The organism is Pseudomonas sp. UMAB-40, from assembly GCF_900095275.1.
Taxonomy (GTDB): domain Bacteria; phylum Pseudomonadota; class Gammaproteobacteria; order Pseudomonadales; family Pseudomonadaceae; genus Aquipseudomonas; species Aquipseudomonas mandelii_B.
In genome coordinates this window covers 1-49,988 of sequence record NZ_LT607580.1, presented here as the reverse complement: position 1 = coordinate 49,988, position 49,988 = coordinate 1, and the positions used below count along the sequence as shown (strand labels likewise).

64 protein-coding genes are annotated in these 49,988 nt (G+C 59.4%); 62 read left to right on the top strand and 2 right to left on the bottom strand.

Annotation, left to right across the window (positions count from 1 at the left end):
• The 48 genes from K0F88_RS30090 to K0F88_RS29855 form a co-directional block, all read left to right on the top strand.
• Nucleotides 1-639 (top strand): hypothetical protein (locus K0F88_RS30090; protein ID WP_219097619.1); only part of this gene is annotated, 639 nt, incomplete at its 5' end.
• A complete protein-coding gene (locus K0F88_RS30085) occupies nucleotides 632-1,429 on the top strand; it encodes a hypothetical protein (protein ID WP_219097618.1) in 798 nt (265 codons plus the stop codon). The genes K0F88_RS30090 and K0F88_RS30085, both read left to right, overlap by 8 nt.
• Entirely contained in the window at nucleotides 1,422-1,628 is a 207-nt protein-coding gene (locus K0F88_RS30080; protein ID WP_219097617.1) for a hypothetical protein, read from the top strand. The genes K0F88_RS30085 and K0F88_RS30080 overlap by 8 nt, the downstream gene beginning before the upstream one ends.
• Nucleotides 1,625-2,002, top strand: a complete 378-nt coding sequence (locus tag K0F88_RS30075) for a hypothetical protein (protein ID WP_219097616.1) — start codon at nucleotides 1,625-1,627, stop codon at nucleotides 2,000-2,002. The genes K0F88_RS30080 and K0F88_RS30075 overlap by 4 nt, the downstream gene beginning before the upstream one ends.
• Before the next feature lie 3 nt (nucleotides 2,003-2,005).
• Nucleotides 2,006-2,617, top strand: coding sequence for a hypothetical protein (locus tag K0F88_RS30070; protein ID WP_219097615.1), 612 nt, complete (start codon nucleotides 2,006-2,008; stop codon nucleotides 2,615-2,617).
• Between the two features lie 70 nt (nucleotides 2,618-2,687).
• Nucleotides 2,688-2,924 carry a hypothetical protein gene (locus K0F88_RS30065; RefSeq protein WP_219097614.1) on the top strand — a complete coding sequence of 79 codons (237 nt, stop codon included), beginning with the start codon at nucleotides 2,688-2,690 and terminating at the stop codon, nucleotides 2,922-2,924.
• A gap of 72 nt (nucleotides 2,925-2,996) precedes the next feature.
• A complete protein-coding gene (locus K0F88_RS30060; protein ID WP_219097613.1) occupies nucleotides 2,997-3,638 on the top strand; it encodes a hypothetical protein in 642 nt (213 codons plus the stop codon).
• A gap of 215 nt (nucleotides 3,639-3,853) precedes the next feature.
• Entirely contained in the window at nucleotides 3,854-4,585 is a 732-nt protein-coding gene (locus tag K0F88_RS30055; RefSeq protein WP_219097612.1) for a hypothetical protein, read from the top strand.
• A 227-nt stretch (nucleotides 4,586-4,812) separates the two neighbouring features.
• Nucleotides 4,813-5,892 (top strand): hypothetical protein, encoded by a 1,080-nt coding sequence (locus tag K0F88_RS30050; RefSeq protein WP_219097611.1) that lies wholly within the window; start codon nucleotides 4,813-4,815, stop codon nucleotides 5,890-5,892.
• Between the two features lie 17 nt (nucleotides 5,893-5,909).
• Nucleotides 5,910-6,311 carry a hypothetical protein gene (locus tag K0F88_RS30045; RefSeq protein ID WP_219097610.1) on the top strand — a complete coding sequence of 134 codons (402 nt, stop codon included), beginning with the start codon at nucleotides 5,910-5,912 and terminating at the stop codon, nucleotides 6,309-6,311.
• Nucleotides 6,308-6,448, top strand: a complete 141-nt coding sequence (locus tag K0F88_RS30040) for a hypothetical protein (protein ID WP_219097609.1) — start codon at nucleotides 6,308-6,310, stop codon at nucleotides 6,446-6,448. The genes K0F88_RS30045 and K0F88_RS30040 overlap by 4 nt, the downstream gene beginning before the upstream one ends.
• Nucleotides 6,445-7,236 carry a hypothetical protein gene (locus K0F88_RS30035; RefSeq protein WP_219097608.1) on the top strand — a complete coding sequence of 264 codons (792 nt, stop codon included), beginning with the start codon at nucleotides 6,445-6,447 and terminating at the stop codon, nucleotides 7,234-7,236. Before K0F88_RS30040 ends, K0F88_RS30035 begins: the two co-directional genes overlap by 4 nt.
• Entirely contained in the window at nucleotides 7,233-7,544 is a 312-nt protein-coding gene (locus K0F88_RS30030) for a hypothetical protein (protein WP_219097607.1), read from the top strand. The genes K0F88_RS30035 and K0F88_RS30030 overlap by 4 nt, the downstream gene beginning before the upstream one ends.
• Before the next feature lie 50 nt (nucleotides 7,545-7,594).
• A complete protein-coding gene (locus K0F88_RS30025; RefSeq protein WP_219097606.1) occupies nucleotides 7,595-8,095 on the top strand; it encodes a hypothetical protein in 501 nt (166 codons plus the stop codon).
• A 61-nt stretch (nucleotides 8,096-8,156) separates the two neighbouring features.
• A complete protein-coding gene (locus tag K0F88_RS30020; protein ID WP_257605413.1) occupies nucleotides 8,157-8,690 on the top strand; it encodes a hypothetical protein in 534 nt (177 codons plus the stop codon).
• 387 nt (nucleotides 8,691-9,077) lie between these two features.
• Nucleotides 9,078-9,842, top strand: coding sequence for a helix-turn-helix domain-containing protein (locus K0F88_RS30015; protein WP_219097605.1), 765 nt, complete (start codon nucleotides 9,078-9,080; stop codon nucleotides 9,840-9,842).
• Nucleotides 9,843-10,457: 615 nt separating this feature from the next.
• Nucleotides 10,458-11,543, top strand: a complete 1,086-nt coding sequence (locus K0F88_RS30010; protein ID WP_219097604.1) for a terminase small subunit — start codon at nucleotides 10,458-10,460, stop codon at nucleotides 11,541-11,543.
• Nucleotides 11,540-11,812: a helix-turn-helix domain-containing protein gene (locus tag K0F88_RS30005; protein WP_219097603.1), complete on the top strand. Its 273-nt coding sequence runs from the start codon at nucleotides 11,540-11,542 to the stop codon at nucleotides 11,810-11,812. The genes K0F88_RS30010 and K0F88_RS30005 overlap by 4 nt, the downstream gene beginning before the upstream one ends.
• A 14-nt stretch (nucleotides 11,813-11,826) precedes the next feature.
• Entirely contained in the window at nucleotides 11,827-12,405 is a 579-nt protein-coding gene (locus K0F88_RS30000) for a hypothetical protein (RefSeq protein ID WP_219097602.1), read from the top strand.
• A gap of 195 nt (nucleotides 12,406-12,600) precedes the next feature.
• On the top strand, nucleotides 12,601-13,065 hold the full coding sequence (locus K0F88_RS29995) for a hypothetical protein (RefSeq protein ID WP_219097601.1): 465 nt from the start codon (nucleotides 12,601-12,603) through the stop codon (nucleotides 13,063-13,065).
• 2 nt (nucleotides 13,066-13,067) lie between these two features.
• Nucleotides 13,068-13,253: a hypothetical protein gene (locus tag K0F88_RS29990; protein WP_219097600.1), complete on the top strand. Its 186-nt coding sequence runs from the start codon at nucleotides 13,068-13,070 to the stop codon at nucleotides 13,251-13,253.
• On the top strand, nucleotides 13,228-13,818 hold the full coding sequence (locus tag K0F88_RS29985; protein ID WP_219097599.1) for a hypothetical protein: 591 nt from the start codon (nucleotides 13,228-13,230) through the stop codon (nucleotides 13,816-13,818). The genes K0F88_RS29990 and K0F88_RS29985 overlap by 26 nt, the downstream gene beginning before the upstream one ends.
• A complete protein-coding gene (locus tag K0F88_RS29980; RefSeq protein WP_219097598.1) occupies nucleotides 13,815-14,504 on the top strand; it encodes a hypothetical protein in 690 nt (229 codons plus the stop codon). Before K0F88_RS29985 ends, K0F88_RS29980 begins: the two co-directional genes overlap by 4 nt.
• A 69-nt stretch (nucleotides 14,505-14,573) precedes the next feature.
• Nucleotides 14,574-16,871 carry a Hint domain-containing homing endonuclease gene (locus K0F88_RS29975; protein ID WP_219097597.1) on the top strand — a complete coding sequence of 766 codons (2,298 nt, stop codon included), beginning with the start codon at nucleotides 14,574-14,576 and terminating at the stop codon, nucleotides 16,869-16,871.
• A gap of 72 nt (nucleotides 16,872-16,943) precedes the next feature.
• On the top strand, nucleotides 16,944-17,192 hold the full coding sequence (locus tag K0F88_RS29970) for a hypothetical protein (RefSeq protein ID WP_219097596.1): 249 nt from the start codon (nucleotides 16,944-16,946) through the stop codon (nucleotides 17,190-17,192).
• On the top strand, nucleotides 17,189-17,374 hold the full coding sequence (locus K0F88_RS29965) for a hypothetical protein (RefSeq protein ID WP_219097595.1): 186 nt from the start codon (nucleotides 17,189-17,191) through the stop codon (nucleotides 17,372-17,374). Before K0F88_RS29970 ends, K0F88_RS29965 begins: the two co-directional genes overlap by 4 nt.
• A 43-nt stretch (nucleotides 17,375-17,417) precedes the next feature.
• Nucleotides 17,418-18,437: a nucleoid-associated protein YejK gene (gene yejK, locus K0F88_RS29960; RefSeq protein WP_219097594.1), complete on the top strand. Its 1,020-nt coding sequence runs from the start codon at nucleotides 17,418-17,420 to the stop codon at nucleotides 18,435-18,437.
• Nucleotides 18,434-18,937, top strand: a complete 504-nt coding sequence (locus K0F88_RS29955; RefSeq protein ID WP_219097593.1) for a hypothetical protein — start codon at nucleotides 18,434-18,436, stop codon at nucleotides 18,935-18,937. Before yejK ends, K0F88_RS29955 begins: the two co-directional genes overlap by 4 nt.
• A gap of 309 nt (nucleotides 18,938-19,246) precedes the next feature.
• Entirely contained in the window at nucleotides 19,247-19,630 is a 384-nt protein-coding gene (locus tag K0F88_RS29950) for a hypothetical protein (protein ID WP_219097592.1), read from the top strand.
• Nucleotides 19,627-20,109: a hypothetical protein gene (locus K0F88_RS29945; RefSeq protein ID WP_219097591.1), complete on the top strand. Its 483-nt coding sequence runs from the start codon at nucleotides 19,627-19,629 to the stop codon at nucleotides 20,107-20,109. Before K0F88_RS29950 ends, K0F88_RS29945 begins: the two co-directional genes overlap by 4 nt.
• Nucleotides 20,110-20,258: 149 nt before the next feature.
• Nucleotides 20,259-21,779, top strand: coding sequence for an SGNH/GDSL hydrolase family protein (locus K0F88_RS29940; protein ID WP_257605412.1), 1,521 nt, complete (start codon nucleotides 20,259-20,261; stop codon nucleotides 21,777-21,779).
• Between the two features lie 10 nt (nucleotides 21,780-21,789).
• Nucleotides 21,790-22,527 (top strand): hypothetical protein, encoded by a 738-nt coding sequence (locus K0F88_RS29935; protein WP_219097590.1) that lies wholly within the window; start codon nucleotides 21,790-21,792, stop codon nucleotides 22,525-22,527.
• A gap of 100 nt (nucleotides 22,528-22,627) precedes the next feature.
• Entirely contained in the window at nucleotides 22,628-22,852 is a 225-nt protein-coding gene (locus tag K0F88_RS29930) for a Cro/CI family transcriptional regulator (RefSeq protein ID WP_219097589.1), read from the top strand.
• 97 nt (nucleotides 22,853-22,949) lie between these two features.
• Nucleotides 22,950-23,246, top strand: a complete 297-nt coding sequence (locus K0F88_RS29925) for a hypothetical protein (RefSeq protein WP_219097588.1) — start codon at nucleotides 22,950-22,952, stop codon at nucleotides 23,244-23,246.
• Nucleotides 23,246-24,316 carry a hypothetical protein gene (locus tag K0F88_RS29920; protein ID WP_219097587.1) on the top strand — a complete coding sequence of 357 codons (1,071 nt, stop codon included), beginning with the start codon at nucleotides 23,246-23,248 and terminating at the stop codon, nucleotides 24,314-24,316. Before K0F88_RS29925 ends, K0F88_RS29920 begins: the two co-directional genes overlap by 1 nt.
• Before the next feature lie 3 nt (nucleotides 24,317-24,319).
• Nucleotides 24,320-24,829 (top strand): hypothetical protein, encoded by a 510-nt coding sequence (locus K0F88_RS29915; protein WP_219097586.1) that lies wholly within the window; start codon nucleotides 24,320-24,322, stop codon nucleotides 24,827-24,829.
• A gap of 93 nt (nucleotides 24,830-24,922) precedes the next feature.
• Complete coding sequence (locus K0F88_RS29910) at nucleotides 24,923-26,515, top strand: hypothetical protein (protein ID WP_219097585.1); 1,593 nt, start codon at nucleotides 24,923-24,925, stop codon at nucleotides 26,513-26,515.
• A 2-nt stretch (nucleotides 26,516-26,517) separates the two neighbouring features.
• Nucleotides 26,518-27,417: a hypothetical protein gene (locus K0F88_RS29905; RefSeq protein WP_219097584.1), complete on the top strand. Its 900-nt coding sequence runs from the start codon at nucleotides 26,518-26,520 to the stop codon at nucleotides 27,415-27,417.
• Complete coding sequence (locus tag K0F88_RS29900; protein WP_219097583.1) at nucleotides 27,418-29,997, top strand: glycoside hydrolase family 19 protein; 2,580 nt, start codon at nucleotides 27,418-27,420, stop codon at nucleotides 29,995-29,997.
• Nucleotides 29,998-30,083: 86 nt separating this feature from the next.
• Nucleotides 30,084-30,404: a hypothetical protein gene (locus K0F88_RS29895; RefSeq protein ID WP_219097582.1), complete on the top strand. Its 321-nt coding sequence runs from the start codon at nucleotides 30,084-30,086 to the stop codon at nucleotides 30,402-30,404.
• Nucleotides 30,391-31,785: a hypothetical protein gene (locus K0F88_RS29890; RefSeq protein WP_219097581.1), complete on the top strand. Its 1,395-nt coding sequence runs from the start codon at nucleotides 30,391-30,393 to the stop codon at nucleotides 31,783-31,785. The genes K0F88_RS29895 and K0F88_RS29890 overlap by 14 nt, the downstream gene beginning before the upstream one ends.
• Before the next feature lies 1 nt (nucleotide 31,786).
• Nucleotides 31,787-32,557 (top strand): hypothetical protein, encoded by a 771-nt coding sequence (locus tag K0F88_RS29885; protein ID WP_219097580.1) that lies wholly within the window; start codon nucleotides 31,787-31,789, stop codon nucleotides 32,555-32,557.
• Between the two features lie 74 nt (nucleotides 32,558-32,631).
• Complete coding sequence (locus K0F88_RS29880) at nucleotides 32,632-34,650, top strand: hypothetical protein (protein WP_219097579.1); 2,019 nt, start codon at nucleotides 32,632-32,634, stop codon at nucleotides 34,648-34,650.
• Nucleotides 34,651-34,759: 109 nt separating this feature from the next.
• Nucleotides 34,760-35,557 (top strand): hypothetical protein, encoded by a 798-nt coding sequence (locus K0F88_RS29875; RefSeq protein ID WP_219097578.1) that lies wholly within the window; start codon nucleotides 34,760-34,762, stop codon nucleotides 35,555-35,557.
• Entirely contained in the window at nucleotides 35,554-36,036 is a 483-nt protein-coding gene (locus tag K0F88_RS29870; RefSeq protein WP_219097577.1) for a YiiX/YebB-like N1pC/P60 family cysteine hydrolase, read from the top strand. The genes K0F88_RS29875 and K0F88_RS29870 overlap by 4 nt, the downstream gene beginning before the upstream one ends.
• 54 nt (nucleotides 36,037-36,090) lie before the next feature.
• Complete coding sequence (locus K0F88_RS29865; RefSeq protein WP_219097576.1) at nucleotides 36,091-36,867, top strand: hypothetical protein; 777 nt, start codon at nucleotides 36,091-36,093, stop codon at nucleotides 36,865-36,867.
• 26 nt (nucleotides 36,868-36,893) lie between these two features.
• On the top strand, nucleotides 36,894-37,763 hold the full coding sequence (locus tag K0F88_RS29860) for a hypothetical protein (protein WP_219097575.1): 870 nt from the start codon (nucleotides 36,894-36,896) through the stop codon (nucleotides 37,761-37,763).
• Nucleotides 37,753-38,271, top strand: coding sequence for a hypothetical protein (locus K0F88_RS29855; RefSeq protein WP_219097573.1), 519 nt, complete (start codon nucleotides 37,753-37,755; stop codon nucleotides 38,269-38,271). The genes K0F88_RS29860 and K0F88_RS29855 overlap by 11 nt, the downstream gene beginning before the upstream one ends.
• A gap of 6 nt (nucleotides 38,272-38,277) precedes the next feature.
• Here the strand turns inward: K0F88_RS29855 and K0F88_RS29850 are convergent, their stop codons facing one another.
• Nucleotides 38,278-38,775 (bottom strand): replication/maintenance protein RepL, encoded by a 498-nt coding sequence (locus K0F88_RS29850; RefSeq protein ID WP_219097572.1) that lies wholly within the window; start codon nucleotides 38,773-38,775, stop codon nucleotides 38,278-38,280.
• Between the two features lie 479 nt (nucleotides 38,776-39,254).
• Here K0F88_RS29850 and K0F88_RS29845 point away from each other — a divergent pair, with 479 nt between their 5' ends.
• Nucleotides 39,255-40,454, top strand: a complete 1,200-nt coding sequence (locus K0F88_RS29845; protein ID WP_219097570.1) for a hypothetical protein — start codon at nucleotides 39,255-39,257, stop codon at nucleotides 40,452-40,454.
• On the opposite strand, the gene K0F88_RS29840 is transcribed toward K0F88_RS29845, so the two are convergent.
• Entirely contained in the window at nucleotides 40,451-40,933 is a 483-nt protein-coding gene (locus tag K0F88_RS29840; RefSeq protein ID WP_219097569.1) for a hypothetical protein, read from the bottom strand. The two genes, K0F88_RS29845 and K0F88_RS29840, sit on opposite strands and share 4 nt — an antisense overlap.
• Before the next feature lie 174 nt (nucleotides 40,934-41,107).
• On the opposite strand from K0F88_RS29840, the gene K0F88_RS29835 reads away from it, so the two are divergent.
• From K0F88_RS29835 to K0F88_RS29775, 13 genes are all read left to right on the top strand, one after another.
• A complete protein-coding gene (locus tag K0F88_RS29835; protein WP_219097567.1) occupies nucleotides 41,108-41,284 on the top strand; it encodes a hypothetical protein in 177 nt (58 codons plus the stop codon).
• Nucleotides 41,285-41,445: 161 nt separating this feature from the next.
• Nucleotides 41,446-42,081, top strand: a complete 636-nt coding sequence (parA, locus tag K0F88_RS29830) for a ParA family partition ATPase (RefSeq protein WP_257605411.1) — start codon at nucleotides 41,446-41,448, stop codon at nucleotides 42,079-42,081.
• Between the two features lie 71 nt (nucleotides 42,082-42,152).
• Complete coding sequence (locus K0F88_RS29825; protein WP_219097563.1) at nucleotides 42,153-42,407, top strand: hypothetical protein; 255 nt, start codon at nucleotides 42,153-42,155, stop codon at nucleotides 42,405-42,407.
• Between the two features lie 125 nt (nucleotides 42,408-42,532).
• Nucleotides 42,533-46,246, top strand: a complete 3,714-nt coding sequence (locus K0F88_RS29820; protein WP_219097562.1) for a hypothetical protein — start codon at nucleotides 42,533-42,535, stop codon at nucleotides 46,244-46,246.
• A gap of 120 nt (nucleotides 46,247-46,366) precedes the next feature.
• Nucleotides 46,367-46,549, top strand: a complete 183-nt coding sequence (locus tag K0F88_RS29815) for a type II toxin-antitoxin system HicA family toxin (protein WP_219097621.1) — start codon at nucleotides 46,367-46,369, stop codon at nucleotides 46,547-46,549.
• A gap of 31 nt (nucleotides 46,550-46,580) precedes the next feature.
• Entirely contained in the window at nucleotides 46,581-47,003 is a 423-nt protein-coding gene (locus tag K0F88_RS29810) for a type II toxin-antitoxin system HicB family antitoxin (protein WP_219097561.1), read from the top strand.
• Between the two features lie 192 nt (nucleotides 47,004-47,195).
• Complete coding sequence (locus K0F88_RS29805) at nucleotides 47,196-47,591, top strand: hypothetical protein (protein WP_219097560.1); 396 nt, start codon at nucleotides 47,196-47,198, stop codon at nucleotides 47,589-47,591.
• Between the two features lie 64 nt (nucleotides 47,592-47,655).
• A complete protein-coding gene (locus K0F88_RS29800; protein ID WP_219097559.1) occupies nucleotides 47,656-47,883 on the top strand; it encodes a hypothetical protein in 228 nt (75 codons plus the stop codon).
• A 179-nt stretch (nucleotides 47,884-48,062) separates the two neighbouring features.
• On the top strand, nucleotides 48,063-48,233 hold the full coding sequence (locus tag K0F88_RS29795) for a hypothetical protein (protein ID WP_219097558.1): 171 nt from the start codon (nucleotides 48,063-48,065) through the stop codon (nucleotides 48,231-48,233).
• Nucleotides 48,234-48,298: 65 nt separating this feature from the next.
• Nucleotides 48,299-48,556 carry a hypothetical protein gene (locus K0F88_RS29790; RefSeq protein WP_257605410.1) on the top strand — a complete coding sequence of 86 codons (258 nt, stop codon included), beginning with the start codon at nucleotides 48,299-48,301 and terminating at the stop codon, nucleotides 48,554-48,556.
• Nucleotides 48,553-48,936 (top strand): hypothetical protein, encoded by a 384-nt coding sequence (locus K0F88_RS29785; RefSeq protein WP_219097557.1) that lies wholly within the window; start codon nucleotides 48,553-48,555, stop codon nucleotides 48,934-48,936. Before K0F88_RS29790 ends, K0F88_RS29785 begins: the two co-directional genes overlap by 4 nt.
• Nucleotides 48,937-49,011: 75 nt before the next feature.
• On the top strand, nucleotides 49,012-49,584 hold the full coding sequence (locus tag K0F88_RS29780) for a hypothetical protein (RefSeq protein ID WP_219097556.1): 573 nt from the start codon (nucleotides 49,012-49,014) through the stop codon (nucleotides 49,582-49,584).
• Nucleotides 49,584-49,988: hypothetical protein (locus K0F88_RS29775; protein WP_219097555.1), on the top strand; the 405-nt coding region annotated here is incomplete at its 3' end. The genes K0F88_RS29780 and K0F88_RS29775, both read left to right, overlap by 1 nt.

Below are 49,988 nucleotides of genomic sequence, written 5' to 3'. Positions count from 1 at the left end.
GCGGGCGAGGTTGAGCGGTTGCGGTCGGAAATTGCGCGTTACGAGGGTGGTGCCTTGAAACAGGTTTGTGACCATCTCAACGGGCAAAACGACACCCTGCGCGTCCAGCTAACCGAAGCAAACAACCTGCTCAAAAAAATGGCCGATATCGACTTGAGCGCCACCGACTTCGACCACGACCATTGGCAGTATTTGTTGGGCGAAGTGAGCCTGCAACTGACCACCAGCGCGGATCCTACCTGCGGAACTTGTGGCGTGGTTATCCGTGCTGACGCAATGACCGGAACTGCATGTGATTGCAGCCGCAAGTCAGCACTACCCTCGATCCTCGACCTACCCTATGACGTGGCTCAAAAGATTGATTGCGAACTTCCCGATGTCCGCCTACCCGGCGGCCGTATGATTGCTGGCGTGCGCTTCACTGCCCCAGCACCGGCGCCTAAAGAGCCAGTCCTTGTGGAAGCCGTGGCCGTGATCCGTGAATGCGAAGAGGACGGTTTGCGCGTTGAGTGGACGTTGGAGGGCGGTATTGCTGCCCTGGAGCTGCCTGGCACTGTTCTGCTTGTTGCCCATGGCGCTGTTACCAACGACGAAGGCCATGGATATGTGATTCCGGTAGAAGGTGAAGGCAATGAATAACGAACCGATTGAAGGCATGGTAGTAACGGCTGATGGCCGTAACGCCGTAATGGTTGATACCAAGAACGGGCATTACGGTTGGGTGTTCTTCAAGCACCCGGATGGTATGTGGGTTTCTTCCCGCAAGGCTTCGACTGCTGAGCTGTCGGCGGCGGAACACCATTACAACTCGCTGGCTGCCTTTCGTAAGGTGTTTGGCGGTCTGGTCAAGCCTGTGTGCCAGGCCTGTGGCGATGACGGCTATCTGGCCGTCCCACAAACCCCTGGTATCGACTGCCCGGACTGTACGCCTGCGCCCGATGACGCGAGCGCCGACGTGCAGGCGGACCACAATCGCCTGGTGCGTGAGCTGGACGTGCTGCTGAATGGCGAGGCTGGCGCCGCTGATCAGGCCAGCCTTTGCGACATCGTGGCCCAAGTGCGCCTGGCGCGGAAGAAACCCGGTACCGGAGCGCTTCAATTGCTGGCGCTGGTACCTGACCAGGTTGTCGGGCGCGTGCATCGAATCGATGGTGTGGCGGATTACCCTGCGCCGATTTACGGTGTGTTGAACAGCACCGGGCGCGCATTGCCAGATAATGCACCGCTGTATGCCCGCCCCGCCGATACCCTCATGCGCTATGTCCGTGCGCCTTCCCGCAAAGATCCGAAGTATCACGAGGAGTGGCCAGAGATCGAAGGCGGCCCGGTGTTCGATGGCGTCACCTATTGCAATGATCTGTTTGAGGCGCTAAAGCGCTATAACGTTATAGTGGCGGAAACGATGCCAGAGGGCGGCCTTGATGAGTAAGGCTACTGTTTCGCGCATTCGCCACGCCCTGCCAGTGAGCCACGAGATTGCAGAGGCGCTGCAAGGGTTTGAAGCGGGCATTATCGCGGCGCTACGCAAGGCAAAGGATGATGGGCTGCCTCAAGGCCTGCTTTCGTCGATCATGAGCGCCTATGCGCTCCAGGAGACGCAGAAAATTCTAGGGGGAAGCGAATCATGAGGATCGTTGACCGCAAGACGTTCCTGGCTATGCCAGAGGGTACGGTGTTCGCTAAGTACGACCCGAGCATAATCCGGGAGCCTATGGTGAAATTCGAATCCATCCCCGGACATGGTGAGTTGGTGGACTTCCGTTATGCGAGCCTGACAGATCAGGTCGATTGCAGCGGATCGTTAGAGCGCGACCACATCATGGATGCGGCTGAGGAAAATGGCACTCCGTTCGCCCTGCACTTCAATACGTCGTCCCGTGACGGACTGTTCGACGCTGATCAGCTTTTCGCTGTGTGGGAGCGTGCCGACGTTGAGGGGTTGATTGCGCGGTTACAGTCGGCATTGGTGGATGGGTATGGCGCCAAGGCGAGCGGGGAGTAAGTCATGACAGATTTCAAGCACGAGCCACTAAAGCGGATCCGCGAAGACGTTGCCGGGGAGGGGATCTTTGTTCGCCTGTGGCAAGAGCTTATGCTGTGCCCGATTGAAGAGCACTCCCGCATCATCGTGACGCCAAGCAACAAGCTGGGCGAAATCATGATGTACAGCCCGGTGGAGGTGACGCAACGCACGGCGAGCATCTGCGCCGAGTTCTGCCGCTACCTGGGTACGAACGGCGGCCGGTCCTATCTCCAGTTGCTCGATGAGCTGTCGAGAGTTCTAGGCTCCAGGGAGAGAGGGGCGTGTGCGGCGTGGGCACTTGAGAACGAACGTTGCTTTGGCACTAATGGCGGGCGTCGAACGATTGAGTTCCTGTTGTCGTCAGTGTGGGGCGAGACGGCAAACCCTGCCGATATCTCCTATGAGGATGTCGAGGCGGTCGACACCATGGCCAACTGGCTGGGGACGAAAGAGGGTGAGAACTTTGTGGCCATTGGCTTGCGCATGATCGATGAGGATTACCAGCGAAAGCGCGCCGCTGAGCGAGATACGTTCTGGAACCTGCATCACCCGATCAAGATTCAGCCGCCGAGCGCCATAGCTCTATTGCGTTAAAGTGCCTTAACGTTACAATCGAAAGCCCGTCTTACCACCCCGTGTAAAGACGGGAACAAGGAGTTACACGATGAGCAGCAATGAAACGCCTGAGCAGATCAAGAAACGCAAGTTGGACGAAATCCAGCAGTATGGCGAAAAGCTGTTGGCGCCTAATTTAGACGTGCGCGCACAACTGCGAGGCATGGGCTACATCGAAGGCCGATTCCATGAGTTGAAAGAGGCGGGCCTAGTGACCTGGGAGGAGGCCGAGGCCATCGAGCGTGGTCTAGCCTATCGCCTTGGCTGGCGAGCTGGGGAGTGGTAACAGCCGCTGAGTCTCTTTCATAGTATCGTGCAGTGACGCACCGACACTAAACCAAAAAGAGAACGCCCCGTGATGCCTAACAAGCTCATTGCTTTAGCTCTAACCACCGGCCTATGCCTGTTTGCTGGCATTCAAAGCGCATCCGCGGGCGTGAGTCTTTTCAAGGACTACGCCTACGGCACCCCCATTGATAAATACACGCGCTCCGCTGGCTATTACGACTGTTCGAATAGCGAGCAGAAGGGGCGTTGTACCGACAACTTTGATTTTGTCGGCCAAAAGTTCACGGTCGCCCTGTTCTTCCAAGGGGAGAAGCTGAGCACCGTTGCTCTGATCGCGCCATACAGCCAAAGCCTGTACCCCAAAGTCGCCGACGCGCTGTCGAAGTCCTTTAGCATCATTTCGATGGAAAACGAGAAATCGTTTATCGACATGGTGACGCTGAGAAACACGGCGAAGGGTCAAGAGGACTACGTGAAACAGTTCATGGCCTTTGAGAGTGCGGCGCTTGCAACGGGCGACCTGACTTATACCTACCTTGAGGTGCCTGAGACTGAGGGTTACGCGGATGTCCCCGCGATCCTAAAGGCATCACAGGAAGACGTGCGCATGGCCGCTGTGAGACTGGTAAGCGACAAGGCATCGTCCAGCCTGGTGGTGAGGTTTGAGCTTCCCAATGTGAGCGCCAGGCACGCCGTCGCCGAATCTTTCTGATAATATCGCTACTTCGCTCAGCCTTTGTTGGCTGTGGTGATGTCCAGGGTGGCGGCTCTCGAAAACTTCCGCCCTGGATAAAAGCCCCGACGCTGTAGTGGTGTCGGGGCTTTTTTATGCCTGCCATTCCAATAAATACATAAAAACGATGTATTGATATTTGTGGGGTGTGTATAGTGGCGGCAAGCCAGAAATAGCCAGCCAGGTACACGGGTATGTCGGATACTAGAAACGTCGTAGAGATAGGCGAGCTGCGGCTTGCACGGATTGAGCAGGGCTACTTGCGGATGCGTGAAGGCTGCCAGCACAAGCTGTTGGAGCTGGACGATACCGGCCAAGTTGTCACCTGTAGGGACTGTAAAGTCCAAGTATCCGCGTACTGGGCGCTTAGCTATCTCGTGAGTTTTTGGGAAGGCCACTCAAACAAGGTGAAACGCACCCTTGCAGCCGCCCAAGAAGAGCGCGGCGCCGTCCTGCACCTGACAGCGGCCAAGAAGGTCGAGGCGGCCTGGCGCAGCAAAACGACGGTACCGAGCTGCCCGCACTGCCGTCGGGGCATCTTTCCCCATGACAACCTCGGGGGCGCCACTGTAGCGCGCCGGTTTGAGGAAGGCCTGCGGGAGCGGGAGAGAGCCGACAGCATTGCTCAGGGTTTGCCGATGGTGGCGAAGCTGTTGCCGGGCAAGCCTCCTGCAAAGGCCAAGCGAGTCGCCCCCAAGCCGCGCTCCAAGGTCAAACCCCGCCCGCTGTGGGGAAACGCACCGGCTTGGGCTGAATGGCTCACGGGCGACGTTAAGGGGCGCTGGACGTGGCACCAGATCGAGCCGTTTGAAGTGTCGGCCGAATTTCAGAGCGGTTCCATGCACGCGTTCGCCGGCACAACGCTGGCAGCTGCGGATGGGATCGGCATCAAAGAGAAGCGCCCGCGGGCTGAGCCGCAACCATGATTACCCGCAACCACACCGGCCACCGCGTTGGCGCCTGTCACCAGCGCGCCAAGCTGACCACCGCGCAGGTTCTGGCTATTCGTGCGGACCACAGCGCCGGCCGGGGCGGTTACGTCGCGCTGGGCCGCCTACACGGCTGCGGAGCTTCGACGGTCCGCGACATTGTGCAATTTCGAACGCGCTGGGCTGCATAAGCGCTTATCACCCCCACCTACTGGAAGCCTGATATGAGTCGTGAAGAGCAAAACAAGCACCTGACAGATAGCGCAGAGTGGCTGAAAAACCATGCCTATACCGAGCTGGTCAACTCCAACGGCGTCGAGGTGTGGCGCTGCCAGCAGCCTGGCAGCATTCACCTGGCGTTCGATATCTGCATTACCCGGTTCGGAATTGCCGTGTTTGGCGATATCGGCTCCCTGACGTTCGGTGTTGGCGCCAGCTACGGCATGAAGTTTCTGGCCGGGAAAGATGGGGATTACATCTACGGCAAGCTGGAAGCGTCCAGCAAGACAACCGAGTTTGACCGCCCGGGGTTTATTGCTCGCGTTGAAGAGGCGATTTGCCATTGGCTTGCACACTCGCGTGAGTCGGCGCCGGCATGGTTTGACGATTACTGCGCGACCCAAGGGCGCAGCGCTGAAATCGAGGCGTGGCTGCTGGAGCATTGTGACGGTGATCAGGAATTGTCGGCCGTGGTTGTGGCTCTGCGTGAGGCGCGTGCATTTGAGGGCGGTTCGTCACAGGCCCACGAATGGCTAACAGACCACGAAGAGCTGTTAGAGGTCAGTGATACGTGGGAGTGGGATCTGCGCAAGCCTACCGACAGCGTGCTGCGCCGTCTGGCCAGGGTTCGCCATGCTGCGCGGATGATCGTGGCTCAGAAGGCTGCTGCCGAAGCCGCTGCACAGGCAACCGAGTACTGCTACGCCCTGGGGCCGGCTGATGAGCGTTGGAGTAGCGACAGCCTGGCGTCATATGTGAGCGACCATGAATTGCCTATGGGCGCTGTGATCCAGCGCGCAGTGGTATCCCGTAGTAGAGCCAGCAGCTTCCTGCCTGATGCCAATGACGTGATCGAGCACATGGCGAACGCTGCCGACGACGAAAACAGCGAGTTTGCCGATGGCTTCCCGAACGAAACGAAAGAGCAGGAGGCCGAGCTTGAGCGCCTGTTGAAGCCGCTGCAAGCCTGGGCAGACCGCACGTTCGATGTGAGCTTCTACACCGTCGAGAACGACAGCATTGAGTCCTATGTCGTGACTGCTGAGGACGTGGCTGCCGGTGAGGCGTACCGCGAGGCCTTGTAAGCGAAGGCGGTGCCGGCATGACCACCAAGGCGAATACCGTCGTTATCGAGACGGCAAAGCTTGAAGGGTATGCGCTTGACTGGGCGACGATGCGCGCTGCTGGTTACATCCTGGTCCGGGTTGGCTATGAGGGCGGTGAATACGAATCGCCCGAGCAGGCCACTCTCCCTAAGTGGTTCAAGTTCCAGACAGATAACGCTGTCGGCGCCTACTGGATGAAAGAGAAAGGCGAGAAATGGGAATACGCCTACTGGCCCCCGTACACGGGCATCTACCAAGATCCCGCCTCTCCTAGCACTGACTCCGCCCATTTGGCTTGGGATCTGGTGGTGATGGGCGTCCTCGGGGTTAGTTTTGTGGTTGGCATGCTGTGGGTGCTCGTTGACCTGGTGCGCGGCAAGTTTGGGAGAAAGTCATGAATACCGGAATCGTGCTTGTTGATGTCGCTGTAAAGGATCTATCAGGGGCTGCGCTTGATTGGGTAGTGGGCGTGATCGAGGGCGCCAAGCCGCTGGTGGATGAATACGTGTCCATGACTCAGGTGTTGAAGCCATGAGCCGCGCGCCTATCGAGAAAATCGAAAAGGAGGCCGACCTGTGTGCCTTGTTCATTCACGAGTTCAACAAGCTGCCTGACTGGACCTGTTACCCGGAAGCGGCTGGCTTCGACATCCTGGTAGTGCACACCGACGGCCGCCAGATCGGCGTGGAGGCAAAGCTGTCGCTCAACGTGAAGGTGGCGGACCAGATCCTGCCCAACCATTACGAGGAAAACAACGAAGCCCCAGGCCCGGACTACCGCATGGTGATTGTCAGCAAGATCACAGACGCGAGTGCAGGCATTGTGAAGATGCTGGAGCGCCAAGGCGTCACGGTACTGCTGCCACGCTCCAATTGGACGATTGAGGGTGACAGGTACACCTTTGACCTCAAGCACAAGCTGCTGGAAGTGAGCGGGCGAGCGCCGTTCTATGACCGGTACATGTTCGACTGGAACCCGCCAGAGCGCTGCCAGGTTCCTGTAATGGTTACAAACCTACCTGCTGGCGTTCCGGCCCCGGTAAGGCTGACACCATGGAAAGAGTCGGCGCTGAAAGTCATTGCTCTGTTGCGGCGCCAAGGGTTCATCACCGCCAAACAGATCGCCAGCCACGGTATTGGCGTAACTGCATGGACGCAGCCGGCCAGCAGCCTAAAACCGTCCTGGCTGGCCAAGGGCACCGTTCGCGGAACCTGGATCGAAACCGAGCACCTGCCAGCCTTCGATAAACAGCATCCCGAGGTATACGCCCTGGCCGTCGAAGGCATCAACGCTGCTCAGCCTGCATTGGAGCTGACCGCATGAGGACAGTTCGCCGCGTTGTGACTGATCCGACGGAAAAGTACGGCTTTCGTGTTGAGGCAGCGACCTATGAGGACGCCGAGAAGATCACCGGCTTTCGCCTGGATCGGCGCGTCAACTACTCGATCAACTGGGAGGGTGAAGTAGAGCAGGAAAGCTGGTGCACCCTGGACTGTTCCGGTTGTAGCTGTGGCTGCGAGGGTGGCTGTAGTTGCGGACCATCCAGAGGGTGCAGTGAGTGCGGTTACACCGGTAAGCGCCGCATGCACTTCGGTTTCCCACCGTCCCCGCCAGACCGCAAGAAGCTCTAAATCCCAGTCAACCAAGTGCCTGCCATTAAGCGGCGGGCGAGGATCCCCGCATGCCTGCAAACAGCGAATACAGCCTATCCCGTGACGATGCCACCTACCTGGCGGGCATTGTTCAATTCGATTTGGCGCTACGGCGCGAGGCTTTGACCACCTATCTGCAACAGAACGGCTCTCAGCGTTTGGTGGAGCTGCTGGCGCAATTCATCGGCATGGCCAATTCAGTGGTCGCGAACTGCGCGGAAATGAGCGACCTGGTGCTGATACAGGAATGCAACGTACACCCTGACAGATTCAGCGGCGTGAACCTTCCAACCATCATTGGGGCGTGCCAGGGCGTGATGATCGCCAGTAAGTGCGATCCGGCTGGCGCGTGCCATGGGTGCGCCTACAGGTTGGGCTCGATTGCCAATCAATCGCCCATCACCACCAGTGACGCCGAGTTCATGGCCCACGACGGCAAGGGTTTCATGTGTCACGCGCACACGGATGAGCAGGGCGAGCCCACAAGGGTCTGTGTAGGCCACGCCAAAGCATCCAAAGCCTGCGAATAGCTTCGGTGATTCATGCAAAGGGCGCCCGTGCTGGCGCCTTTTTTGTGGGGAAAATACGGATATGACGAAACGATGGATCAGCGAAGAGCATTTGAAGAGCCTGCCGGCAGACATGACGCGGCGGGCGCTGGGTGGTGCTGCCTCGACTGCTGCGCCCCGTAAAGCCCCGAGCAAGGCCGCGGGGCGGTCTGCACAGGTTCCGCCGCCCGTAGTGGCCGAGAAGCCCGCCCCCACAGCCAAGCAGCGCATGCAGGCCAAGGGGCGCTTGCCGAAAGGCGTAATGAACGCCACCGAAACCAAGTACGCGGCGCACCTGGACGAATTGAAGCTGGCCGGGGATGTCCTGTGGTGGCGTTTCGAGCCTGTGAAGCTGCTACTGGCGCCGCTCACCACGTTGACGCCTGATTTCATGCTGATGCTGGCGGACGGTGCGATAGAGCTGCACGACGTGAAGGGGGCGAAAGCCATCTACGAGGATGACGCAAAGGTCAAAATGAAGGTGGCCGCCAAGGACTACCCCTTTGTGTTCCGAGTGGTGTTCCCGAAGGCCAAGAAGGATGGCGGGGGCTGGTTAATCGAAGTGGTTGGCGGATGAGCGGGCCTCAGCCTCCCGTGGTGGTGGCGGCCCACGAACAATACGTTAGCCATATCATGTTATGTGCAGACTGTTACGCACCAAAGAAGAGCCATTGTCCTACAGGGCTGGCCCTGAGGATTGAGTACGACGCACAGTTTTTAATGACTATTTCGGATCTTCGGTGGCGCCGGGTGCTGTTGCAGCGAGAGGCCTGCCAGAACCCAGCAAACGCAGACGGGCTCAAGGATCGTGTTATTGAGCTGTACAACGAAGAAGAGGGAAAGGCGCAGTAAGTTGTCAATTTAGCGGCGCCAATAGCTCACTTCTTACGCCTTTTCGGCTTGCCAAATGTATAGGGATACTTTCTAATCGCCGACGTTAAGACGTGCCGGGGAGGGTGCTTAAATGGATGGGGATACGACAATCGCAGCGGCTACTACAGAGCAGACAGGCGCCACGCCTGGCGATACCCAGCCGTCGGCGCCGTCTGCGCTCTCACTCTTTTGCGAGTCTGAGGATTTAGGCGTTGGTGCTGGCAAAAGCGAGCGCCGGCGGGCCGAAGAATCCAGGCTGATGGCTGTTTTAGGTGCCAAACTGCGCCGGGCTCGCAAGGCCGCGGGCATGAGTGAGAGCGCTGCCGGCCTGGCCTTGGCTCAGGAAGGTGTGACCATGATCAGCTTGTACGAAAATGGCCATCGTCTGCCCAGCCTTTCGAACATCCGATTGCTGGCACAATTGTACGGCGTGACAACTGATTACCTCTTGGACATGCACGACGACATCGTAGCCGTGCCAGAAGAGGGTAATCAGGCAGTTATACGGGGAATTATCAGCACAGCCCTGGTTGGCGAGTTTGGCCAGTTCGTAGATGCCATGGCTCGCCGCAACTCCATCATGATCGAAGCCCTGAGCCTTGATCGCGCTCTTTTGTCCAGCCTGGCCGTCGTCGCCACGGATCTGGTCAGCGCCCTAAACGTCATTAAAACCCACGCCCCCGAGTTCGAAGAGATTCGCGGAGGTGCAAAGCTTGTCCGTTTGGTCGGTGAGCTGCATGTGAGTATGTCCGAACAGATTCGCCGCCGCGCACGGGAGGAAGCCATGGCCAATTACGAGCCGTATTACCCGGCGCCGGAACAGATTGTAAAGCAGGTGCAGCAGATTTTGTTTTAGTTGGGTGATCAGGTGCTGGAGAGGAACGCACGTATAGCCCTGCGTGGTGCGTTCTGGAGTGACCAGCTTGTTAGCGGGGGCAGTGGTACCCCCACCGGCCTTACTTCGGAGGCTGGTGGGGTTTTTAAAGGCTTACGCATAGCCGGAGCGCTTTGGAAAGAGCGCTGCGGTATGCAGTAGTCCGAAAGGCGGCAAGCATGGCGGGGTGGCTCTTCGACCCGTTAAGGCGCCAGTAATGCGGGTTGACCATGCGCCTAAGCGTGTTACCTGCTGCATTTCAAATTTGCGCCCTGCGCGAATAGCCTGGCCCCCTTAAGGGGCATGTGATGCGGTCGCTCGTTGTTGGTGGTCAGGTGTGCGGTTTGCACTCGGCATATGACGTCCTTAGACAGTGCGTCGAAACACCACGGCATGGATAACCGACAGGGAGAAAGGTATTACCACCTTTGCGGCGCCGATCAGTAGCGTTCCCGTTGGCTGATAGTGGTGGGGGTCTACCAGGACCAACGCCCAAAGAATGGCCCGCTCTGCGGGCTATTTTTTTAATGTAAGGCGCAAGAAGTTGGCCGTGTTGCCACGGTCAGTAGCGAACATATTACGCATTAGGGATAACAGATGCCGCGCAAGCCAGAGAGTGATAAACCTGCGATGTCGAGGGATGATTTATCCCCGTCCAAAGCTCCCGCGCGCGCTCGCAAACCTGCAAAACCGGCTGCGGTTAATGTTAACAAGGTGCCAAGCAGCAAAAAGCCCGCCACAACGGAAGCTAAAAAGCCCGTTAAAGCCCCGGCCAAACGCAAGCCAAGAACAGTCAAACCGGCCGCCAAGGGTGCCAACCCAAAGCGCGGCACGACCAAGATAAAGAACCCGGTAAAGCTCACCCTGAAAGAACGCCGAGCCATGGAAATGGCGGCTTTCCAAGGGCTGGACGCTCGACAGGCGAAGTTTGTAGACCTGTGGTTAGTAACCTATGACGCTCGTGAGTCATACCGGGAGGCGGGGTTTACGTGCAAGAACGACAACGCCGCCTCAGCGGGTGCCAGCCGACTGTTAAAGAAGGTTAAGCACCACCCATATATGCAGGCGCGCCAAGTCGAGCTGTTTGCACGCACGGCCGATGTTCAAAACCAGCTTATTGCGACCTATCACGCGGCTGCCTTTGCCGATCCGCGGGAGCTGGTCGAGTACGTGCGTGGGTGCTGTCGCCACTGCTATGGGATCGGCTTCAAGTGGCAGTTCCGCCCCAGTGAAATGGAGCGGCGCCGGGACCAGTACGAGGCGGCCAAGGCTGAGGCGAAGAAGGCGGGCGAAGAGATTGGCGAATTCGACGAGTTGGGCGGTACTGGCTACGACAGTAGAAAGGCGCCGAACTACGACTGCCCGGAGTGCGATGGCCACGGCGAAGGCCGCGCGCTGTTCAAGGACACCGGCAATCTGTCCCCTGCGGCCCTGACACTCTTTGAAGGCGTCAAGGAAGGCAAGGACGGGACCGAAATCAAGGTGGCCAGCCAGAAAGGCTACCGCGACACCCTGGCCAAGCTCTACAACATGAACGTAGAGCCGGCTGTAGTGGTGAATACGGGCATCAGCGAGGAAGAGCTTGAGAAAATCCTAGAGATTGCCCAGGCGAACACCGAGAAGAATCGCGAGGCCATGGCTGGGCGCGCCGAAGAGTTGGCCAAGATAGGGATCGTGAATTGAAGCCTTGCAGCCCCACCGCCGACCAGGTGAAGAAATCCCGCGCCGCTACCGGCCTGAGCCAGCGCGAAAGCGCCGAGTTGATCAGTGTCAGCCGTAGAGCCTGGCAGACCTACGAAGACGGCACCGTACCGATGAAAGTCGGCCTGTGGGAGCTGTACCAGTTCAAAACCGGACAAATATGGGTCCGCCCGTTGGCCTTGAAGGCTGAGAAACGGGCGACATTACGCCAAGGCAGGCCAGAAAACTTAACGCCATTCAAGGCGAAGTAACAGGAGTGGTACCAATGCAGCAAGCAGAGTGTAAAGCGGTGATGGTTAACGATATCGGCCTGTTGAATGCCGACCAGGTACCTGCCTTCCGCGCGTTCCTGGAGAAAAGTGGTCTGCAAGTGCGCGACTCGGGCGCCGGCCAGTTCTTTCACTTCCGTTTGCCCGACGTGAGGCGCTGGCTACCGGTTGAGCGTGGCCGGGCGGGTGCGCCAGTGACGCCCGACGTGTTGCGTGAGTACATCTGCCAATTCAACAAGAAGCCGCTGCACGCCGCTATGGGTGCCTTCCGCCCGCCTGTCGCTGGTGCTATCGCAACGCCTGCGAATTCTGAGCCAGCCGGTAGCGCCTCGCCCGCCCTGGAGCCGATCCGTCTGGTAGAGCCCGCGGTGTTGTCCATGGCGCCACTCGGCGCACGCCTGGAATTCAAGCAGCCCGCCCCGTTGTCGCGCTACCTAAGCGACCTACGCGACGACCTGGCCTTGCATTGCCCATTGGTGCAGCAGCACAACGAAAGCGTGCGCAGCTTCGCTATTCGCCGATGGGAGTACGCGGACGTGATGCTTTCAACTCGATCCGCACAGTCCGGGGATTAACCGGGAGAGGACAAATAATGGTTTGCCGTTACTGCGGCGGGAATAGGGTTGTGTGGCGCACGGGCGTACGCGGCTCCTTCACGAAGTGCCAGGACTGCAAACGCCGGAACTGTGAGCGGGGCACCAGCGCCCTGCCTCACGGGCTCCACGAATGCGCCCGCGCACAAATCCAACTGAAAATGCTGTGAGCCCCACATGAGCCAGTCACAGAAAGCGCTTTTAACTGCCGCCGAAGTCAACCGGTCCGCTCGCCTGATGCGGCTTAAGTACGCCAACGCGGTGTTGATCGAGATATCCAAGGTCGGGAACCACACATGGGCGAACGAAGCCGGCGACGTGTGCCGGTTGCGCCTCACCCTCGACGGCCGTGTTCATTTCCGCGACCACGACCCACAAACACCAACGATCGATCTACACGGCACGGCCAAGGGCGCCAACGGCTTCTGGCCAGGCTTCCCCTACAAAGGCTCCGAGGCGCTGCTATTGCGCGGTCTGCGCGACTACGTGGCCAAGGGAACCAAGATCCACCGCACGCTGCTGGTGCCGCTGGTAAATGGGCGCCTGGCGCGTGGTTACACCCCCGCCGACGTGGCGCAGATCGAGGAACGGTTGAAGTTCACCCCGATTTTCGTTGAGTCAGCGCCAGCGGTGCGCCGTTGAGAGTGCTGGAAGTGGTCAACCGCACGAGCGGAGAGCGCCTGAAAGTCGAACTGGAGATTGGTTCGCTTCTGTGGCTGCGCGATGCGAGCGGGGGCGTTGAGTCGGTCAGTCGTGAGCAGATACCTGCTGAGCAGTGGTTGTTTATGGAAACGGGAGTTTCGAATGTCGATCTTTTTGAATCGCGCTGATTTTGAGCACGCCGCCCGTGAAGCCGGGATAACGAACCTGGAGCACGACGGCGAGCGTTACGCCGACAAGAACACCGACATGGCCTATGCGGTATGGATGAGCGCGGCGTTCCCACTTGGGGATAAGGGCGGGCTTCCGCTGGCGTGGGTGAACCTGCGCGGTGGTAAAGCGGTTGGCCTGGCCCCTACACGCCCCAGTGGTCCGGAGTCGCCGTTGTGGCCCAAGCGCCGCGCCCAAGGCTGGCAGCCGTCCATGCCGCTGCATGTCAACGTGCCGGGAGTGAGCCCCGAGGTGATGGCGGTCGTGCTTGAACACCAGCGCCAGCGCCAGGAAGAGGGTTATACGGTGGCCACCGACTTGGCGCAGTACAAGGGCGGCGAGCTGGCGCGCGCGGCGGCCTGTTACGCGATGCAGGCGGGCGGTGTGTACCCCATGCGCTACGTCAGCTTCTGGCCATTCAACTCAAAAATCAAATCGTGTACGCCGACTGAATCCCTGGTCAAGGCGGGGGCGCTGATCTTCTCCGAACTGGAGCGAATCAAGGCGCAAGAGGCGGCCCGATGAGCACGCCACCGCTCTATGAGGATGCGCGGTGGCCAGCGTTCATCGCCCGTTACGCCAACGACCTATGCGCGTTTGCCGCCGATGTCCTTGGCATGGAGGTAACGCCAGAACTCGCCCGCACCTACTGCCTCGCCTCACTCCCTGGCTGTCGCGTGTCTATCGCTACCGATATCGATCTGCATGGCTGTGACGCTATTAGCCCAATGGCGCCCATCGCGCTCTGGCGCCTGCTGTGCTGGCCGCAGTCCCAAACCCTGGTGGTTACTCGCTTCGGTCGTCGGCGCGCGAGCAAGCAGCAATACGAGCGGTTGCTTACGTGGATGGTCGACGGTGCCCATAGCTGGTTACGCGCCTACATCACTGTGGACGCAACTCACATCCAGCTCCGGCGCCGGTATGCGGGCGCGGGAATCCTGTTCCTCTGCGCTGACCAAAGGAGCCCCGAGAGCCTAGCCGGCCACACCGGTGGTCACGTTTGCTGGCTGATGGAGGACGCCGAGGACATCCCCGACGTGTGTTTCTGCGTGGCGGGCGCGTCGATGACCGATCCGGGCGCCAGCATGGTGCTCACCAACAAACCGTGGAGGGAGTCGGGGTATGCAGCCCTCACGCGCGGGAAGCTGAGCAAGGACCAGGGCGGACCGTGGGATGTCTGCGCCTTGGAAGGCACGCAAAGCGGGCGGTAAGCGCCACAAAATCAAGCGTTAAGGTGTCAAGGGCCGGTAATTCGGCCCTTTTTGCGTTTAAGGGATTGCATGGCCAGGGCAACGAAGAAAGAAAAACAGTTGGTGCTCGATGCCGATCCGCGCTGGCCCGCGTTCGTCGCAAGATATGCGTTTGAGCAGTACAAGTTCGCCGTCGAAGTGTGCGGCATGGGCATTGTGGGCAAGCCTGTAACGCACCAGCAGAAAGAACTGTTTGATGAGGCTTCGCCCTATGGGTGCCGGGTATCGGTGGCGTCTGGTCACGGCTGCTTTGCGCTGAGCACCCAACTCATGCTCGCCAGCGGTGAGCCGATTGCCGTAGAGGACGTGAAGTCCGGCCACCGCCTCATGGGCGCCGACGGATCGCACGCCACCACCGTCCTGGAGCTTAAGCGTGGGCGCCAGGCCATGTACCGGTTCACCTACTCGGACGGCACCAGCCACACGTTCAACGAGGCGCACATTCTCTGCCTGGTGGCCATAGCGCCAGACGGCGACGTGGCCACCGGTACCGAAGTCGAAACGTCCGTTGAGCAGTGGCTAACGTGGGGCGCGGACAAGCAGTCCCGGTATGCGTCCTATCGAAGTGATGCCAAGTCATTCCGCCGCCCGGTGCGCAACCTATCGGTGGCGCCATATCGCATGGGTGGGCGGCTGGCGCGTTCTGGCGAATCGATACCCGCCAACTACCTGTACAGCGACCTGGTATCGCGCAAAGAGCTGCTTAACGGCCTGGTGGGGAGCGTTGGCGCTCAATACATAGCCGAGAGCGAGACTGTCACCCGGCAAGTGAGCTGGCTGGCGCGATCCGTCGGCTATCACTCGGTTGTGGTGCGTCTGGAGTCCGGCAACTGGCTGGCCAAGATCGACCGCCAGCCCGGCGCCCTACACTTCGCCATCACGTCCTGCGAAGCGTTGGGCGAGGGGGATTACTACGGCTTCACCCTGGACGGCGATAATCGTCTGCTCGGGCATGACTTCACCGTTCTGCACAACACCGGTAAGACTAGGAGTTTTGGCGTCATAGCGCTTTGGCACCTGCTCTGCTATCGCAACTCCAACACCTATATCACTGCACCAAAGCTCAAGACGGTGCGGGAGGGTGTGTGGAAGGAAATCACCACACTCAAGGCGCAGATCGAGAAAGGGCCGCACGCCTGGATTGCGCAGTACATCACCATCCAGGCCGAAAAGGTCTACATCAACACCAAGTCGGCGATCTGGTACGTCACCACCCGTACAGCGCCACGCGGCGCCCCTGAGAACCTTGCCGGTACCCACGGCGACTATCTCTTATGGATGGCGGACGAAGCCTCGGGCATCCCCGACGAAAACTTTGGCGTAATCGGTGGCGCCCTCACGGATCCGCGTAACCGCTTCATCATGGCGTCACAGCCTACCCGTAGTAGCGGGTTCTTTCGTGACTCGCACCACAGCAAGAGCAAGCGCCAGGGCGGGGCGTGGACAAGCCTCACGTTCAGTTCCGAAGAAAGCACCCTGGTCGGTATCGAGTTCATCAAGGAAAAGCTCATCCAGTACGGTGGGCGCGATGAAATGGAATACCAGATCAAGGTCCGGGGCATGTTCCCGACCAACTCAAGCAAGTACCTGCTGAGCCAGGCAGCCCTTGAGCGCGTCATTGAAGGCCCGAACGTCATTCTGCCGGGCGAGGCCTACGGTCACTTGATCGTGGTCGACGTGGCGGCCGGTGTCGGTCGAGACAAGACCGTGGCCACGCATATGAAGGTGATCGGCAACGGCGACCGCATGAGCGCAGACCGGCGCCGGATTGAGGTGGTCGCGGTACCGGTCTACACCAACACCGACGACTGGACACCGGTGGCGGTGAAGGTGCTGGACTACGCGGCGCAGTTCTCCAACGTGACGATCATCGTCGACACCAACGGCATGGGTAATCAGTTCCTCAAGCGGCTGATAGAGCTGTCTGGTGGCGGTATCCATGCCAAGGGCGTGCGCTGGGGCGAATTGCCGTTCAGCAACGAATACCGCAAGCGATTCCTCAACCAGCGGGCGCAGTCGACCGTGCACCTGGTGGAGGCAATCAAAGACGGCGTGGTGCGCCTGTCGAGCCAGTACAAAAAGGATCTGATCGACCAAGGTAGTCGTATTCCCTACTTCCTGGATGAGCTGGGCCGCTATCACATCGCCCGCAAGCAGGACATGGCCGCTGAGGGTCTACCATCCCCCGACCTTTTGGACACTCTCGCCATGGCGTTCCTGGAGTCTGCCGACTACGTGCCGGCGCAAGGTGAGGCGGTCAGCCTCAGCTCAGACCGGCGCCAGGCCGCGCTTGATGCTGCTCGCGAGGCTCTAGCCGGCATAATGTAGTTAAACAATGTTTTGATAATGCTTGTTCCGCTGATATGCTGGCGCCCGCCCCACATATTCGGAATAAACCTTATGAGCGAATCCCCCTCATTGCCGGCGCCGATCCACGCTGGCCACCTGGAACGAATCAAGCAAGACGCCTTGCGCGGTATAGGCGCCAGCTCGGGCGATACCCTGCGCCTGGTGGAAGAGCTGAGCCGCTTCCTGCGTGATCCCGAGAAATTCCGCTGCAAGACCTGCTATTTCGAATGGACTGGCACTAAAGACCATCCAGATACCGATTGTGGAGCCCCGGACGTTAGAGCGGGGTGGCGGCCATGAGTGACGAAACGCTGGCCACACTGGTGATCTGCTACTTGGCTGGCAGTTCCATCACCCTCATGGGCATGGACAGCCCCAGCAAAGAACGTTTCCTGTACCGCCGTCTCGTCCTGTGGCCGCTCTACTGGGCCTATCTGCTCGTAAAGATGGCTTTCATGCTGGCGCACGAGCGGCGCCGGTAAACACCCCTTTCAAATCCAACCCTTAAACCCGAGGAGCATCACCATGCCTGTACTCCATAGCGCTATCCACAAGATCGACAAGAAGCCAGACGGCACCCCGGCCGTGCTGCATATCGGCCGCTCCGAACAGGTCGAGAGCCAAGCCCGCGACGATCTGATGAGTCAGTTCAACGAAAGCTACAACCCCACCAGCGGCAAGGGCTGGGGCTTCTTTCACCCGGAGTCTGGCGCTCACCCTCTCCGCGGCTGGCTCTCTACCTACTTGGCCGGCGGTTCCGACTTTCTCACGTTCAGTGTCGTCGCCGTCGAGCACCTGACCCGCCTTATGGAAGAATCGAATCTGACCGTAGGCGGGCACGCGCTCTTCTGCCACTACCGTCAAGGCTTGACCGATTACCTGATCATTGCCCTGGTGCAGGAAACCGAAGCGCTGACAATGACCGAAGAGTTGGACCTGATCCGCGTCCGGCGCTTGGACGTGGACCACCTGCGCCTGGCTGCGCGTATCAACCTGTCCGAGTGGGCGAGTAATGCCACGTCGAAGCAATACGTCTCCTACCTCAAGGGCAAGAACGGCAAGCGTGCCAGCGAGTATTTCCGCGACTTCATTGGTGTTCAGGAAGGTGTCGACGGCGCCGGCGAAACCCGGACCTTGCTCAAGGCGTTCATTGACTTCGTTGAAAGCGAGGATCTGCCAGAAGAGTCCGCCCGCGAGCGCACTAAGACACTGATCGATTACGCCAGCAGCCAGACCAAGCTGGGCGAGCCGATGAATCTTGAAGAGCTGTCGGAGCTGATCGACGAAGAGCGCCCGAAAGCCTTCTACGATCACATCCGCAACAAGGACTACGGCCTGTCTCCTGAAATCCCAGCCGATAAACGTGTTCTGAATCAGTTCCGTCGCTTCACCGGCCGCACTGACGGCCTGTCGATCAGCTTTGAGTCGCACCTGCTGGGCTCTAAGGTCGAGTTTGACCAAGAGGGCGGCACGCTGACACTGAGCGGCCTGCCTACCAAGCTCACGGATCAATTGAAGCGCGCCGCAAAGGATGCCGCCGCATGAAAAAGAGCAAATCACTTCAAGCGCTGATCCGCCGGGAGCGCGCACGGGGCCGCGCTGAGGCCGTCAACATCATCGCCCGCATTTGCCCGGAGGACGGTATCGACGGGCTGATACGCAGTTCACCAAACGGCGAATCAGGCGACTACAGCTCCTATTGGGACGTGGATGCGCTGCGCAAGCTCCTGTGTGCTGATACCGAGGCGTGCGACGTGATCGACCGCCTGCGAGGGGCGCATGAGTTTACGCACTACCTCAAGCATGACTTGGCCAAGGCCTGCGAGGCTCTGACGCTGGCGCAGACCGATGCGAGCCGTTTCAACTGTATCGCGGAGGACATGCTGTCAGACCTGGCGCGGCGCTACGGCAACGACGTGTCTGATGATCTGGAGGACGTGTTGAAAGCGCTCGATGCAGCCGTGGCGGTCAAGAGCCAGCGCCCTGCGCAAGTCTTCTACCCGACGCCCGCAAACCTTGAGTGCTGGAGAGCAATCAGTGAGTGACGTGGAGCTTGTTCAGGTCGTTGTCAGTGTCGATGGCGCACTATGTCAGGTCGTGATCCCGTCGGAGTGCAAGTCGCTCCTGGTGCGGCTTATGCAGGGGTTTGAGGACGATCGTACCTTGAAGGTAGTGCGCCTACCCGCTACGGTGGGGCTTATCCCGATTTCCGATGTAATTTCACCAGCGCTCTAAATTCGTGCGGTGTAGGCGTGTTTACCTTAAAAAGGTGCGTTATTCCGCTGCAAGAATGTATAGGGATGGTTTTTTGATGCCAAATGGCCACACTCAGCAAAGAAGAAGGATCTAACCTGATGATTTTGAAAGCGTTCAGGGATGCGCGGTTTCAGTACGTCAAGGCCCGCGATTTCGCGGTGTTCAAGGCAGATAACAAGTATGTAACGGGGATTACGCCCGACGGTCGGGAGTGGCTGCTGGACGAAGGCACGACACTCAAGGCTATCGAGGCAGTGTTGCCGGATCTGGTCCGGTTGAATCGCGGCGTGCTGGTCAAGCGCTGCCACCTAACCCAACTGATTCGCACCAGGGTGGGGGATAGCATAGCGGTCACGGTTGTGACCACTGTGGGCGAATACAAGCTGGCGCGCCGCAATTGCGTCAAAACGATAGTCGAGTTGATCGAGCACAACCTACGGCGGGCAAACGCCCCCACTTACCCAACGGAATCGCCAGAGTGAACAACCAACCCGATACCCCGGACCTGTCCGGCCTTCTCCCCACCGTTGAGGTTGAAACCCTCGACCAGGCGCGCGCCAACACCATTGCCAAGGTGATGGCCAGTCAGCAGGCGCTGAGCGAGCAATTCAGCAAGATCGACCACCCATTTGTTACTGACGATGCGAAGGACGATTACGAGCTGGCCACCGATGAGTTCCGGGCACTGATTAACTGCTCGGTCCACATGCCTCAGTCTGTCGAGGGGATTCGCTTTCTGGAGCGGTGGCACAAGTCCCGGATGGACCAGATCGAGCTGCTGCTGGAGCACGCCAAGCCCGGCACCTTGTTAGAGATTGGCGCAGGCAACGGCGCGACACCGATGAGCGCAGACTTCGCCCGAGGGATGCGCGCCGGCCTACTCGTGGTCCGGGCGATGTTTGATACTTTCCCCCTGGAGCTGAGCGTGGGCGAAGAGCCCGAGGAAGAGCCGCCCGAGTAACTGCATACCTGACCCCATCAAACCCGTCTACATGGCGGGTTTTCTTTGCCTGTCAAAAAACCGACACCTGTGCAAACCGTGGGCCGTGGATCCGGTCTTGGCGCCATAAAATAGTGCTTTATCCAGCGTCAAGTGTGTGGGGTTACGCAATGTTCACAGTAGAGTTAGACGCAGCACTCAACCAGCTTTCCGTTGCCCGTAGGGATGAGCTGGCGCCCGTCGCGGCGACGGCAACGGGGGTTGATACCTACGTGCGCGGCCTGCTACAGCTTGAGTCTGTTGAAGGGGTTGCAGTAGCCGTTACAGACGCGGGCGGCATTCGTACCTGGCTTGAGGCTGAGGAACAGTTCGGCGGCCCGACACCCCTCACCTTGCAGCACCTTAAGCGCGTTACGGGTGTCAGCCTATTAGAGGACGCCATCGGGTACTTGCTGGCGGTGGCCGACGCCGACGGGAACTTGACCGACCTCTGTGTTCGCGATACTGACGGCCAGGTACCTGACTGGGTGCTGGTGCGTTGGGCGGCGCGCCTTTCGGCCATGGGTGTCGGCGGTGACACGTACCCGAAGACAGCGCACAACAATATCTCGCAGATGCGTAAAACCCGGATGAAGTTCGCGCAGTTGCGGGCCGGTGACGCCAACACCCAACTCAACATCGGCTTTATTGGCGACTCCTACACAGCGGGCCAGGCCTACTACCTGCGCGAGCTGTGCAAGTCACTGGCCAAGGACTATGGCTTTGCTGGGCCGGGTTACATGGGCTTCAACCATGGCCCGGCGCTGGGCGATTCGAATTTCATGTACAACGATTCGAACGCGGCCTACTACGGTGGGAGCTGGACCAAATCAGCGTTGGGCGTGGCCAGTCCCGACAATCGCACCATCAAGGCCGGCGCCGTGGGCGACTTCGTGGGTATCCAGGCTGTGGAAGCGCCGGGCATCAGTACGCTGATCACGGCCGCCAAGCTGCTGTATTTGGGCGACGGTACAAGCCCGGTGATTCGTTACCGGTGGGCGGACGCCGACGCCTGGAACACCCTCACCCTGACCGGTACCGGCGCACAGGCGGTTGTCTTCCCGGTGCTGCCGGCCGGGATCAACTGGAAATTCCGCCTGGAGGTGGTGTCCGGCCTGCCCACACTGTTCGGCATGTTCGCCAGCAACGCCGCCAACGGGGTGACGTGCTCCAAGCTCGCTGCCAGCGGATCCGCGACGGGCGACTGGTACAAGCCCGCGGATGCAGCGTGGATGGTGCAGTGGAAAGCGGCAATGGCCTTGGTACCGGTCGACACTTACATGATCATGCTCGGCGGCAATGACCAGGGCGCTGGTGTGGCGCCTGCCACCGTGCTGGCCAACCTACAGGGCATTATCGCTGCGTTACGGGAAATCAACCCGTCGGCGGACTTCCACGTAACGATTCGACAGGACACGTCCCGCGTCAGCACTTACCCGATGTCGGCCTATGCCGCGCCCGTGCGCACCTGGTGCTGGTCGCAGAAAATCCCCTGTTCTGACATGCAATACGCCTTCGGTACCGATCCGGCCGTTTACGCCCACACAGGCGCTCTGCCGCTGATCGATACCGACCTGACGCACCCGATCAGCACCACCGGCGGGCGCCTCATCACCGAATTCAAATACCGTATTTTGCGCGCTGCGCAGTAAGGAGCTGGCCATGTCCAACACATTGATCCTGCGTTCTGCAAAGAGCCTGTTGTCACCCTTGCCGGGCACGCCCGTGGTGCCGGACATCTTCTCCAATATCTATTGGGAACTTGACCCGGTATCGCTCGCCGCCCTGGCGCCAGGCGCGGCTGTCGATGCGTGGGTAGCCAGTGGTGTCGCGCCCTCATTGAATCGGACGTACAACTTTCAGTACTCCAACTGGGGCAAGCCGACCTACTCCCCGGCCGGCGGCCCGAACGGCGCTCCGGCGGTGCTGTTCAGTGGTTCACAGCAAATCTGCAATGGAGCCGGTACCACGGCCCAAGTCGAGCCGCTGACCTATGCAGTCGTGTGTAAGAGCAGCGCGTTTGCCAACACTCAATCGCGGATCTTTAGCGACACGAACCACTGGGTTCTGCCCAGCCCGTCCGGCTACTCAATGAGCGACACGGGCGCGCCGGCGGCGATCCCTTCGAACAACCCCACGACTGACTGGGTTGTGGTCATCGCCAAGTTCGATGGCGAGCACTCGGTATTCAAGGTAGGCACCGGGCCACAGATCCCTGCGCCGCTGATGGCCGTGAAAACGTCGGGGCGTAACGTGTTCGGCGGCAACCCGACCACCCTCACCGGTATCGGCCTTGAGGGTGGCATTGCCTTCGCCCGCGCCTACACTCGATCCCTCAATGCCTCGGACATCGACGCGCTGGCGCTTTCCCTGAGCCGTCGTTTCGGCTTGACCACATAAGGCGCCGAGGCATACAAAAGCCGCCCACACGGGGCTTTTCGCTTTTCTGTTAGACTGAATAAATCTTATAAGCGTCAGGCTCTTAATTCAGGAAGGGAATATGGAAGTTGCAAGACTGGTGGAACTGCTTGGCAATAAAAAGGCGGTGGCTGAGGCGCTGGGGCTGGCCTACCAAACCGTTTATGGCTGGGGTAAGGACGTTCCGCCGAAACAGTTGCCGGCCGTCCTCATTGCCCTTGAGACGAAGAGCATAGAAGCCGCTGAGCGCTCCAAATTGCTGGCGCGCGAAGCCAAGGAACTGCGCACCAGGTTGACCACAGAATAACCCCCGCTGCCGGACCGGCGCCGGCATGCAAACCCGGAATCTCTCCCCCTTTCCCCCCATGTGACACTAGCGCCCTGGCTATCAATGGGGTGCAGAAATGATCGAAGAGTCGCGGTTTTATCGAGAGGTGCGCCGGTTCGCCACCACTGAGCCGACCTATTCCGCAAACTGCCAAGTGGTCCGCACGCTGCCCAGTGACCGATTCGACCTGTCGGCGGTGGCGCGACGGGCCTTTGGTGACGCCACAGAGACGCGCGTAATCCTCGCCGCTGCTGGTCTGCCCACTGTCGCTACCGAACTCAAAGAGCAGGACCTTGTGCTGCCTACGATTGCGTACCTGCGCTACCTCAAAGAGAAGTGCGGTATCACCACTGCCGTTAGGTCGGTTCGCTAATGGCCGCCAAGGACCAGCGCGCGGACGTGGTGCAGGACGCGCGCAAGGCTGGCAAGGATGCCCGGTTAGCCTTTGAATTCGACCTCAAGCGCCGACTCGGGGACCAGGCCAAGATTCTGTCCGCCGACGACATGGGTGGCCTGTACGAGCCCAAGCGCGGGCTGTTTACGTCGATTGACGGCAAACCGCGAATGCTCACCTTTGACGACATCCTGGCTTTCAAGGCCGCCGTCAAAGACATTCAGCGCATGCACGGCCAGCACAGCAAGCAGGCGTCCGGCGGGATTCTGGTCAAGAAGGTAATCGACCTGTCCACGCCACAGGATCGGGAGCGCGCCAACAAGCAAATCCACTTCGCGGTACCGATGCGCAATACGGCCGGCGTGGTGCAGTTCCAGACCAACGCCGGCCCGAACTCCGACGTATCGCGCCACACGGTAATGGTGCAGTTCCTCAGCTATGACGCCGCGTTGTCGAGCGGCCAACCGGCGGCTGAGGCGGCCAAGCTGCTGGCGCGCGGGAAGGTCAAATACGACTGCGATTGCAACCGTCACACCTTCTGGTTTCGCTACATCGCCAGCATTGGCAACTTCAACTACGGCCGGGCTGAGGACGGTTTCCCGCGGATCCGCAACCCCAAGCTGTACGGGGTGGCCTGCAAGCACGTCATCCGGGTTATGGGCACGCTGTCGCACGCCGGCACGTTCAACAACTTCGCCCGGAAGATGATCGAGCACGGCCGTAAAACGCTGGGCGGCAAACAGCAGCTCATGACGGTGAAAGAGCAGCAGGCCTTTATCGACAATGCCGCCAGCACTCGCAAGCGGGCGCGCACCATCAAGACATCAGAAGAGAAGCGCCTGGAGCGTGCCGCACAGCCAGCGCAGCAGCGTAGAGCCGTAGAGGCGGCGAAGGTCCGGGCGGCGAACGAAACGCTACGCACCACGCACGCCGCCAAGGTCAACAAGCCCGTGCCGCTGGACAAGAAAATCAAGGCCATGATGAAGCTGGGCTATTCCGAACAGGCCGCGCGGATCGCTATCACCGCCGCCGACAACGCACAGGGTTAAGACATGCTCAACAACGTCGCAATTCAGATCAGCCGCGCCAACCGCCAGCGCACGCTGCGTGAGCCAAACGCCATTGAGTGCGTGCTGTTCACCAAGCGCGTCGACCGGGAGTCGGAGAGCGTCAGCTTTGACGGCTCCCCCTTGCTCGGCGGCGCCGGCGTGCTCAGTGATGAGGATGAGGTGAATTACTCGTGGGTGTACGCCTGTGACGCCAAGATTCACTTTGCTCAGGGCTACGCGGCGCCGCTGGGGAACACATCCGACGATGGTGGGCGCTTGAACTATCCCGAGGGCGTGACAGAGGCGTCTATCGAGCCAATCATTGATCCGGACAAGCCGGGGTATGTGCAGCCCGCCAAGCGGATGCTGGTGGCCTTGCTCATGGGTGACGGCCTGATCATCAACTACGAAATTGTCGACGTAACCGGCAATGTGAATATTCCGCCGTATACCCGCAAGTACCTGGTCAACCCGCGCCCGGATGAGGATGTGACCGGCGACCTGGAGCCGTAGCGCGCCCGTCCTCGATATGGTGCAAAGCCCCGCCCGGAAGGGCTCAAAACCGCCTGTACGCTGACCGGTAAATGGGACTAATGCGTACAGACAATGGCCGACGAAAAGAAACCGAAAAAAAGCCTGTTGGGGTCGCTCGCCGGCGCCACCAAGCTTTTGCTGGGCGAGGTGAGCACGGCGCCCGAAAACCGAATGGAAGGCATAAGCACGTTCGATGCTGATTACGTCGGCATTGAAATGTTGCTGGGGTCGAGTGATCGCCCTGCCCGGTCCCGGTCTGCGATCTATCAGAAGTGGCATTACATGATTCAGGACGGGCTGATCAGCACCATCCTGCGTTTGCACGTACAGATGGCGCTGGGCGGCCACGAGACGACCGGGGAAACGATCTTTATCGAACCCAAACCCGGTATCTCGGCGGCGGATAAAAAGGCCGTCGACGAACTGCAATTTATCGCCAAGATCCTCAACAAGCACGCCCACAGCATGTGCTTTACCGCGTGCGCCTTCGGGGATGCCTACGCCAGGCTCTATACCCAAAAGGGCGAGGGGCTGTTTGCCTTCGACAGCGAGCAGCCGTTTGCGCCCCTGGTGCAGGCCTATGAAGAGATTGGCCAGACCGTAGGCTACATCGTGAGTCTCGGGCCGAAACTGCAAAGCCGCTTCAACCACCTGGACATGGTGCGTATGCGCATGCCGCGCATGGTGTTCCTGCCTCAGATGCGCGCCATCGAGAACGCCCAAAAGATCAACCTGGAAGCCACAGAGCCCCGCGACATGCGGCCATTGCCGGCGCTGGTGGGCGGTTCGTTCCTGGAAGCGGCCGAGGTTGACTATGACAACCTCATATCCGCCCTGCGCGGGATGATCGGCCAGCGTATCGCCGGCTCGATTGATGAAACGATGATCGGCGCCAACCTCTCCGATATGACAGCGGCGCAACAAAAGCTGTTCATGGACTCGCTGGAAAAGATGCTCAAGAGCATGAAGGACCGTGCTGAGCTTGCGGTGAAATCAGGCACCTACGCCACGTCGCGCAACTTCCATGTCATGCCGACCTTCAATGAAAAGCAACTGACACAAATCAGCTCGTTTCAGGGTGGCTCCAACTCCGGCGCCGGCGCCAACATCGAAGACGTGATGTTCTGCGCTCGCAAGCTGGCGGGCACGCTGGGGATTGACCTGTCCATGGTGGGCTTTGCTGACCAAATGACCGGCGGCCTTGGCGAGGGCGGGTTTAACCGTACCAGCAGCCAAGCCGCCGAACGCTCCCGGATCATCCGCACCGCGTTTATGCAGACGGTTAACGACACGATCGATCGTCACATGCTGGCCAAGGACGGCAAGTGCTGGGCGGACGACGAACGCCCTTACGACGTGAATTTCTTCGGCTCCATTGCCGCGCTTGAGGCCGAGAAACAGGCCAGCCGCGAACGCGCTATCAGTGGCGGCGTGATGTTGCTCCAGGGCATGGGGATGATGCGCGACATGGGCCTGCCTGAGAACGTCTGCGAGCAGTTCATGGCGACGATGATGGAAATCGATCACGACAAGGCCAAGATTTTTGCCAAGGGGATCAAGGACGCAAAACCGCCGGCACCAGAAATGCCCGGCGGGAACTTCGGCGGTGATGACAACGAACCGCCACTGCTACCGAACAGCACCACAGATAATGGGGATGAGTGATCATGCGTAAGCGCACAGGAGTTATCAGTTACAACTTGAACGAGCGCGGGCGCGACTTCAATGGCCAGGATCGCGACGTGGATATTGCGGCGGCCATGCGCTTGATCAACGGCCCGGCAGTGCAAGAGTTGGTGCGCCAGGGCGATGTGTACGGTTACTTCGGCCACACATTCCGCGAAAAATACGGCTTGAACGTGCCTGAAACGGTGATCGAGGGTGGCAAAGTCGTGGTGCTTGAGCCCAACGTGCGCACGATCTACATCAAGTGCATGCCTGATGGGACGGTAGAGCACGAGCAGGAGTTTTTGAACAACGCGCCCGGCCGCATTGCTGGCCGCCTGTACGACAGCAAGGCCTACGGTTTCAGTTCGGTGTTCCATGCGCCCGAAGAGAACGGCAAGCGCACGCCCAAGACCTTCCACGGGATGGATTTCGTCAGAACGCCGAACTACAACACCAACAAGGGCTATACCGCGATGCTGGATAGCGTCGAGCCGGGCGCCATCGAGTCGCTGGGCTTCGCGGGCGAGTGCGCCGCCATGATGGATAGCGTGGACGCGATCATGGCTGAGAACGAGGCTCAGGCGGCCGGAATCAGCGAGGCTTACCTGTACCAGTGCAAAGTCAACGATGAGCTGACAGACCTAAATGCACGGTTGATGCTGCGCATTCAGAAGGCTGGCACAGGCGCCATGCTCGACAGTCTCGACCCGACCACGCTTCAACGCGGTTCGGAGTTCCTGCCAAGCCGTGCGGCGGCCATGCTCGACAGCGCCGACCGGTTCATGTCCGCTGTGCTGCCAGGCCTTGAGCCGGCGCCTGAGCAAGTGGAAGCCGACAAGAAATCGGGCGTCCTGGCCAAAGGCATCGACCTGGTGCGTAAAGTGATCGGGGGAGTGTAAATGGACATCCGCGTCCCTTCTGGCCCAGACGGCTTTCTCACCGGCAAGGCATCTGAGTCGCTGGATCGGATCGCCAGCGAGATTGCCGTCCTTAAGGCGATCCATGCGGACACCTCCGCGACTCTCAAGCAACTGACCTCAATTGCGCGCTCGCTATCTGGCCCTGCGCCAGCGGCGCCGCCCAATCAGCGCTTACCTGAGCAGCGCACCCCGGCTTCCGTCCCGCGGGCGCCAGTAGCGCCGCGGGATCCCTCTTCAAGGCCTGCGGGCTCGCCATCGACAGCCCCGCGCGATGGTGGCGGCCGGTTCCTCTCCAAGCCGTCCGCGCCTGACGCTGGTCCGCCGCGCAGCAGTGAAGGCGGTAGAGTCTCGGCGGCTATAGGCGGTGCGGGCGAATCCCTGCGGGGGGCTGGCCACTCCATCGCGGCCGGCGCCGACGGCATTGATCCCACTGTCCAGGCAGCCAAGGAGTTAGGGGGCATCCTCTCCCCGCTGGGGGCGGTGTTTAAACCAATGGGCCGGCTGTTCGGCCGGAGCAAAACCCCTGAGCAGAAGAATCAGCGCGAGAATGTGACCTGGTACCGCCGTATCTGGAGCGCGGTCAAAAACCCGGCCTCCGGTGGCGGTGGCGGCATGGGTCTGATGATGACAGCCTTGCTGTCGATGCTCGGCATGCTGCTGTCGCCCATTAAGGCGCTGGGGCGTCTGCTCGGCATGGGCTCGCTCGGGGGGCTGCTCAAGGGCGTTATGGGCGGCGGTCGTGGCGGTCGTGGTCGCAATCGGTCGGGCACCAGTTCGTCGGTGGGCGCTGACGGGAAGAAAAGGCCAGGCCGGGCCGGTGGTGGTTCCGGGGGGCTAGGGGCCAGCACGAAAGCTGAGGCAGCAGCGGCCAAGGCAGCAAGGGGTGGCGGTAAGGGGATTTTGGGCAAAGGCCTCGACTTCGGTAAATCCTTGATCGGCAAGGGAGCCGGCCTACTGGGTAAGTCGGCCAAAGGGTTCATCCGGAAAATCCCATTCGTTGGCACGCTGCTCGGCGGCCTTATGGTCGCCAACGCAGTGCTGGCTGACGAAGATCCAAACGCAACCCCGGACGAAAAGAAGCAAGCCAAGGCAGATAAGTGGGGAACTGTAGGTGGGGTCGCGGGCGGCGTTGTCGGCGGCGCTCTCGGTAGCTTTCTCGGCCCGGTCGGCACCATCGCGGGCGGCATTGCAGGCGATTACATTGGTTCGGCTTTGGGTGAGTGGCTATCCACCGTTGATTTCGATGCGGTAGCCACAACGATCAGCGACACCTTCACGACGCTCGCTGACAGCACCCTTGACCTGGCCACCTCGGCGTTTGATTCGATCAAAGGCGCGTGGAGCGGCCTGGTGGAGAGCGCCGCCAAAATCTTCACCAGCATGAGCGATTGGGCCAAAGACACCTGGAAGGCGGCCACGGATGCCGTCTTGGGTCTAAAGGACACTGTGGCCGACAAGGTGCAGAGCGCGCAGGACTACGTGGGCGAGAAGGTCACGAACGTTAAGGACGCCGGCCAAAACCTGATCGCCAAGGCTACCGGCGGCCGCTACACGGGCGGTTCCGATGCGCGCAAGGATGAATTGATTAAGGCGATGGACACCGGCGGAATCACGGACCAGAAATCCAAGGCCATGCTCATGGCCAACGTCGACGTTGAAACGGGCGGTTTCAAGAAGAACGAGGAAAACCTTAACTACAGCGCCAAGCGCCTACAGGAGATATTCCCCAAGTACTACAGCACTCCCGAGTCGGCCCGCGCTGACGCCGGCAACCCGGAAGCCATCGCCAACAAGGTCTATGGCGGACGCATGGGCAATACCGAGGCGGGCGACGGGTACAAGTACCGGGGCCGTGGCGATATCCAGCTCACGGGCAAGGCCCAATATGCGGACATGAGCAAAAAGCTAGGCGTAGACCTGGTGAACAATCCCGATCTGGCCATGGATCCGAAGTACTCGGCGCAGATCGCGGTGCAGCACTGGAAGAGTTCCGGCGCCGACAAGGCCGCCATGGCTGGCGACGTGGACCGCGCCCGCAAACTCACCAACGGCGGGACGAACGGCCTGGCAGAGGTGAAAGGCAAGTACGGCGGCTACCTGACGCAAGCACAGGCCGGCGACTTGACGCCAACCCGGCGCGCGGACCAAGGCAAGGTGCAAGCCCCCGATGCAGCCAACGCCGCGCTGGCCAGTACCATGTCAGTGGTGAAGGGAGTCCCGGCCGTAGGCGTTATGCCCGTTGGGCCGCGCCCTTCGGTAGCGCCCGTGCTGCCCAGTGGTCAAACGGTGGGCGTCATGGCTGCGAGCGTGCCGGTACCGGCCATGGGTATGGCGTCCGTCAAGCCGATCAGCGCGGGTTCGATGATGGCTCCCAGCTACTCACCGCCGGCCGCTGACGCGTCCATGATGAGGCTCGCGCCGACACCCGCGGTTGAAAAGCCAATCATGGCGCCAGGCAAGGCAGCGCCGCCAGCGAGCATTCAACTGTCGGTACCGCTAACGCAGAACCTGGAAGACCGGCAGATTGCTCACGTCGCCAGCGGTGGTGTGGGCATGTAGCCCTACGCCCGGACACTGCAAACCGCCCCGCAATAGGGCGGTTTTTGTTTGCCATCATGTAATCAATAAACCGCTACCGGTGCCCCATGGCTGACGACACGCTCAACACGGACCTGCTTTTTCGCATGATTGCCCATTGGATAGGTATCAAACCGAACGCCTATTACGGCTCGACCTACGGGGCGCCGACCGAGGATCTGCTACAGAAGCCGCTCAGCTCGCCTATTGCTGACGCCTACCTGGCCAAGATGCGCGACGACATTCCCGTTATCGCCGCCCTGCCGCCGGGCACGATCAACATGCACGCGAGCGGCGACGGACTCGACCGCAAAACCATCTTTATCGAAATTAATGGCTCCTATGTGAGCCTGGCGGAACTGGGGGACGTGAAACGTGGCAGCTACTAAAGACCAACTGATTCAAAGCGCGGTTGATGAAATCGCCAACTACCCCACACTCGCGTTGCGCTGGCAGATCGGCGACCCGCTTATCCAGCAGGGGCTGGCGTCGATGGCCGCCATGCTGGCGGACGTGGGCAATCAGGTGGAAGTGACCGCCGGCGAGCCCTTCACCAAGGCCCGCGACGTGACGGTACGCAGTGACGCGGCCGTAAAGGGCATTTTGCCATTCGCTACGCCGTCCATTGCCACCATCAAGGTCACAAACGGCTCGCTTGATGCGATACAGATACTGGCGGGAAGATCGCTCCAGGATGCGGCCGGGCGTTACTGGCTGGTACTGGCCGGGGTGAACCTGCCCGCCGGCGCTGTCGGGTACCTGACGGCCAAGCAAGTGACCTCCCGCGCCTTCACGCACCAGGTGGGCACCTATGTCCCGTTCTACTCGATCCCGCTCAGCCAGCCCGACCTAGGGTTTATCGCCAATGTGCTGGTCGACCGGTTTGAGTACTCCACGAACTTCGCCAACATCGCGGACGGTGACAAGGTTTACAACATAAAGTCCGATGAAACTGGCGCCATGAGCCTGCAATTCGGTATTGCGGGGCTTTCCGGCTATCAGCCAGCGGTGGGCGAGCAGATCAATGTCACAGTGCAGGACACCGAAGGCGCTGTGCTGCTCTCTGTAGGGCTCAAGTTTTATTTTGAGTACACCGGTGGGGCGGCGGACGCGCTGCTGGCCATGGAGCTGTCAGAGGTCAGTCAGGCCGGTGCCAACCCGATGGATGTCGGTACGATGCGTGAGATTTGTTCTTACCCCGGCATTTACGACGACAGCGCCGTGTTCGGCTCCAACTTCGATTTCGTGGTGCGCAAGGCAATCAGTCCGGTGACGTTCCTCAGCATCTGGAACGAAGCACGGGAAGAAGAGGTGCGCGGCCCTAGCGTGGACCATATCAACAAGCTGTTTGTGGCCGTGCGCAAGGCCAGCACCACACAGCCAGTGCTGCAATCGGAAATCACGACCGTCATTCACCGCGCCGACGACAGCTACAGAATCAAGTTCGTGCCAGTGGTCGATGTCGTGGTACCCATGGTGGTGACACTCACCATTCCGTCGGTCTACGACTCGGGCGCCGTCACTCAGCAAGTGCGCACGATCCTGCTCAATCAGTACGGCCCGGAATCGGCTTGGGCAAAGCGCGGCGGCGCGCAGATCCTGGAGAAAGACGTGTACGCCCTGATGGTTGATAACAGCGTGGCGGCGCTGTCGGCCCGCCTGGGTAACATGACTATCGATAGCATTGGTGATGACGACGACCTGCTGCCTGAGCATTACCGGTACATCACAACCGCTAGCCTGGTGATCAACGTGCGAGAGGCGGACTGATATGGAGCTGACGCCCCTTGTCCGCAGTGCCGAGTTCGACGACGTTGAACGCGAATTCAAAGCGCTGTTCCTGAGCCTGTACAAGGCCCACATCAACGATCAGGTTGATGAGGTGGCGCTGTACGGAATGCCCCATATCGGTCCTGACTCCCTTGTTGAGCGCAGCCTGGTGGTAGATGGTCTGGCCGTCCTACGCACCACCACCATGGAACAGATCCGTTACCTGTTCCATGCCTGGCGCTACCGCAACCCCCAGCGCGGTACCAAGTTCCTGGCCGCCTACCTCATGACGTTGTTCGGGCCGGTGTTTACCATCGATCAGCTATGGTGCAAGAAAGCTGGGGAGTATCCGGCCGACTCAATGACCGAGGCCGAAATTCTGGTGGCTGGGGAAGACATAGCGGATTACTTCCTGACCAGTCGCCTGCGCGTGGATATCGAAACGGAGATTGTGCCGGAGCGGATCCTTAAGGCCGCCAAGACTGCCTTGGCGGCACGCTTTGTCCTGGAGCTGCGCGCGGCCAGGCGCGCGGCACTCGTGTACCCCCTCGGGTTTGTCTCCATGGGCGTGCAGGTTGTGCGCACCACAGGGAAGACGATTTATCACCAGCCCGTCATTGAAAGCTCAATCACGGTCGGCCCAATGCAGGAATCTGGCGCCGCTACGTTGATCTACAGCGTAGGCCCGCTGGCTGAGCCGGCGGCGGCGGTTATGTTCGGTGGAGAGTTTGTTGTTTTGAACGGCGCGCGGGTGGTCGTGCATCGGGGTTGAGGCATGCAAAGTCGCCCGATTTAGGTCGTTTTTTGGACGTTAGCATTCGCCATAACTAAACCCATGGGGGCTTTATGGCGAATCCTGTAACTATCAATCCAACGCTGACGTTGGCGGGCCAAGAGGCCGCGTTCAACGCCGACAACACCGGGATTGAACTCATCATCACGCACGCCTCTTTCGGTCGCGCCCACTACGACCCTACGGGTAATGAGGTGGCGCTGGTCGAACCTGTCGGGAGCAAGATTCCGATTGCCGGGGGCAGCCGGCCAACGCCCTACCAGTTGCGCACCAGCGTTGCGTGGAAAGAAGACGTAGGCCAGGTGCCTGTCGGGGAAATCGCGTGGTGGGCTGGTGATGTCCTGGTGTTCGTCTGGTCCAAGGCCAATGGCGATATCGCCTCTTACAAGACCGATGGCGTCACCTACGTGCTGTTCAACGACCTGGCATTTGCCCAAGTGCCCGCTGGCAGTATCAATATTCAAATCAATCCAGGCGAAAGCGTGGCCTTGGCGGCGCTGTCGGCGCATGAAGGCGCGAATAACGCCCACCCTCAGTATGCGCTGCGCTCCAAGTTCCCGGACTACCAGGGGCATTTGTGGGGCGACGTTGACGGTACCGCCAACTCGATCAGTCTGACACTGCCAGCCATTGTCGAGCTGACTGAGTACACCAAGGGCAACCGTTTCAGCTTCAAGGCCACCGCCACCAACACCGGCGACACCACGATCAATGTCGAAGGTGTGGGTGAGGTCCAAGTGCTGAAAACCGGCGGTGTGCCGCTGAGCCCCGGCAGTATCGTGGCCGGCGGCGTCTATGACGTGTATTACGACGGCGCCAAGTTCCAATTAACGGCGGGTGCGGGCTTTGCCAGTGCCGAGGCAACAGACGCCGAAGTAATCGCCCTGACGGACACCACCAGCACTAGCTGGCTGTCCTTGCGCCGACTGATCAAGGCACTGCTGAGCTTTGCGCGACTCGACGGCGCGACCTTTACGGGTGACGCGAAAGGGTTAACTCCGGCTCAGTTCGACAACGACGCCTCGTTTCCTACGACTGCGTTTGCCAAGCGGATGGGGGTTGAATACTCAGCTTTCAACTTCATAAGCGCTACCACGGTTCTAACGAACTTAAGTATTGGCGGTGTAGTTAGCGCGGCGTCTGCAACGCCTATCAATGTGACGCTGCCACCAACGGCCGGCGTGCCGAACGGGGCAACTGTAGAAGTGGTCAGCTCTAGCAGTGGGGCCGTCACCCTCTTGGCCTCTGGTGCCGATACGCTTACCGATCAGCGCGGTAACGTGGTGCCAGTTGTGCTGGCTATCGGGGATAACGCCTATTTCATCAAGGTGAGTAGTGAGTGGCGCTTGCGTGGCGGGTCCATGGCACTCAAATATGCCGCCGTTATGACTGGTCAAAACTGGATAACGCCGCCGCAATTCGATAACACCACGAAACTCTCTACTACGGAGTTTGTGAAAAAGTCCGGCACAACGCTGTCTGGTATTAATATATACAACGCAAACGCAACACTCCCTAATAGTGTTGCTGGCAGTTTTATCGAGTTTTACGGCTCTATCGCCTTACAAACGCTGACGCTACCGCTGGCCGCCAGTGCTCGTTCGGGAGACGTGATCACCATTTTTAACTATGCGACTGTCCCGGTCACTATCGCAAGGCAGGGTGCCGAGGTAATTAACTGCGGAGCAACTAGCAGCGTTAACTCCTTGGTCTTGCAGCCGGGCGACTCGCTTTTTCTTGTGGCTGGGAGTGGCTGGTTTGTCTCTGGCGGAACTGCTGCTAATCAGTTCGCTGGGTCATTCGGTGCGTCGCTCGGCGTAAGCGGCCACAAGAAGGATCCGAGCGGGCTGATTATTCAGTGGGGCACCGCTTCGGTGGTTGCAGGCACTGTAACAACTATCACATTCCCCATCGCGTTTCCGACAGCTTGTGTTTATGTAGGGATGATACCAGCGTGCTCCGCTAATACTGCTGATAGATATCTCGGGATGACAGGAAAGTCGCAGACTGCTTGGACAGTTGTTAGTTCTGGGGCCGTCGGATCCACACCTTGGATGGCCATAGGGTACTGACCGTCAAGTAACGTAGCGATGCCACCATCCGCTTAGTTATCCAACTAGGCGGATTTTCTAAACCTGGTCTTATTGCCCAGATAATCATTAGTTACTACGGAGAATATCTATGTTTGCGTCAAAATCTACGGGCGGATTCTACGATGTCGCGATTCATGGTGCTCGCCTGGTCACTATCCAAGACCCTGCATGGGTACGGCCGAAGACAGATATCGTCGTCCAGCCGGGCGAGTCTACTTTGGTCGACGGCGAACTGATTACGAATAACGGAGACGAGCCGATAACGCTCCGCGATCTACCCGATATGAATGCTATCCCAGACGTTTTGGTGGTGGTTAATCCGGACTGCTCGATTCCTGATGATGCGGTAGAAATCACTTCTGCCTACCATGCTGAGCTGCTGGCCGGGGAGTCAGGAGGCAAGATTATTTCCTGGCGTGATGATGGTTATCCGGTACTGGTTGAACCGCCAGTGATTGTCCTGTCCTGTCCTGCTCTGTGTGCTCAGATCGATGCGGCCGCCGACAAGGCACGGGCAGCGGTAGCGGGCGATCCTCTGCGCGCTGTGGAGTATCAGCGTTCGGCTGACCAGGCGCAGGCCTTCAAGGATGCCGGCTATCCAGCGGAATCTGTACCGGCCATGGTCGCGGCATGGGCAATCACCGGCCGAACAGCCCGGCAAGCGGCTGATAACATTCTGGCCGAGGCTAACGCCTACTACGACGCGCTGACGTGGATTCGCGCCACGCGGCTGGCGGCCAAGGAGCAAGTCAGGGCTTTGATGGAGAACGAGCAGCAGGCGGCGGCTGAGGCGCTTGCAAATACAACGGTATCTGCAATCCGTGCGGCAGTTGCAGGTATCGGCAACAACACCAGCCCGCAGGCCCGCGTGGAGCTTGAGCAATGATTCAATCAGTACAGCTGCTGTTCACCCGACGACGCATGATCGGCAGCCTGCTTATCCGGGGCGTTACCTGGTCCGCATTCAGCCACGTCGAAATCGTGGTGGGCGACCAGGTGATAGGCGCCAACATGCTGGGAGGCGTGAGCTTGACGCCGCTCAAGGAACGCCTGGAGAAATCCAGCTATGCCGCCCTGGTCAATATCCCCTGCAAGGATGCGCAGGCGATCAAGCAGGCAGCGTTGAGCATGATCGGTGCCGGTTATGACTACTTGGCGCTGTTCGGCCTCCTGATGCACTCAGAGCGCTTCGACAGCAAGGCGCGTTTCTTCTGTTCCGAGTTTGTGGCGTGGGCGTTTGAAAAGGCGGGCTCTCCGTTGATCCGGCCGGAGATTACTGGCCGCGTCACGCCCCAGCACCTTTGGATGATTCCCGCTCCTACGGTGACGGCTGGCAACCCGCTTTCGCTCTTAAACTTGGCCTAAAAATGTATAGGGATACTTTTTAAGGGTGCGCTCTGACGAAGTATCGAGGTGTTTATGAACAAACCGTTAAACGGCAGTTTCGACCAGATCAAGATCGGTTATGCGCAGTACCTCAAACGGTGGCGTGACGGGCTTTACGCGGACTACACCGACACGAAGGCCGTTAAAGCGTTCATGGAAAAGCCATTTGACCAGGCGGTTAAGTGGGTGGCCGGGCGGATGGTTGACGACGCGGTGGCCATGCTTGAGGCCTACCAGAAGAACACCAACGGCCCGCCAGGGAAAACCACGCTGTTTCCGGTGCTGCTGCTCGCCATGGATGACACCTTTGTCGGTACCGGGGCGGACTGGGGCGGCGATCAGATTGGCCGCACCATGCAGCAGATCGAAGAAGGCGGCTCCTGGTACGGGTACAAGCACGTCATGCAGGATCGGCGCCTACAGATGGTAATCATCACCAGCGAGGCCGGATCGGCACAGAGCCTGGCGGCGCAACTGTCGTCGTTCATCAAAGAGCCGACCAACCGCTATTTCGACGCCGTGTATGAGTTCGGCCAGTACAAGGTGCCCATGCCGCAGACACTGGAATCAGTGCGCATTGACTGGATGGACGTAAAGCCGGAGGGGATCAAGAACATCAAGATTCTGATTGCCGACGTGATGCTCAAGTGCTCGATCCCGTTCTTTGATGCCCCGGCCGAGGGCGCGCCAAACGACGGCTCTACCAAGATCCCGCCAGGCTACCCGAGCCTGCACATCGTAGAACGTGACTCCATGATCTTGGGCGCCTCGAAAACGCCAGTGGGCCGCATTACGGGTACCACGCAGTGAACGTCTACCTTCGGGAGGGCGGCGACATGCTGCCCACTGACGTCATGCTTAAGTGGGTGGGCCGCTCAGACCTGACGCCTATCCCGCGCTCGCTTGAGTTCACCGTGAAGCTGATCGATGGCGTACAGGAAAAGCTTAAGGTCGGCGCCTCGGTATGGGGCGGCCGGGAGAACCTACGCTACGAGGTCGTCAAGACCGACCGGGCACAGCCACTTGGCCAGGTGCAGGGTAAGAGCCAGCAGCAGGCCATGAAAGTGACCGCGCTACTGCACCGCTGCGCCTCTGTCGCCCGTCCGCTCAATAGTGCGGTGATCCTGAGTGACACCACACTCGGCGCGATCTACCGGGCATGTGGTGCGTTCATGCCGGTGGGTAGTGACTTCGCCGTACCGCGCTTTACCTGTTTCAAGGGAAAGGAGCCCAGCTACCAGTTGGCGCAGGCGCTCCAGGAGGAAGGCGCGGCCCTGGTGCTCAGGGGCGGCAGTATCATGGCCATGCGCCTCACTGACATGGCCAAGCAGGCGCCAGTGGCTGATATCGGCCAGGTGGACAGCAGCGCCAAGATCGAAAGCGAATTTCTGCAACTCCAGGACGTTCCGTCGTACTACTCGGTAAACGACATGGCCGCGATTGTCCGGGGGCAGATGGGCCAGGCCCGGCGTGTGGCGTTCATCGCGCGCGCAGATGAACGCCAGCTCAGGAACGCCAGTTGTGTGCTGGTGCGCAGTAAGACCGTGGACAGCACCATTTGCCAGCAGATTCAGGCCGGTGACGTAATGCGCGTGGCCGGGGAGAACCTGGTGGTCATTACCGCCGCCCATGCCTTCGAAAACCTTGAGGGGGCGCAGGAAAGCCGCAGCCGCCTATGGCTTGGGAGCCTCATCAATGCCCAGTAACAAGCACCCCGGCTTTGTCCGCATCGTCGACCGGGAACGCCGGGAGGTGCGCGTAGAGATACCGCCCTTCACCGACGGCGCCAGTGAGCTGCCTATCGCTGAAATCGAATACCCCATTGGCGACGATTCGCGGGACACTGAAATTCGATTGGTCATTGGGCGCGAAGTCTGGATTGAGTTCATCGCGGGCGATCCGCGCCGGCCGCTCATCACCGGCTTTCGCAATCCGAATGTGGGCAACGTGGTCGGCATGCGCCGCTGGAACCATGACAACTTCGAAATCAACGCTGACGAAGTACTGACGATCAACGCGGGGACAGCCATCAACCTGATTGTTGGCGGGACATCGATCAAGCTCACCGGCGCCGAGATTGCCAGCATTGCAGCCGCTCACAAGGTGGAAGGCCCGGTAACGCAGACCGGTGGCGATATCACCAGCGACGGGATCAGCGTTCAACACCACAATCACCCAACCGCCCCGCCGGGGCCGCCAAGTGAGCCCCAGTAGAGGTGGTTAGAGCGGCAATTCGTCTTGCACTTTGAGTGCCGATGTCTCGACTTGACGCCCACGCTCAGCAGAGTAGGTCACGCGCAACTGAAATGCCTGACGCTGCATACAGATCTTGCGCCACTCACCGCGGCCAAAGTAAAGCGGGTTCACTTGGTATTCATTGGTCGACATCCGACAGATCAAGTCCTTTTTGCACAGCTCGTTCAAGCGGTTGCGAAAGGTTTGATCGGCAATCCCCAAGTTCGCGGCAATCTCTTTTCGCGACCGGGGAGAAAGCAGGATGTACCCTTCAAAGTCGAGACGGCGCAGCAACGACAGCAAGAACGTTTTGAGGGAGTCGGACACGTTGATCAGTACACAGAGGTCGTCAAGGTACAGTTTGACGTAGGGCGGCTCACTGGGTAGCTGGAACACGTTCTGAGTGGTGCTTTCGATCACTTCGCCGGTCTGGAAGTTAACCACTTGAGAACTGGTGCTCTGTACGATTTTCTTGGTAGCCATGCTTGATTCCCTTTTGTACCTTGCGTGATAGGTACATCCTAACATGCAAAACGGTTCAGGTGTACTCCGCATGATGAGTACATAATCGCGGTGCGATCTTGGGATTTTGTACCGTCCAGACGGTACAAAATTCAGAGAGGGTATTTCCGGGCATTTGTACCGTGTGGACGGTACAAACCTAACCGTCTCCACGGTACAAAAGTAACCGTCTGGACGGTACAAATATTCTCTACAGGCCACGCACAGCAAGGCTCTCCCTAATCTCTTATATTATGGGGGTGTCTCAGAAGGGCAAAAGTCGCCTGCGGCAGCGGCCAGTCGGTGGCGGGTGACAGACTGGGCTTCGCCTGCGCTAGTCACCCACCCCCAACCGGCATATTTGAGCTGTTCTCGCCGCGCCGGTTAAGCAAAGCGCCTTCGTCCCCTCCCCTTTTGTCCCCGCACAATGGCCCCCAGTAATCCAATCCATGGGGGCAGTCATGCCAGCTACGAATAAGCTCGATTTTTCCAACGACCAGGCGGCTGCCAAGGCGCTCAAGAAAGTCAGTACGATCATGATCCGCGCGGGCCAGCCTGTGGTGTCGTCCGACTTTAGCGCCACTGCGCGCCGTACCTCGGGCGTCACCTACCGGGAGGCATCGTTGACGGTGGCCAGCGGCCAAATGGTCGTGCTGCGCGTGAATGCCACCGGCGATATCTTCCAGGTACTGCTCAACGGCTCGCTGCAACCGATGAAGAATCAGACCGATTCCGACAAAGCGGTGATGGAAATCGCCGCGTTGTTGGAAAAGAATCAGGGCGCGTTCCAGAAGGCCCAGGCCCGCAAGCAGATTGCCTTGCCCAAGGGTATGAGCACGCCAGCGCCGAAACAGGCGAAGGCCTACGCCGAGCGCGTGGCCCAGCTCGATATGCAGATTACTGAGCGCAAGGCGACAGTGGCGGACCTACAGCAGCAGCTTGGGGCGATGACCGACAGCCTTGAGCCATTGAGCGCCGTCGAGCAGGATGCAGCCGACAAGCTGGCCGCCACGCTGCTCGATGCGATCAATGGGCAGCCGAAGGGATTCCCGCGCAAGTGGGGAGGCAAGCTGTACAACTTCGACCAGTTCAAGCTGGTACCAGCCGATGAGCATGGCGAATTGCCTGGGGCTTGGACGCTGATTGACGGAGCCGTTCCGGTAGCTGATTCGCTGCTGGATGGTATCGAGTCGCCACAAGTGGAAGAGCTGAGCATTGCCGGTGCCTACGTGGCGGCGCGCGATATTGTCCTGGCTGATCCGGCGATGATGGATAGCGTGGCCACGGCTGGCGCTATCGAGCAACTGCGCCAGGCGCTGTTTGTGGTTGAGACGAATGCCCCAATCAATGAGGCTGAGGGCAACCTTGACCAGGCCGCCCTTGAGCGCAGTCTGGCCAAGTCGTTTATCACGGCCATTGCCATGCTCGACAGCGCAGATGCTGAGTTTGGGGATTCTGGTCTGTCGGAACTGGTCAACATCGCCCTGGTGTCGGCGGCGGATATCAACGACATCAAGGACCAGCCAGCGCTGGCGCAATTGCTGCGCGCGGGCATGGTGGAGACTGCCGAGGGGCTTTACATGCTGACGGACAAGGGGCGCAGCGCCCTAGAAGACGCTGGCTTTGACGCCTACGGCGAGCCCTTTGCCGCTGAGGACTAAATCGAGGTGATCTGATACAGGCGGGCGATATCGTCACCCATCCGCCCCACTGAATCGATAGAGCGCTGGCGTGACATGAAATGCGCCAGCGCCAGCACCGCTACCTCTGCGTTGCCAATGTCCGCCGCCAGTCGGTATTTCTGCCCCTGCGTGTCCACGCCGTCCGTCTCGATCCGTGGGCGGTACCGGGCCACGTCGTCGGCCAGCATGATGGTGCTCATGCCCTCCGCTTCCTTGTACGCGGTGATCGCGTCCGCCAAATGTTCCTCTTTGAACAGACAGTCATAGTCCTGTAGGCGAAGGTTTGTCACAAACGCAAACCCTTCGTCAGCTATCTCCCTATACGTGATCTTGTTCAAAATAGTGAGAGTCCCCAAGGCGTTGCTTTTGAACGCCATAAGGGTGACAGGCTCAGACCCTGCGACACCATAACCGCCTATGGACACCATGATTTTCATCCCGGCCGGTGCTTCTGACATGCGCTTTCTCCATACAAATACATAAATTTGATGTTGTGATGATTGCAGATCAAACAATCAAATGATAATGTCTTTCCAGTCAAGGCTTTTCGACACCGCCAGAGAAAGGAAAGAACGATGAGAGCGATAAATCTTAAGCGTCAACGCCAGGCTATTTGGGCCGGCGGTTTGCTAATGGCTGTCCTATACCTGCTCCTGGTCAGCCTGCTAGGTGGAAGCGACTACGATCAGGCTGTAGCGGATCATGCGTGGACGTGCCAGATGATTAGCGAGAAGGTATGGCCCGCCGATCCGACGATTCATTGCCCTGAGCCGCTGGAAACGCTGGCGCTCAACACTGCCAGCCAGTAACCCCCGCCGCACCCCATAAGCCCCTCTCCCTCGGGGCTTTTTTGTGCCTGCAACAACACCATAGCGTATTAACGCCAAAGCACCATAGCGTGACAGCCCTATTGCGTTATAGCGCGATAGCGCTAGAATCGGCCCACACACAATTGGCCGGAGCGCTACACATGACAGTTTTCGCGATAATGAATGGGAAGGGCGGCGTGGGCAAAACAACGATCTGCGCCGGCCTATCGCGGGCTTTGGGCTTGGCGGGGAAAGATGTGGCGCTGGTCGACTCCGACCCTCAGGGCAGCATGCAGGACTTGGCCGGGGAAAACGCCGAGCAGTCGATAACGATTTACACTATCGAGCGCACCCAGTTAGCGGCGCAGATCCCGCGCCTGACCAACGAAATCGTTATCATCGACGGCACCGCGAAGGCCGCCGACCTGGCCAAAAAGACGATTGCAGTTGCCGATATCATCATTATCCCGGTCACGCCGTCGCCCCTTGATGTGTGGGCTACCAGCGACATAGTGGGCATGATCCAAGATCGCATGGATGAGCTGAGCGGCACGGGCCAGACCCTGAAAGCGTACTTCCTGGTGAATCGCGCTATCGGTAACTCGAAACTGAGCAAGAGCATTGCCAAGACGCTGGCCGGTTACGGTTTCCCGGTATTGAAGTCGCGCCTGGTGTCTCGCACGGCGCACCCGAACTCCCAACTGACTGGCCAAACCCCGCTCGACACCCAGCCTAATGGCCTGGCTGCCCGTGAGCTGCGGGCATTGCGTGACGAAGTACTGGCGATGCTGGCGTAGCGATTAGACGTTAAGGCGTCAAATACACTATGATGCGCGAAACGCCGTAACGTTAAATAGGCAGGTGACTTATGAGTGAACTGAAAATCAAGCAACGCCAGCGCCCCGTGGATGAAATCCTGGCCGACGTAGACGCTGCCGCTGGGCGCGCGAGCGTCAAAACACCAGTGAATAAAGTGATCAAGCTAGGCGCTAAAGAGCGGCTGAACAGCTACGTGACGCCAGAGCAAAAGAAAAAGCTGCGCCTATTGGCCATCGAGAAAGGCTGTTCGATTTCTGAGGTTGTCGGCGTGCTGATCGATGAGACTCCTAAGCCGGAGTTTTAAGGGCTCAGATTCATCCCAAAGGGCGCCGCGTGGCGCCCTTTTTTGTGCCTGCGATTTGGCGCAAACCGCCCGCCGGGACGGGAGGATTCGGGCGGTATCGTGGCTGCTTTCAGGGAGCGGCTTCTATGACAGACGTTTTTAGCAATCTCCAAAGCGCCGCGCATGCCGGCGCTTTTGGCATGGGCTCGACAGCGCAGCCCACGCCCGCGCAGATCAAGGCCGGCAACTACGCCAAGGGCAGCTTTCGCATGCACGGCCTGCGCATCACCATTGAAACGCCCATGTTCCAATCCCGACGGGGCAAAGAGGACGGTAAGCCCTGGTCAATCACTTGCATGGCGCATTACGGCTATGTGAACGGCACCAAGGGCGCCGACGGTGATGCGGTGGACGTGTTCGTTGGTCCGGCGCCCGAGAGCCTGCGCGTGTACGTGGTCAATCAGAAGGCCAAAGACGGCACCTTTGATGAGCACAAGGTAATGCTGGGCTTCGTCGACCAGGAGCAAGCCTGTACGGCCTACATCAACTCCTATGAGAAAGGATGGACCGGCCTGGGTAGCGTGGCGGCCTGCACCATCAAGCAGTTCAAGTATTGGCTCAATCACGGGGATCTAAGCCTACCCCTCTCCCCCGACTTACCCAATATTCCGAAAGATGAGGCGTTGACCATGACTGATTTACTTACGCGCTGGGGCGCCGACAACCTCCCGGCCGGCCAAACCGTGGGCGCTTTGCTGTACGACATGCGCCGCAACGATCCAGACGGCCTGCTGATGGATAGCGCCACCATGGCCGACATCACCGAGAGCCTGGCAGACGGCGGCGAAATGCTCGATGCCATGGTGATCGAATACAAGCAGTTCGACCGCAAGGCCGGCCAACTGCTCAAGGTGATGCAGAACGTGGGCGGTGAGGTGAAGGCCGTCAGCGTGGAAGTGAGCAAGCCATTCAAGAGCAAGGGCACCACTCAGGTGGCCATGCTGTTCGCCATGGACGACGGCCAGAGCGTGTCGGTGTACTTCCACAACCCGGACAGCACGCCGAACAAGCTCATGCCAGCCGACGAACTGATCAGTTGGAAGTGGGTACAGAACAAGAAGGACATCACCGTCATAGTGGCGCCAGAGGGCGGCCAGGACATTAACCCGCGTATCGTGGCCCGCCGCATCATGGCGCTGATCCAGAAGAACAGCGCCAAGTTCATCAAGGCGAACGAGAACAAGGCCGCCAGCACCGCCGCGCTCGATGAGTTAAAGGCGAGCGTAGAAACCAAAACCGGCGAGCTGGCCACCCTGGACGCGCAGATCAGCGACCTGACCGCTCAGCTTGAGCAGAAGAAGGCCGCCGCTGATACACCGATAACTCCCGAGCCGGAATCTGAGCCCACTGGCGCCGCCGCAAAGGCCGAAGGTTCGAATGCCAGCTACATGGCCAGCACCCTGGCGAAAATCCCCGCTATCAAGGCTGAGATTGAAGCGCTTGGCGGCGTGGCAATGACCGAAGCCGAATTTATGGTGCGCGTGAACGCTGGCACCAATCAGGGCTTTAGCGTGGCCGAGCTGCAATCGAAGTTGGCGGACGCCAAAACGCAACTTGCAGGCGTGCAAGCCGGCCGCGTAACGCCGCGCTCCGTAGTGGGCAAGGGCGGGACCAAGAAGGGCGCCACTGCCTGGCTGAATAACATGATTGCCGAGGTGGAGACGGCGCTGGCAAGTGACGGGTTCATGTATACCGTGAACGTGAGCAACTACGCCTATAACCTGAATGCTCAGCTACGGGACTTGAAGGCGAAGGCTGTGGAGCCGGTACCGGCTGTGAGCGTGTCCAGCATCATCCTGGAGGACTACGCCGACGTTGCAGCGCTGGGGATGGCCACCGTGCTCAGCGTTGGTTCGGAAAACGTCTATTTCGACAAAGACGGCAAGCAGTACATGACGAAGTTGCTCAATGCCGCCGACTACGAGGGCAAAGAAGGCCAGGTAGTGGACCTGTCGGGCGTTGTTGATCCTTACGCCGTGCCAGCGGCCAAGCCGGCGCCTATTCTATTCCGCACCTGGGAAGATGCAGTGCTTGAAGCGCTCGCGGCGAGTATGGATATCAGCCACGGTGACGCGGAGGGTATCGCGGCTGCGCAGGGCCAACTGGTTGACCAGCTTTACACCGAGCGCAAATCCCCAGCAGACGCCGCCAAGGTGATCCAAGCCGCCGCCACCGTAGCGCCTCAGACGCCAGAAGAAGAGGCCATGTTGGCCGCCCACCTGGCAGAGCGTGCCGAGCAAGCCGCTCAGGCAGCCGCAGAGGCCGCCATCCCTGACCCCAACGAAGACACCGGCACCATCGAAGCCGAAGGCCGCGACAACACCGTCAAAACCGCCAAGGGCACCAAGGTCGTTACCGGCTTCAAGATCATTGAAGCGAAGAACCTGGTTATCAGTCACGAGACTGACGGCACGGTAAACCCTGAATACCCGCCTGAGATTCAGCCGCGTGACCGTGCGCGCACCACTTCGCAAGCATGGGTACAGAAAACCGCCCGTAACCTCGATCCGGATAGCTTGGGCCGTACCCAGCGCGCCGACAGTGGTGCCCCTATCGTTGGCGCTGATCGCGTGGTTGAGTCGGGCAACGGTCGCGCCATGGCGATCCGCGAGGCATACCGCATTGGCCAGGCCGATGAATACCGCGCCTTCCTGCTGGAAAACGCGGAGTACTTCGGCGTAGATCCGGCCAAGATCCAACGGATGAAAGCCCCTGTGCTGATCCGCGTGCGTAAAACCGCCATAAACCGCGTTGAGTTCGCCGTGGAGGCCAACCAAGACGACAAGCTGGCCATGACTGCCACCGAGAAGGCGCGCAGCGATGCCAAGCGCCTGGACACTGCCATGCTGTCGAAGCTGGCGGACGGCGACCTCAATAGCGCGGCCAACCGTGACTTTGTGGCGGCCTTCCTGCAATCGCTGGGGGATGCCGAGTCGGCGCAGTACCTGACCACCGACGGCAAGCCAACATCCGGCCTGATCAGTCGCCTACAGGCCGCGCTTTTTGCTGGCGCCTACTCAGACGATCGATTGCTTGAAATGACGGCAGACCAGGCGAAACCTGAGATTGCCAACATTGTCAGCGCCTTGAACAGCGCAGCGCCTGACTTCATGCGGGCCAAGGAACAGGACCGGATCGGCGCTGAGCAGGCCGGTGAGCAGGTCACTGACTCCCTGGAGCTGTCGCTTAATCAGGAAGCGGTAAACGCCATCATTGGCGCTACCAACGTACTGCGCCAGGCCAAAGAGGCCGGCATGGGCCTGGACGAGTTCCTACGCCAAGGCGACATGTTTGGCGGCACTGATCCTGCTGTCGCGGCCATGGCTGTATTCATCAGCGCCAACAACCGTAGCGCCAAGCGTATGAGCACAGCATTCAAGGCCATGGCTCAGTTCGTTGAGAGCGAGAACGTGCGTAAGCAGACCGCCGGCCTGTTTGGTGATGAGCCTGCAAGCTTCACCGACATCGTGAGCGCGGCCAACCGCAAGCTTGAGCAGGAATATGGCGAGGGGTTGTTTGCCATCGACCAGGGCGACATGTTCAGTCAGACGCCAGCCGCGCCGCCGGCGCCTGCGGTGGAGCCAGAAGAGCCAAACGAGGATGACGCCTTGCAGAAGGCCAAGACCTATCTGGACGACATCATTGGCGGCACTACCGACTTGGGCAGCCCCGGCGACGTGCTCAAGGAGCTTGAACAGATCTATGCGTTGTATGGCGAGGACAAGCTGAGCGAGCTGTTTGTAGAAGCCTCGGACGCCTTCCGTGACTACGCGCTCAAGTCTACCGCTGGCGCGTTCTAACCCCTTCACCGACCCACAAGAAGCCCGCCGCGTGCGGGCTTTTTCGCATCTGATACATTTATGTTGCATGCGTAACATAAATGATGCACTATGGCTTTGTCGAAACGCACTGAGGTCTATATGAAATGCAGTGAATTTCGGCGCTGGTTGAAGGCTCAAGGCGTGACATTCAAAAGCGCCAAGGGCAGCCACTTTAGGATTTATCTAAACGGCAAGTCGTCAACCTTCGCGGACCACGGGGCAAAGGAAATGCCCGAAGGGACGCGAAAGCAAATACTGAAAGATTTGAGCCTCAAGGATTGAGGCTCCACCACTTAGTTCAGCGAGGCCAGATATGTATAGCTATCCACTTGAGATTCACAACGACCCGGACGGGCTATGGCTTTCGGCGCCAGACGTTGCCCGGATGTATGGTGTGGGCGACACAATGGAACAGGCCATGGCGTCGGCGCTGGACGGGATCGAGACGGCATTCTCTCTGTACGTTGAGGAAGGCGCGCCCATTCCCCTACCAAGCGCCCCCGCCGAAGGGCAGGCCGTTTTACACCTGCCTGCACTGGTTGCGGCGAAAGTTGCACTTTGGAATGCCTTCCTTAAATCCGGGCTGAGTAAGTCAGAGTTCGCCCGGCGCATGGGGGTAGCGCGCGTGCAAGTGGACCGAATGATTGACTTCCTTCACCACTCGAAAATCGAGCACCTGGAACGCGGGCTTTCGATTCTTGGCCAGCGCATAGAGCTGAGCATTCGCGCCGCCTGACAGTTCGCACCTGGTGACACTGGAGCCCGCCGCGCGCGGGCTTTTTTGTGGGCGCTCGATTGGATAATGGTGCTATAACTCAAAACCGCTAAAACACTAAAGCGTTAAAAGTTGTTGACTGATAGGCACGACGTGCCTATTATCGCCTCAAGCCAAGCGGAACGGCGCCTTACAGCAGCGGAGCGAACAGACATGAACGCAAACATCGGCAAACTCAACAGCGGCAAGTGCTACGTCTACCTAAACGGCTATAAAGCTGAGCCGTTTTGGGGCACCGAAGCCGAATGCGAAGCGGCAATCTTCAAGCACGGCGTTGCCGATCCTATCCCGGTGTTCTGTGACGGCGTGGACCTGACCACCAGCAAGACGGGCGTTGCAGTCCAGCCGGTCAAGAAGGCCCGCCGCATCAGCCGCGAATACGTCCTGACTTTCAAGGCGGCCGACGGCTCCGAGGACGACACAAGCGGGCACGTAGAGAACGTTTTCGCAAGGGACCGTAATGAGGTTATGCGCAAAGGTCGCGACATCGTGCGGGAGAACTCAGGCCCATACGGCCCCAAGGTCCGTATCAGCGCCCGGCTTGCGTAACCAGCCCTCCCACCTAAAGCCCCTCGCTGGGGCTTCGCCGGTACCACCACTGGAGCAACCCACCATGAACACCCTGACCAACAAGCAACTGGCAGCACGCAACGAAGGCTACAACCCAGGCCGCGCCGGTGAGCAGGCGCTAAAGGCTTGCGAAGTGGCCCGAAAACAGTTGATAGATCGCCTCGGCAAGCCGGACATGAAAGACGAAGCCGAGTATGAGGCTTGGATTATCAAGGTCCTGGACATTCGCGCAATGGATCACAACGAGTTGCGCGCCGCTCTCAAGGCGTAACCGGCCCGTCACCCTCAAGCCCCTTTGCTGGGGCTTTTTTGTGGGCGACAGACTGACGCTATAGCACCTTAACTTTTTTACGTTAAAGCGCTAAAGAGTTGTTGACCAATAGGCACGACGTGCCTATTATTCTCCCAGGCCGAACGAAGCGGCGCCTAACAGCAACGGAGCACGAAGCCATGATCCTGACACTAGAAACCGCTGTAATCGCCATCGCCAAAGTGCAAGCGGCCTATAGCTGCACGGACCTGGAAGCCATTACTAAGATGCAGGGAGCCGCTGCTCAGGCCGGTGATGAGGCTTCGCTTGAAGTGCTTTGCGAAATCAAGTCTGTGCTTCTCGGGATCTAATCAGTCAGACCACATAAAGCCCCTTAACCTGGGCTTTGCCAGTACCAACATAAGGAGATTCACCCATGCCGCCACGTAAACAGATGTCATTGAAGCAAATGGAAATCCAAGCAAAGGCCTTGTGCTTCGACTCGAACGCCAAATACCCGGCCGGCACCGTGGTCAGTTACGAGTCGATTATCGGGCGCGGCGAAACCCATCGCACCAAAACCAAGGGCGCAGCGTTCGTATCGAGCTGCGAAGCCGTGATTTACGTCGAGGCTGTTTCGGGCTACGTCTCCGTAGAGCACTGCACCGCCGTAGCCGACGAGGTGGCGGCATGACTGTGCAAAAAATCACCTTGGAAGATCGCGGCCAAGACTTCACTGAGTGGTACGTGCGCGATGGCGTAGTTATCGACTGTCAGCCGTTTCAGGGCCGCGTCTGGGTTGGAACGAAGGTTCTTAACGCTATCAATCCACGACAGCCGAACAAGGTCGTTCATGGCGTGCTTGGCGAGCGTCGCGAGCACCCGCCGCACGATAGCGACATCAAGTCCGGCAGTCTGCTGGAAATTGTCCGTAAGTCTGGCGCCAAGGTCCTACTCGACTATGCCGTCGTGGCTGTCGAAATTCTGAGCCCGGCAGAGGCTGCAAAAGTTGAAGAATTCGGCCGCAAGTGGGCCGACATGCAGGGTATTGCTCGCGCTGACTTGGGCCTTTGATAGGCGCGAGACTATCGGAGCTTGAAACAACCCCCTTGATTGGGGGTTTTCCAGTATATAAAAGGATCAGCACTGATGAATTTTAAAAGCCTCCTCGGCGCCAGACCTGACAAATCTCTGCACAACCCTGACGCGGTTTACATGCGCGCCCTGGTGAAGGCAAGCGGACTGACTCAGGCCAAAGCCGCCGCCGATATCGATATCAGTGAGCGCGCTATGCGCAATTACCTGAGCCAAGACCCGGCCAAATTCCGCCCAGCCCCTTACGCGGTTCAATACACGCTTGAGCAGATGGCTGCCACCCCGGTACCGCCAGCTTTCGGCAATCCGGAAGTGGTCGCCGTGATCGGCGAGACGAACCACGCATCCCCGGAAACGGACGTGATTCACCTGCCCGGCATCGACGCACTTCCGGTAGGCACTGAGCTGGTCGACCGCGCTCACGTCACCCGGTTGCAGGCCGAGCTTCAAAACCTGCGAGACATGCTTGTCGAGGCGGCGGACGGTCTACAGAACTACGCCGAAGTAGCGGACAGCGAGTTTGGAAAGTCGCGGGCGTGGGAGCAGATGGTGGCCGATGGTGAGGCAGATGAAACCGCCCTCAAGATCCGCGCCTATCTATCGAAAACCGAAGGGAGTACTGAGTGATGAGTAAGGAAGAATTCCGCGAAGGCTATGAGGCGTGGCACTGCGAGCAGTACAAGACCAAGCACACTACCGGCGCACCAACCCGCGACATGCACAACGGTGTGCGTGCCGAGGATTACGGCTCCACAAAACAGCAGGCGCTGTGGGAATGCTGGCAGGAAACCGGCGGCGACGTGGCCAAGGTCGAGGCGCTGAAGGATGAGATTGAGCTGATTGAATCCGGCAAACAGCCGGTGACGCTTCCAGGGGTTCCAAGCCTGAAAGACAAGGTAACGCCGCGACACCATTTGATTGCGGACGGCTTTCGTGCAGGCGCTGACTGGATGCGTAGGCAAGTCGAAGCGCTTGGTCCGCTCTATACCCACTCCGATGCGGGCGAGGTTGAGCGGTTGCGGTCGGAAATT

Excerpts from the sequence above, each read along its gene's own strand:
- K0F88_RS30085 (WP_219097618.1), top strand. The coding sequence starts at position 632 with ATGAATAACGAACCGATTGAAGGCATGGTAGTAACGGCTGATGGCCGT.
- K0F88_RS30080 (WP_219097617.1), top strand. The coding sequence starts at position 1,422 with ATGAGTAAGGCTACTGTTTCGCGCATTCGCCACGCCCTGCCAGTGAGC.
- K0F88_RS30075 (WP_219097616.1), top strand. The coding sequence starts at position 1,625 with ATGAGGATCGTTGACCGCAAGACGTTCCTGGCTATGCCAGAGGGTACG.
- K0F88_RS30070 (WP_219097615.1), top strand. The coding sequence starts at position 2,006 with ATGACAGATTTCAAGCACGAGCCACTAAAGCGGATCCGCGAAGACGTT.
- K0F88_RS30065 (WP_219097614.1), top strand. The coding sequence starts at position 2,688 with ATGAGCAGCAATGAAACGCCTGAGCAGATCAAGAAACGCAAGTTGGAC.
- K0F88_RS30060 (WP_219097613.1), top strand. The coding sequence starts at position 2,997 with ATGCCTAACAAGCTCATTGCTTTAGCTCTAACCACCGGCCTATGCCTG.
- K0F88_RS30055 (WP_219097612.1), top strand. The coding sequence starts at position 3,854 with ATGTCGGATACTAGAAACGTCGTAGAGATAGGCGAGCTGCGGCTTGCA.
- K0F88_RS30050 (WP_219097611.1), top strand. The coding sequence starts at position 4,813 with ATGAGTCGTGAAGAGCAAAACAAGCACCTGACAGATAGCGCAGAGTGG.
- K0F88_RS30045 (WP_219097610.1), top strand. The coding sequence starts at position 5,910 with ATGACCACCAAGGCGAATACCGTCGTTATCGAGACGGCAAAGCTTGAA.
- K0F88_RS30040 (WP_219097609.1), top strand. The coding sequence starts at position 6,308 with ATGAATACCGGAATCGTGCTTGTTGATGTCGCTGTAAAGGATCTATCA.
- K0F88_RS30035 (WP_219097608.1), top strand. The coding sequence starts at position 6,445 with ATGAGCCGCGCGCCTATCGAGAAAATCGAAAAGGAGGCCGACCTGTGT.
- K0F88_RS30030 (WP_219097607.1), top strand. The coding sequence starts at position 7,233 with ATGAGGACAGTTCGCCGCGTTGTGACTGATCCGACGGAAAAGTACGGC.
- K0F88_RS30025 (WP_219097606.1), top strand. The coding sequence starts at position 7,595 with ATGCCTGCAAACAGCGAATACAGCCTATCCCGTGACGATGCCACCTAC.
- K0F88_RS30020 (WP_257605413.1), top strand. The coding sequence starts at position 8,157 with ATGACGAAACGATGGATCAGCGAAGAGCATTTGAAGAGCCTGCCGGCA.
- K0F88_RS30015 (WP_219097605.1), top strand. The coding sequence starts at position 9,078 with ATGGATGGGGATACGACAATCGCAGCGGCTACTACAGAGCAGACAGGC.
- K0F88_RS30010 (WP_219097604.1), top strand. The coding sequence starts at position 10,458 with ATGCCGCGCAAGCCAGAGAGTGATAAACCTGCGATGTCGAGGGATGAT.
- K0F88_RS30000 (WP_219097602.1), top strand. The coding sequence starts at position 11,827 with ATGCAGCAAGCAGAGTGTAAAGCGGTGATGGTTAACGATATCGGCCTG.
- K0F88_RS29995 (WP_219097601.1), top strand. The coding sequence starts at position 12,601 with ATGAGCCAGTCACAGAAAGCGCTTTTAACTGCCGCCGAAGTCAACCGG.
- K0F88_RS29985 (WP_219097599.1), top strand. The coding sequence starts at position 13,228 with ATGTCGATCTTTTTGAATCGCGCTGATTTTGAGCACGCCGCCCGTGAA.
- K0F88_RS29980 (WP_219097598.1), top strand. The coding sequence starts at position 13,815 with ATGAGCACGCCACCGCTCTATGAGGATGCGCGGTGGCCAGCGTTCATC.
- K0F88_RS29975 (WP_219097597.1), top strand. The coding sequence starts at position 14,574 with ATGGCCAGGGCAACGAAGAAAGAAAAACAGTTGGTGCTCGATGCCGAT.
- K0F88_RS29970 (WP_219097596.1), top strand. The coding sequence starts at position 16,944 with ATGAGCGAATCCCCCTCATTGCCGGCGCCGATCCACGCTGGCCACCTG.
- K0F88_RS29965 (WP_219097595.1), top strand. The coding sequence starts at position 17,189 with ATGAGTGACGAAACGCTGGCCACACTGGTGATCTGCTACTTGGCTGGC.
- yejK (WP_219097594.1), top strand. The coding sequence starts at position 17,418 with ATGCCTGTACTCCATAGCGCTATCCACAAGATCGACAAGAAGCCAGAC.
- K0F88_RS29955 (WP_219097593.1), top strand. The coding sequence starts at position 18,434 with ATGAAAAAGAGCAAATCACTTCAAGCGCTGATCCGCCGGGAGCGCGCA.
- K0F88_RS29950 (WP_219097592.1), top strand. The coding sequence starts at position 19,247 with ATGATTTTGAAAGCGTTCAGGGATGCGCGGTTTCAGTACGTCAAGGCC.
- K0F88_RS29940 (WP_257605412.1), top strand. The coding sequence starts at position 20,259 with ATGTTCACAGTAGAGTTAGACGCAGCACTCAACCAGCTTTCCGTTGCC.
- K0F88_RS29935 (WP_219097590.1), top strand. The coding sequence starts at position 21,790 with ATGTCCAACACATTGATCCTGCGTTCTGCAAAGAGCCTGTTGTCACCC.
- K0F88_RS29930 (WP_219097589.1), top strand. The coding sequence starts at position 22,628 with ATGGAAGTTGCAAGACTGGTGGAACTGCTTGGCAATAAAAAGGCGGTG.
- K0F88_RS29925 (WP_219097588.1), top strand. The coding sequence starts at position 22,950 with ATGATCGAAGAGTCGCGGTTTTATCGAGAGGTGCGCCGGTTCGCCACC.
- K0F88_RS29920 (WP_219097587.1), top strand. The coding sequence starts at position 23,246 with ATGGCCGCCAAGGACCAGCGCGCGGACGTGGTGCAGGACGCGCGCAAG.
- K0F88_RS29915 (WP_219097586.1), top strand. The coding sequence starts at position 24,320 with ATGCTCAACAACGTCGCAATTCAGATCAGCCGCGCCAACCGCCAGCGC.
- K0F88_RS29910 (WP_219097585.1), top strand. The coding sequence starts at position 24,923 with ATGGCCGACGAAAAGAAACCGAAAAAAAGCCTGTTGGGGTCGCTCGCC.
- K0F88_RS29905 (WP_219097584.1), top strand. The coding sequence starts at position 26,518 with ATGCGTAAGCGCACAGGAGTTATCAGTTACAACTTGAACGAGCGCGGG.
- K0F88_RS29900 (WP_219097583.1), top strand. The coding sequence starts at position 27,418 with ATGGACATCCGCGTCCCTTCTGGCCCAGACGGCTTTCTCACCGGCAAG.
- K0F88_RS29895 (WP_219097582.1), top strand. The coding sequence starts at position 30,084 with ATGGCTGACGACACGCTCAACACGGACCTGCTTTTTCGCATGATTGCC.
- K0F88_RS29885 (WP_219097580.1), top strand. The coding sequence starts at position 31,787 with ATGGAGCTGACGCCCCTTGTCCGCAGTGCCGAGTTCGACGACGTTGAA.
- K0F88_RS29880 (WP_219097579.1), top strand. The coding sequence starts at position 32,632 with ATGGCGAATCCTGTAACTATCAATCCAACGCTGACGTTGGCGGGCCAA.
- K0F88_RS29875 (WP_219097578.1), top strand. The coding sequence starts at position 34,760 with ATGTTTGCGTCAAAATCTACGGGCGGATTCTACGATGTCGCGATTCAT.
- K0F88_RS29870 (WP_219097577.1), top strand. The coding sequence starts at position 35,554 with ATGATTCAATCAGTACAGCTGCTGTTCACCCGACGACGCATGATCGGC.
- K0F88_RS29865 (WP_219097576.1), top strand. The coding sequence starts at position 36,091 with ATGAACAAACCGTTAAACGGCAGTTTCGACCAGATCAAGATCGGTTAT.
- K0F88_RS29860 (WP_219097575.1), top strand. The coding sequence starts at position 36,894 with ATGCTGCCCACTGACGTCATGCTTAAGTGGGTGGGCCGCTCAGACCTG.
- K0F88_RS29855 (WP_219097573.1), top strand. The coding sequence starts at position 37,753 with ATGCCCAGTAACAAGCACCCCGGCTTTGTCCGCATCGTCGACCGGGAA.
- K0F88_RS29850 (WP_219097572.1), bottom strand. The coding sequence starts at position 38,775 with ATGGCTACCAAGAAAATCGTACAGAGCACCAGTTCTCAAGTGGTTAAC.
- K0F88_RS29845 (WP_219097570.1), top strand. The coding sequence starts at position 39,255 with ATGCCAGCTACGAATAAGCTCGATTTTTCCAACGACCAGGCGGCTGCC.
- K0F88_RS29840 (WP_219097569.1), bottom strand. The coding sequence starts at position 40,933 with ATGTCAGAAGCACCGGCCGGGATGAAAATCATGGTGTCCATAGGCGGT.
- K0F88_RS29835 (WP_219097567.1), top strand. The coding sequence starts at position 41,108 with ATGGCTGTCCTATACCTGCTCCTGGTCAGCCTGCTAGGTGGAAGCGAC.
- parA (WP_257605411.1), top strand. The coding sequence starts at position 41,446 with ATGACAGTTTTCGCGATAATGAATGGGAAGGGCGGCGTGGGCAAAACA.
- K0F88_RS29825 (WP_219097563.1), top strand. The coding sequence starts at position 42,153 with ATGAGTGAACTGAAAATCAAGCAACGCCAGCGCCCCGTGGATGAAATC.
- K0F88_RS29820 (WP_219097562.1), top strand. The coding sequence starts at position 42,533 with ATGACAGACGTTTTTAGCAATCTCCAAAGCGCCGCGCATGCCGGCGCT.
- K0F88_RS29815 (WP_219097621.1), top strand. The coding sequence starts at position 46,367 with ATGAAATGCAGTGAATTTCGGCGCTGGTTGAAGGCTCAAGGCGTGACA.
- K0F88_RS29810 (WP_219097561.1), top strand. The coding sequence starts at position 46,581 with ATGTATAGCTATCCACTTGAGATTCACAACGACCCGGACGGGCTATGG.
- K0F88_RS29805 (WP_219097560.1), top strand. The coding sequence starts at position 47,196 with ATGAACGCAAACATCGGCAAACTCAACAGCGGCAAGTGCTACGTCTAC.
- K0F88_RS29800 (WP_219097559.1), top strand. The coding sequence starts at position 47,656 with ATGAACACCCTGACCAACAAGCAACTGGCAGCACGCAACGAAGGCTAC.
- K0F88_RS29795 (WP_219097558.1), top strand. The coding sequence starts at position 48,063 with ATGATCCTGACACTAGAAACCGCTGTAATCGCCATCGCCAAAGTGCAA.
- K0F88_RS29790 (WP_257605410.1), top strand. The coding sequence starts at position 48,299 with ATGCCGCCACGTAAACAGATGTCATTGAAGCAAATGGAAATCCAAGCA.
- K0F88_RS29785 (WP_219097557.1), top strand. The coding sequence starts at position 48,553 with ATGACTGTGCAAAAAATCACCTTGGAAGATCGCGGCCAAGACTTCACT.
- K0F88_RS29780 (WP_219097556.1), top strand. The coding sequence starts at position 49,012 with ATGAATTTTAAAAGCCTCCTCGGCGCCAGACCTGACAAATCTCTGCAC.